Origin of the sequence: Streptomyces sp. NPDC050161 (assembly GCF_044460025.1) — a bacterium.
In the GTDB taxonomy this organism is placed as follows: Bacteria; Actinomycetota; Actinomycetes; order Streptomycetales; family Streptomycetaceae; genus Streptomyces.
The window spans coordinates 1-57,671 of record NZ_JBITJM010000004.1 but is presented as its reverse complement, the minus strand read 5'-3'; the positions used below and the strand labels follow the sequence as shown (position 1 = coordinate 57,671).

Genomic DNA, 57,671 nt, shown 5'->3' with positions numbered 1-57,671 from the left:
GCGCAGGGCCAGCGCCTGGACCGCTTGGTAGAGCAGCTGTACCCCGGTCGAGCCGGGCATGACGGGGTCGTGCAGGAAGTGGTGGTCGAAGAACCAGTCGTCGGCGCGGACAGGCTTGGTGCACAGGACATACCCCTTGCCGTGTGTGCCCCCCTTCGGCACCACGATCGTGTCCTCCAGCAGGGCCAGCCGCCCCCGCCCCAGGCGCGGTTCCTCGCGCGCGTCGAAGCGGAGGGCGTCGGCGGGCGCGGTGTCCTGCAGCTCCAGCCACGGAGCCCGGTGGTGTCCGTGATCCAGGCCCTGCTGGCGGGCGAGTACGTCCTCCGTGAAGTAGCCGTGCACGGTCTCACCGGTGTAGAACGGCTGCCCGTCCGCGTGGAGTTCGAAGTCGTAGCGGTGCATCAGCGCCCCGGGATGGTCCGTTGCGGAGCGCAGCCGCACCCGCTGCCCTACGGTGGCGCCGCGGGGATCGGTGCGGCGCGAGAGCCGGGCCCGTCCTTCGAGGTTGCGGCAGACGAAAGGCTCGTCGGGGTATTTCGTGGCCAGGCCGAGGACGGCCGCGACCAGTCCTGTGGGCTGCAACGCCATTTCCATGAGGGCCAGTTGGGGAAGCTCATCGCCGCCGGCCTCCCGGATGTACCAGGGGTCGCCCGGCATGTCGTACTCGGTGTCCGCGCGGGTGCCGGCGCCCGTGACGCGGTCGCCGTGCTCGACCGTCACGCAGCGGTCCACCATCAGGAGATCGCCCCGAGGCAGCCGCGGCCGGACCATTGACCGTACCGGTGGCCCGTTGACGACGGACAGTGACTGGCCGAGGTCCCCGTCGGCGATGCGGGCCATGTGCAGTTCGTTGACGAAGGCGGGCTCCGCGGTGGACGCCAGGCGGACCGGTGGCTGTCCGAGGCGCAGCATGGCGTGGTCGTGCGGATGCCCGTAGACGGCGAGGGACAGTCCGTTCAGCCGGGCCACCCCGCGGCGGTCCGGCGCGGTGACGACGCAGTCGGCGGTGAGGAACGGGCGTGGTGACATGCCGAGTTCGCGCACGACGAGCGTCAGCTGCGTCGGTGTGCCGCGGAGGGCGTCGGGGTCCGCGATCTCGACGCCCACCGTCGCTCCCGGCGCCGGGACCGTGCGCGCGGTGGGCAGGCACAGGTGCATACCCCGGTGGAGGGCCTGGGCACGTAGTGCTTCGCAGGCGGCGGCCAGCAGGTGGGCGGCCACGGGGCCGTCGGGACCGGCCGGGCGGAGGGTGGCGGTCAGCAGTCCCTGACCGTGGGGCCCTCCCGTCGGGTCGATGGCACGGACTTCCTCCACCAGGCGGTCGGGCCATGGCTCAAGGCGCAGTTCCGGCGGGAGGTGGGACTGGTCGTGGCCGTTGCCCAGCACGGCGGCCGCGTCACCGGAGGCCATGGCGTCGAGGTCGGCGGCGGAGAGCGTGCTCACCGGGGTGCGTGCCAGGGGGCGGAAGTCCGGCCGGTAGCGGGCAGCGGAACGGTCGTCCTCGGGTTCTCCCGGGGCTTGCGCGCATGCGGTGACGGTGGCGAGGAGCCGGTCGCCGTCGTGGAGACGGCAGGTGGGCGCGCCGGGAACGGTGTCGGTACGGAGGCCGTCGGGGACGGTGGTGACCACGGTGTGCCACGTCACGTCGTACCGGCACCGCCCGGTGGGCGGCAGGGCGGCGAACGCGGTGCCCAGAAGGGACCACACCACACCGCGGCGGGAGGCCGGCAGCGGCGGGGCGGGCGGGGCCGGGGGCGGGAGCTGCCCTGCGGGATGTTCCGGGACGGCGAGGTGCGCGATATTCCGTTGCTGCCAGAGGCTGACGGCCCGATGCGCGTCGAGGACCGCGTCGTGCGCCTGCTGGAGCTGCCGGGCCGTGCGCCGGGCCAGTGTGCCCGGGTCGTCGTCGGCGGCGGCGGGCGCGGTCGGGTGGGCGCGTGCCCGGGGAACGGGAGTGGGGGGCGCGGCCGGGGGGCCTTCCTCTTCCGTCGGTGTCTTTCCGGTGGGGACGTGGTACAGCGGCAGCCCGTTGAAGGAGAGGACGTCGTGGTCATCGCCCGTGTCCGTGAACTCAGCCATGGGTGTCCACCCGCGTGGTGGAGGCCGCGTTGAGCAGGCTGACCGCTTCCTCCTCGGTGATGCGCACCATTCTGACCCCGCTCCATCTCTGCAGGACGGTTCCCGTTCTGTCGCACGCGGTGGCGGTGCAGTACACGTCCACCGCTCCCACTTGTCTGGCTTCCGCCACGATGACGAACTGCTCGCCGTCGGGGAGCGTGTCGAACAGTTCGATCTTCTCCACGCTCACCGGCCCGCAGAAGTCGTCCGGGGACGTGCACCACGCCAGGCCGGCGGCCTGCAGCAGGAGGTCGGCCAGCCCCGGGCTGAACAACTGGCCGGCATAGGCTCCGTGAGCCAGTACGGGGTCGACGAGGCGTGCGGCGACGACCAGGCGCCCTTCGTTCCTCTCCCCCGGCGCGCGGAGCCCGGCCAGTGACGGGCCGTGGAAGAGGGGCCCCCGGTCGTAGGCGGAGTGGAGGCCGCCGGTGACCTCCATCGGTGGCAGCTCCAGGCGGGGAGCGGGCTCGTCCCGCTCGGCGAAGCTGAGGAACCCTGCGAAGTGGAGGGTCGCGGCGCGGCCGTCGGCACGGTGCGCGGTCATTCTCGCCCCGTTCCTTTCGGGGTCCGGCTCCAGCCGCAGGTCCATCCGCCGCGGCTGGTTGCCGTCGAAGTACACACCGCGGTGCATCCGGAAGTCGTGGCATTCGACGACGGGCCGGAGTCCGCCCTGCGCCCGCTCGGCGGTGTGCAGAGCCCAGCCGATCGCGGCCGTCATGGGCAGCAGCGGATTGCCTCCGACGCGGTGGTCGCTCAGCATGGGCTCACCGTCGAGCCCGTCCAGCGTCCGCGTCGCGGTCAGCCCCCCGGTCGGCAGCGGACTCTCCACGTGCAGCCACGGCGACGTGGGGCCGATGAGAGTGACTCCCTGCTCGCTGTGGTCCCGCCGCAGCTGCTCGCGGAAGTGGGTGCGGCCGGCGTCCCGGGAGAGCACCGGTACACCGTGCTGGGCGAAGAGCTGGTGCATGGCGCCGGCCATGCCGCCCTCCCACGGCCCCCAGGCGAGCGGGGTGACGCGGCAGTTCGGGTGGGCTGTCTTGAAGGCGCAGGCGTACCGGTTGACCGCCTCGTTCGCGAGCGCGTAGTCGCTCTGGCGGACGTTGCCCCAGATGCCGCTCACGGAGGAGAAGACGACCAGGTGCCGGAGCCGGTCGGTGTCGAGTGCGGCGAGGACGTGGTGGAGGCCGGACACCTTGGTGTCGACGACGGGGGCGATCGTCTCGCCGTCCATCTGGCTCAGGGGGCGGTCACCGAGGACGCCCGCGCCGTGGACGACACCGGTGATCCGGTCCGCGTAGGGGGCCACCGCGGCGGCCACGGCCCCGGCGTCGCGCACGTCCGCCGCCACGTAGTGGGCCTCGATGCCGCGGTCGCCCAGCTCCCGCAGGGTGGCGCGGATCGCCCGCAGGCCGGTCACCTGCCGGACCTGATGGACGATGTCGGCCCGTGTCGCGGGTGTCCGGGGGTCTTCCCCTTCGTCCACCGCCCGCGCCTCCAGCGCGGCGCGCAGTTCCTCCTCGCTCTCCAAGTCCTGGGCCCACGCCGGTTCTTCCGCCGCCGGAGTCCGGCCGAGCAGGACGTAGCCGCAGCGGTGCTCATCGGCGAGCGCGGTGACGCACCAGGCGGTGATGCCCTGAGCCCCGCCGGTGACCAGCAGCAGATCGCTGTCGGTGAGGTCCGCGGCGTCCGGCGGGGCGGGCAGCAGCCGGTCCGCGGTGTCCGACAGCCGAGGCGTGCGCCGCCGCTCGCCGTCCCAGGCGACTTCGCGCAGGTCGGTGGCCACGTCGTGGAGTTCGGCGAGGAACGTATCGGCGACGGAGTCGAGCGGCAGGTGCGGTGCGTAGTCCAGCGCGCGGCAGAAGACGGGGGACATCTCCAGCGCCGCCGTCTTGACGAGGCCGGAGAGGCCGCCGGCGAGCGCGGCGGTCGGGTCCGCGTCCGCGCCGGCGTACCCGTGGGCGCCGTCGAGCCGGGTCACCGTGACGAAGGCAGCCCTGGCCCCGTCGCGGGCGGCCTCTTGTAGGGGTGTCTGGGCGTGCTTGGCGACGAGGACGGCGTGCCGCAGCCGCTCGACGATCTCGTCGGCGCGGTCGTGGTGGGACCGGCTCACCGGCAGCAGGCACAGGTCCAGCCGGGAGGTCTCGGCCAGGAGACCGGTGAGGGCCGCGTCCAACGCGCCCTCCGTCCAGTCCTCCAGCGTCCTGGCGCCGCCGTCGTCACCGCTGGGGACACCGGGCAGGAGCAGGCGCCGGGTGCGCCAGCCGCGTGCGTGCAGCGCGTCGCCGAGTGCGGCGGCGAGCTCACCGCCGTCGTCCAGTACCAGCGCGCACGGCCGCTCCGCGTAGGCGCTCGTCCGTTCGTCCACGGCGGGCAGGTCCCGCAGGGCGACGAAGGCGCGCCGCAGTTCGATGGCGCCGGAGTGGCGGAGGGAGGAGCGGGCGCTGGTGAGCGTCTCCACGAACATCGCGCTCATCTCGCCGATGGTGCGTGCCTCGGTGAACCGGAAGAGGTCCTCACGTTTGATCGACGGATACAGGCGCCACAGTTCCGCGCCGATCTCGACCTGTTTGAGGGAATCGATGCCCAGGTCCTCCTGGATGGACATGTCGGGTTCGAGCATGTCGAGGTCGTAGCCGGTCTTCTCCGCCACGATGCCCCGGCACGTCTCGGTGATCTCTTCGATGGACAACCCCGCGATCCCGCCGCCCGCGCGGTCCTGGCGGTCGTCCTCACCGGCCAGGAGCTGCGCGAGCGCGGAGCGGCCCTGGGGCGGCACGACGCCGTGCGGGGCGGTGGTGGGGGTGTCGGGGCCGGCCGTGTCCGCGGGCGCCGCCTGGGCGGGCGCGTAGGGCTCGTCCCCGGGGACGGGACGGTCGTCCGGCTCGCGCAGCAACTCCGTGACAGCCGCGGACGCTTGGGTGTGCGCCTCACTCAGGGCCCGGCCGTGGTCGGCGATCGCCGAGACGGCGTCGACGAGCGCCTGGTCGGCCTGGCTGCCGGCCGTACGGGCACGCAGCAGCGAGGTGAGTTCCTTGGTGGTGTCCGTCTGCTGGTGCAGGAAACGGGTGTGCGCGGCCAGGTGGTCGGTGGCGGCCCGGGAGAGGGCGGCGGCGCCCGGGGTGAGGTGGGTGACGTCCGCAGGGGGTCGGGTGGTGTCATCGGCCGGCGCGTTCTGCTCCATGTCGGCGATGCACTGCTCGTAGGCGGGGCGCCGGGCTTCCGCCGCGAACATGGGGCCTTCCAGCAGCCGGGCGACCGACGAGGGGGCGGTGCGCGGCGGGGCCGGCGGGCTGTCGTAGCGGTTGATGCCGGTGACCGGCATTCCCAACACCGCCAGGCGCAGGGCCGCTTCCTTGAGCGTTGCCGCACTGTCCGCCGGTGCGCCCGCGTCGCACGGGACCGTCTCGACGTCGTCCCCGGTGAGGGTGCGGTTGACGAGGTGGGTCAGTACCTGCCGGGGGCCGAACTCGACGAACACGCGGAAGCCGTCGGCGTACATCTCCTCCAGGCGCGCGGCGAAGCCGACGGGGTGCCGCAGTTGCGCGGCCAGCACGCGGCGGTTCGCGTCGGGATCAAAACCGTAGGCGGCGCCGGGGGTGTTGGCGTAGACGGGGAGGGACGGAGGTGCGAAGGGCGTGCTGTCGCATGCCTTGTGGAAAGGCTCAACGGCGTGCTCGACGAAGGGGGTGTGGAACGCGGCGGCGACCGGCAGCGGCCGGGCGGTGACGGATGCGTTCCGGCAGGCTCGCACGAAGCGGTCCACGGCGGCGGCAGGGCCGCCGACCACCTGCTCGTCGGGGGCGTTGTCGTTGCACACGGTCAGCCCGGGATGGTCGGCGAGCAGGCGCGAGAGGTCGTCGCGCGGCAGGCTGACGGCGGCCATGGCGCCCGGATCGCCGCTGTGGGCGGCGGGACGCATCGCCTCCCCTCTGGCCCGTGCGAGCTCGGTGAAGGCGTCGTCGTCCAGGATGCCGGCGGCCCACAGGGCCGTGACCTCTCCGAAGCTGTGTCCCAGGACGCCGGCGGGGGCCAGGCCCAGTTCCTTGAGGAAGGCGTACTGGCCTGATGCCAGGGCTCCGACCGCCGGTTGTGCGTAGTCGGTGCGGCGCAGGCGCTCGTCGGCACGGCCGTCGTCGGGCCCGGGGGGCGGGAACACCGTCCGGGCGAGCGTGTCAGCGGCAGGGGAGAGGGCGTTGGCCCGGTCGAAGGCCGCCCGGACCGGGGGCAGGGCGATCAGCGCCGACTGCCCCATGTTCACGTACTGGCTGCCCTGTCCGGCGAACAGCGCGGCCACCTTGGCACCGGCCGGCAGCGCCTCGCGGCGGTAGTGGATGCCGTGCGGGGCCGGCTCTCCCCGCGGGGGAAGAGTGTCCAGGTACTGCGTGGCGAGGGACAGGAGCCTCGCGTGGTGCTCGTCATCCGTGGCGATGAATCCCAGCCGCGCGTGGCCTGCCGGGACAGGGCCTTCGTCGGGGGTATCGCCGCGCCGCAGCCGCGCCAGCAGTTCCGCTGGTTCGGCGGCGTGCCACAGGCAGGCCCGGGGGGAGCGGTGCAGGACCTGCCGCGGGCCTGCGCCGGACGGGTGCTCCTCCAGGACGGCGTGGTAGTTGACCCCTCCGAAACCGAAGGCCGATACCCCGGCGCGCCGGATCGGGCGAGCGGGGTCGCGCACCCAGGGCCGGGAGACGGTGTTGACGTACACGGCGCTGTCGGGGCGGCCCGCCGGTCCTGTGGGGTCCTCGACGTGCAGGGTGGGCGGGAGCACCCGGTGGTGGAGTGCCAGCGCCGCCTTGATCAGGCCGGCCGCGCCGGCGGCCGCCTTGGTGTGGCCGATCTGCGACTTGATGCTGCCGACGGCGACCTGACGGCTCTGCCCGGGAACGGCCAGGAACGTGTCCAGCGCGGCGAGTTCGACCTCGTCGCCGGTGGGGGTGCCGGTGCCGTGGGCCTCGATCAGCTCCACCGACCGCGGGGAGCAGTCGGCGTCCTCGTAGGCGCGCGTCAGTGCGGACAACTGGCCTTCGGCGGACGGGGCGTAGATGCTCTTGGCCCGGCCGTCGCTGGAACTTCCCAGCCCGCGCAGGACCGCGTAGATGCGGTCCTCGTCCCGTTCGGCGTCCGCCAGGCGCTTGAGTGCCAGCATGCCGACGCCTTCGCCGATGAGGGTGCCGTCGGCCGCGGCGTCGAAGGGGCGGACGTGGCCGCTCAGCGACAGGGCGGGCGTCTGGCTGAAGCACATGAATGCCACGATCGAGTTGTCCGCGTCGCAGCCACCGGTGAGCATCAAGTCGGCGCGGCGGCAGAGCAGTTCGTCCACGGCTGTCCGTACCGCCGCCAGGGAACTGGCGCAGGCCGCGTCCACGGTGTGGTTGGCGGCTCCCAGGTTCATCCGGTTGGCGATCCGTCCGGAGACCACGTTGCCCAGGATGCCGGGGAAGGAGTCCTCGGTCCACTGCGGCAGCGCTTCCAGGTACGTCCGGGTGAAGCGCTGCACGTCCTCATCGGGCGTGCCGAGGTCCCGGAGGATCCTCGTGCTCGTCGGGATCATCAGCCGGGCGGCGAGCGGGACGAGGGTGGAGTTGCTGCCGCAGACGCCGAGCACCACGCCGGTGCGCGCCGGGTCGTACCAGGAGGCCCCGTCGCACCCGGCGTCGGCCAGTGTCTCCCGTGCGACGAGCAGGCTCAGGAGCTGGACGAGCCCGACGGAGTCCAGGGTCCTCGGCGGCATGCCGAACTCGCGCGGGTCGAAGAGCGTCGGCGACAGGAATCCGCCGCGCCGTGCGTAGGTCCGGTCGGCGGCGAAGGGGTCGGGGTCGTAGTGGTCGGCGGGATCCCACCATTTCGGCGGCACCTCGTCGATGCAGTCCCGGCCCGCCACGATGTTGTCCCAGAACTCCCCCAGGCCCGTCGCCTGAGGGAAGAGAGCGGACATCCCCACGATCGCGACGGGGTCACGGGCGAGACGACGATCGAGATCAGCGGTGCTCACCAAGTACCTCTTTTTCGTAAGGGTCCGTGCCGGTGGCCGGGCCTTCTCCGGGGGACGGCAGGACGACGTCGGAGTGGTGCGGCCGTTGCGTCCGCCGGCCGCTGTTCGGCCGACGGCGGAGCAGGGCGAGGGGGCGGGGTGCCCACCAGTTGGCGTGGCCGGTCAGCTGCATGAAGGCCGGCACGAGCAGGCCCCTGACGATCGTCGCGTCGACGAGGACGGCCAGGGCCAGACCACAACCGACCAGCTTGAGCAGGGTGATGCCGGATGTGACCAGGGGAAACAGCGCGGAAGCCAGCACGGCCGCAGCGGCTGTGACCGTTCGTCCGGTGTGCGCGACGCCCTTGATCACGGAGGCCCGGTGATCGCCCGATCTTCGGTACTCCTCCTGGATGCGGGAGACCAGGAACAGCTCGTAGTCCACGGACAGGGCGAAGGCGGCGCCGAACACCAGCACCGGCATGGAGGTCTCCAACTCTCCCGTGACGGCGAAGTGTCCCAGCACGTTCCGCAGGTGTCCGTCCTGGAACACATGGACCATGGCTCCGAAGCTCGCCGTCAGGCTCAGCCCTCCCAAGAGGACCGCTTTGACCGGGATGAGCACCGAGCCGGTGAAGAGGAAGAACAGGAGCAGGACGCTGCCGATGACGATGCCCCACGCCCAGGGCACGACGCGCAGCACCGCGTTCTTGGTGTCCAGCACTCTCGCCGGCCGGCCGGCGACGAGACGGTGGCCTCCCGGCGACGGCAGCGTGCGCAGACTCTCCACCACGCGCTCGTCATCGGCCGGGGAACCGCTGCCGGTGACCTCCAGCCACGTGGCGCCCTGCGTGATGTACCGCAGCGACCCCATGGTGGGGCCGGCGGCCTGCCGGCCCCGCGCGTACCGGCCGCCGGCCGCCGACACCTCCCGCACGCCCGGGAGCGCCGAGATCTTGCGGGCGTAGGTGTCCAGTGCGTCCTGCCGGTCCACCGCGTCGATGTCGGGCAGCAGGACGGTCATGGTCCGGTTCCACGGAAGGGGGAATTCCCGCGCGATCCTGGTGGCGGTCGCGTGCGACTCGGCCCACTCCGGGAGCACCCGTTCATCGGTGACGCCGAAGCGTACGTGGGTGAAGGGCAGGGCCAAGGTCAGCAGGAGGAGCAGGGCGCTGCCGCCGACGAGCACCGGCCGCCCGGTCGCCAGCGAGGCCGTCCGATGCCACAGCGTGCGGCCCGCGCAACGAACGTTCCAGCGGCGGCGCAGCGGCGAGAACACGTCGCCGCGGTCGATACGGGTGCCGATGACCGACAGCAGAACGGGCAGCAGCAACACGGTGACCAGCGCCGCGATGACCGCCACGCTGATACCCGCGACGGCCAGCGAATGCAGGAACCCGAGCGGAAAGAGCAGGAGCGTGCTCAGACAGACCGCCACCGTGACGGCGGAGTAGACGACGGTCCGTCCGGCCGTGCGCATGGTCCGGGAGACCGCTTCCGCGAGAAGGGCGCCGTCGGCGAGTTCTTCCCGGTAGCGGGTGACGACGAAGAGGCCGTAGTCGACGGCCAGGCCGAATCCGAGCGCGGTGGTGATGTTCGATGCCAACGCCGACACCGGCACGACGTGGGCCACCAGCCGCAGTACGACGAAGGTGCCGGCCACGGCCAGCCCGCCCACCACGGCCGGCAGCAGCGCGGCGGTCAGGGAGCCGAAGGCGAAGAGCAGCACCAGCACCGCCAGGGGGGACGCCGATGAGTTCGGCCCGGAGCAGCTCCTGCCGGCTCAGCTCGGTGGCCTGGTTCATGACCCATGCCGAGCCGGTGGCCGTCACCTCCAGCGGTCCCTGCCTGCCGGTGAGCCGGGGCACCAGCGAACCGGCGCGCCGGGCGGCGTCGTTCTCGTCCCCGTGCAGGTCGATGGTGACGAGGGCGGCGCGCCCTTTGTCACCGAGCAGTTGGGGATCCCCGGTCGTCCAGTACGAGAGGACCCGGCCCACTCCCGGCTGCCGTGCCACCCGCTGCGCGAAGTCCCTCCCGGCGCGCGCCACTTCCGGGCTCTCGGCGGGCCTGGCGGACCTGACGTGGAGCACCACGTCCGGGATGCCCGCGCCGAATCGCTGCTGCAGGACGGTCTCGGCCCGTGCCGCCTCGGTGCCGCTCGCGATGTAGCCGCCGTTGGAAAGGCGCGTGCTCGTGCCCGCGGCGGCGAACGCCAGCAGCAACCCCGCTCCCAGCGCCGCGGCCAGCACCCACCAGGGGCGGCGCACAGCCCAGTTGACCGGCAGCGCCGGGAGTCTCCATCGCATGGGCGAATTCCTTTCCCTGGGAATCCGATTCTCCCGGGAATCCGTTTTCACACCAAACGGAAACGGTAGACCAAGCGAATGACTTGAGGGCAGATAAATCCGCAAAAGCGAGAACCGTTTAGTAGGGTGCGCGGCCAGGAGCGGCCCGACGGGCCCTCGTCACAAAGGAAATGAGGACCGGGCATGAACGACGTGGCCGATATCCGCAGTAATACCCCGGCGCAGAAAGCAGTTCCGTCCCGGCGGAGCGCTCGCAGCATGGCCGTGGCTCTGACGATCGGCGCCCTGCTGACAGTGGGCGCCTCCCCCGGGCACGCTCAGCCGACGGGACGGGAAGCCGCACCGGCCTCCCGGAGCACGGGAGTCACCCTCTCCTGCTCCCTGAAGGTGGCCGCCCCGGGGCGGATTGCCTTCTCGCCCCGCGTCTCCACCACGTCGAGGCGCATCTCCGCCCGTGGCACCGTGCTGCTGGACGCGTGCACCTCTCCCAACGGCCGGCAGCCGCGAATCAGGTCGGGAAAGCTGTCCTTGCGGGGAAGCGGAACGGCAACCTGCTCCAAGGTGACCGGAGTTCGGGGTTCGGCCACCGTCACCTGGTACGCGGGGGCGAACCGCAGCGGGCGGGTCGTCGGGCGGTCCGTCATCACACCGGCCGGGGGCACCGGCGGATACACGCCGCTGGACCGCTTCCTCAGCGGCCGCGTCGCGTCGGGCTCCATGGCGCGGCACACCGTGTCCGGTAGCGCAGTGCCGACCAACGACGTGACGCAGTGCCTGCGGGGCGGTCTCGACCACATCCAGGGGCGTGGACGTCTGAAGGTCTCCTGACGCACGGTACGTCCGGGGACGGGTGCAGTCACCCAGTCCTGGCGGGCTGTCATCTGTACATCCGTCATTCGGCGAACATGCATACATGGAGATCCGATGTCCCTGCTTCCTCCCGGTTCCAGGGTGCCCAGCCCTTTCCAGGTCATCCGATTCGTCCGTGGCCCTATGCGGTTCTTCGAGAGTCGTCGGCGCCGGTATGGCACGGTGTTCCGCGCCCCGGTTTTCCGGATCGGCTGGTTCAGTCCGGCGAAGGAGGTATTCGTCGGAACCGCCGAACTCGCCGAGGGCATCTACACCGGCGACGGCCGGGCCGGCGAAGCGCGGCGTGACTTCCTGGCCCCGGTGGTCGGCGAGCACTCGCTACTGAGCCTCGACCACGAGCCCTGGCAGCGGCACCGCAAACTGCTCGCGCCCCCGCTGCGCCCCAAGGCGGTTTCCGGATACCGCGACGAGATCGGCAGGATCACGGCGGAGAACATCAGCCGGTGGCCGGTGGGCCGGCCGTTTCCCCTGTGGGAGCGTATGCAGGAGATCAGCCTGGAAGTGATCATGCGGCTGGTGTTCGGCATCACCGACTCCGAACAACTGGACCGTCTGCGCCCGCTTCTGCCGACGCTCGCCAATCCCTGCGGCCCTTACGCACTCATGCTGATGCCCAGGGCCGCACGAGACCGCATCCTCGGCCGCCGGCTGCTCCGGCGGATCCCCTTCCTGCCCACCACCCGCTTCCTCGCCGCCCGCGACGCCGTCGACGAACTTCTGTACGCCGAGATCGTCCGGCGCCGCGCCGAGTCGCGTCAGGACGCCACCGACGTGCTGTCACGGCTGCTGGCGGCCCGGGACGACCACGGCCGGCCGATGACCGACCAGGAGCTGCGGGACGAGCTGATCACCATGCTCGAAGCCGGCCACGAAACCACCGCGTCGGGTCTGGCCTGGACGTTCGAGCGGCTGCTCCGCACTCCGCACGTGCTCCGCACGCTCCGTGCCGAACTCGACAACGGCCAGGAAACCTACCTGGACGCGGTCATCAAGGAGGGACTGCGCATCCGTCCCGTCGTGTACGCGACGCTCCGCCTGCTGGACGCTCCGCTCGAACTCGGCGGCCATGAGGTGCCTGCCGGCTGGGCCGTCGGCCCGTCCATCCCTCTCATCCACCACGACCCGGTCGCCTTCCCCGAGCCCCACGAGTTCCGTCCCGAACGGTTCCTCGGCGACGGCGCCACCGCGGCAGCCAAGTCGTGGATGCCCTTCGGCGGCGGCCGTCACTACTGCGTGGGTGCCCAACTCGCCCTCCTGGAAATGCGCGTGATCATCCGCGAGGTCCTGGACCGGATGGACCTGACCGCCGTGGATCCGGAGTCGGAACGGCCGCGGATCAGACATGTCACCCTCGTACCGTCCGGGCTGACCGCCGTTACGGCACAGCCACGCGCCACCGCCGTGAAGTCCGGCCCCGGGCGCGGCGATCACGATGCCGCGAAGACCCAGGACCCGGTGGGTTGGGGCGCGGGTGAGCACGTGGGGCCCGGCGAGGAGGCAGCGGGACAAGGCACGGCGGACGGCCGGTCCGGGCTGTGTCCGCGGCAGAACCTGGCAGGGCGCGCCCGGTGAGAGCCGGCAGCCGCGACGCCCGCGGCCCGCAGGGCGGATTCCGCCCCGGCCGCATCTCGTGTGCACGGCGTGCCCGTCGTCCTGGCGGTCAGCCGCATCCATGTGACGCGTGCTCAGCAACCCGGAGGGCGTCTCGGCCGGGATCGGCTGGGAAATAGCCTTGAGTCTGCAGTGGCTGGAGACAGCAGAGTGTGGGACATGGACGTGACCACCCTCTACTCGATCGGGGAGCTTTCCCGGCGGACCGGCTTGCCCGTGCGGACCATCCGGTTCTACTCCGATGCGGGGTGGTGGCGCCGACCACCCGAAGTCCCGACGGTTATCGGCTCTACGACCTCGACGCACTGCTCCGTCTGGAACTCCTGCGCACACTGCGTGAGCTGAGCATGGACCTGGCCACGATCCAACGGGTACTGGACCGCGAGCTCTCGGTGGCACAAGTCGCCGCGGCGCACGCCGACGCCATGGACGTCCAGATCCAGGTGCTGCAACTGCGTCGGAGCGTTCTGCGCTTCATGGCCGGACGCGGGTCCGATCCCGAGGCCCTTCACTATGGCACTATGGCCGGCCGGAAATCCGGGAAGGCCCGCAAGCCCCGGTCCACCGCAGCATCCAGCGGTGAGGACACCGCAGCGATCAGGGCGTGGGCCAAGGCGAACGGCCACCGCATCAACGACCGGGCGGCGCAACCTCCAACTGCACCGGACACGGCGCACCCGCCCGGCCCGCACACGGAAACGGCGGCCCGGGGAGGTCCCCGGACCGCCGCATCGGGCCCGCAGGTGGTGGCGGACCCGCGGGGCGTTCGCCCGTCAGCCCTGGCAGCGTGCCGCCTGCTCGAAGTACTGCTGCGCCTGGTCGGCGTAGCTCTGTGCCTGCCGCTGGTATTCGGCGGCCTTCTGCATGTCGCCACGTGCGGCCGCGTCCTGTGCCTGGTGCCCGGCCTCATCGGCCAGACGCTTGTACTCGTTCCCCTTGTCCCGCAGCTCCTGCGCGTTGCAGGAGGAGGTCGTGGCGGTGGCGGAGACCGTGGCGGGCTGGGCCGCATTCGCCGCGGACGCACCGAGAGCGATCGGTCCCGTCGCCGCCACCGTGACGACGGCCGCGGAGACGAGAACACGCCTGAACTTACGCATGGAATGCACCTTCCGTTGGTGGGGTGTCTGAGGGGCGGCCCCTCGGAGGGGGAGGTTATCGGCGAGATGGACACCGAAGACGCCGGATTACGGGTGCAGGTGCGTCTGGATACGGAAGCTCAATGCAGCTGCGCGGTAAGGCACTTGACGTGGCATTTGTCTGCGGAGGACAACCTGACGGGAAACAGCCTCAGATTTTCGCTGTTACCGGGCAGCCAGCGCTGTTTGTCAGTGGCTGGTGCTTTCCTCAAAAGGCCGACGGCGCCCGCTGAAAGGGCGCCGGCCAATGCGAGGAGGCTCTTCCGTGGCAGCTGGGTCCGTCCCCTCCCCCGCAGCTGAGGCCCGCTGGCTCCGCCGGCGGATGTGGATCGGGGCCGCCTGCGCCGCCGCAGGCGTAATCCTCATGACGGCAGCAGGCTTTTCCGCGGCGTACCCCTTGTCGCTCCTGTCCGGCCCTCTGGTGGGAGGCGCGTACTGGGTCGTCAAGCCGTGGTTCGTGATGCGTTCCGAGCGCTGGCACCGGGTGATCACCTTCGTGCCGATGGTCGTGTACCTGCTGCTGCTCGGAGGAATCACGATTCTGGCTGCCGTGGAGCTACCTGGTGATCCTGTGGCGGCTGGCTTGGCCCTCGCCGGGTTGTGGGTATTCCATGTGCTCAGTGGCGCGCCTGAGCCCACGTCATTTGCCTTCGAGCGGCTGGCTGGGCGACTCACCTGGGCGGCAGCGTTTCACGTGTTCTCGATGGTCTGTGGCACTGTCGGTCTCGTCCTCTGTGTCATCCGCAGCCTGCCGGTCCCCGAGCGCTTCGAGCCGGTCGTCGTCGGCGTCTCTCTGGGCGTGGTCGTGGGGCTGGGTACCGCGTTGCTGAAGGTCTTCGTCCGGGTACGGAAGCTCGGGACACAGCTGGCCCGCAACGCGAAGCAGTTGGAGCGGTGCCTGGACAGGCTGTCGCATGGTGCGACAACAGAGCGGAGGAAGCTTCAAGAGGCGGCTGAGGATGCCTGGGATGCCTTGGACTTGACGCTCCGCAGCAAGATCGAGACAGGGTTTCATCTGTCCGGCACCTTCGTCATTCCTGCGGAAGACCGGCGCTCGCTGGAGGGTTTGGTGACGGAAGCCATCGCCAACCCCGGCGCCCCGCCGTACCGGGACGCGGTCGCGCAGTTGGACATGCTGCGCACTGCCTGCCGAAACAAGATCGACACCATGGCGTGAAGGGTCTCGGCGGCCGACGGAACCTCAGCGCGTCGCTCAATCGCAGTTCGTCTATAGGACTTCGCCAGAGGGCCCGCACGTGGCGGACGGCCGTGCCACGATAGGTGCGTGCTCAAGCGACGTGAGCATGAGGCCAGCAGCGGGCACGGCAAACCCGTCTTGGTCTCCGCTCTCCGGGGGTCGACGTGCCGGGAGAGCGAAACCACTCGAAACCACGGCACACCAGAAGGCGACTAACCAGCAATTGGAGGTAGCCGGGTAGTTGCGGGCCGGCTCCGCGCGGATCTGAAACGTCGGCGGGTCCTCAGCTCACGGCCACTGTCGTCAGGTGGTTGGGCTGAGGCTGCCGTGGCCCGGGCTCGACCGCCGCGAGTCGGAATGGGTTCAGACCCGCATGTTGCCGAACTTCAGGACCCGGCTGATGCTCGTTGTCATCGCCGTCCTTTTTGCCCTCGTGGTCGCTCTCGCGACGGCGTTCCTGTTCTACGCGGCCAAGGGGAATCTCCTGGTCGCGTTGGCCATGGGGGGAGGTGCCTTCGTCGCCACGATGACCTTGCTCCTCGGGGTGTACTCGCTGCTCCTCCCGTAAGGCGCGGAGCAGTGATGTGTGAGGGGCGGGCCGTTGGGCCCGCCCCTCCCGCTTCGCGCAGATCAGCGGCACAGACCCACAACTCCTGCTCAACGTCTGGCAAGACGAGCGTGAACGACACCTCAACCAGTCGCTCCTCATCCCCGGCCAAAGAGGGGACTTCTGCACGAACATCAGAAACCCGCGGTAGCAACAGCTGCTGCCACGAGGCCACAGCAAACGGTCCGGCGACATCCCGGGTGCACCCGGTTCCAGAAGCGCCCGGCCACGGCGTCGGCCGGCAGCCTGAGCACCGGCTGGAATGGCGGAGAGTTCACTATGGCAAGGCGACGACTGGCCAGCTCAGATGGCCCTGTGCGGGGCGGGGCAGGAACGCGTTGAACCCGATGTGGCGGATGCCTTCAACGCCAGGGGACTTGACCGCAGGCCCAGGTGGGTTGGCCGGTCAGCGTCGTGCAAGGGTGTCGGGTCCATTCGGTGGCAGAAGGCCGGCGAGTAGCAGGTTGGTAGCCGGAAAGTCCCTGGCTGCGGGCGGGTGATGAGGCACCAGGATGATTCGATAAGGGATTCGCAGATGTCGGCTCGGCGTTCCCGGCGGACGCGGAGTCATCAGAAGTCGTGGAGTCAGCAGGGCACCCCGGCGGGCAACTCGAGCGGCGATGTGCCCTGGCACGCAGAGCACAGATCGCATCCCAAGGTGCGCGTGCCGGTCGGCGTGTTCGTCGGCGCCATCGGGCCGATGGGTCTGGTTCCTATCGCTCTGCTGCGTACAACTCTTCTATCTCCGCCGCGTACTTGACTTGGATCGGGCGCCGCTTGAGCTTCATCGTGGGGGTGAGTTCGTCGCCTCCGGGCAGCCAGTACGAGGGCAGTACGGCGAATCGTTTGATCTGCTCGACACGTGACAGGCGCGTGTTGCCCGCGTCGACGCCCGCCTGTACCTCCGCCAGGATCCGCTCGTCGACGGCGAGGAGCGCCGGGTCCGGGGCCAGGCCGAACTGCGCCGCACGCGCCGCGGCCGTCGCGGGTTCGAGGGCGATGAGGGCGACGTTGTAGGGGCGGGCGTCGCCGACCGCCACCACGCCGCCGATCAGCGGGGACGTGCTGATGATCGCGTTCTCGATGTTGAGGGGCGACATGTTCTTGCCGGCCGCGTTGATGATCAGTTCCTTGACGCGGCCGACGATCCGTACGTAGCCGTCGTCGTCGACCGCCGCCACGTCGCCGGTGTGCAGCCATCCGTCCTTGTCGAGCAGGGTCGCCGTGCGTTCGGGATCGCCTCGGTAGCTCTTCATCCGGAACGGCGTACGGATCAGCAGCTCACCGCCGTCGGACACCTTCGTCTCGACGCTGGGGAAGGGCTTGCCGACCGTCGCGATCCGCGCCTGCTCGGGTGGGACGCCCATCGCGAGGCCGCACTCCGACATTCCCCATACCTCGCTCACCGGCACCCCGAGCCGTTGCAGGAACGTGTACGAGTCGTGAGCGATCGAGGACGCGCCCGACAGGGCCCAGCGCATCCGGTCGAGGCCGAGTCGGGTGCGCAGCGTGGCCAGGGCCGGTTCGGTGCCCGATGCGAAGGCTGCGGCGAGTTGCGGGTCGGCGGCCAGCATGCCCTGGACACGGAAGTGGAGCTTCTCCCAGATTCGGGGGACGGCGGCGAACGTCGTCGGCCTGATCTCGGCCAGCGCGGGAGCCAGTCGACTCGCGTCGGCGAGGGTGACGACCTCCACGCCGTGCAGCATCGCGAAGTACTGGTTCAGGAACCGGTCGGCGACGTGGGCGGCCGGCAGGTACGACAGTGCGACGTCGTCGTCGCGCATCGGGAAGGCGCCGGCGATGTCCTCTGCCATGGCGAGCGCGCCGCGGTGGGTGTGCTCGGCGGCCTTGGGCGGGCCGGTGGTGCCGGAGGTGTAGATCAGGCACAGGACGTCGTCCGGGTCGACGGCCCGCCACGTCGCCTCGAAGTCGAAGTCGGGCCGCGGGTTCAGCCGCTCCAGGTCGCCGTCCTCGACGACGAGGATGTGTTTGACCGAGCCGGCAGCCGCCTTCACCAGCTCCGTGAACTGCCGTTCGGTGACGATGATGTGGGCCCCGGCGTGGTTCAGCAGGTGGCCGATCTGCTCCACGGAGCTGGTGTTGTAGACGGAGAACGTGGTCGCGCCCAGATGGGAGGCGCCCGCCTCCGCCAGATGGAACTCGGGGCGATTGGTGAGCATCAGGGCGAGGGTGTCGCCGCGCCGCACGCCCAGCGCGGCGAGTCCGCCCGCGATACGGCGGACGTGCGTGGCGTACGCGCCCCAGGTCAGCGCCGTGTCGCTGCCGTACGCGCGCAGCGCCACAGCATCGGGCCGAACGGCTGCCGTGCGCTGGAACGCCTCCGGCAGGGTCCGGGGCCCTTCGGCGCCTTGCACGCGGTGCCTCCTTGTCGTCACCTGCGAGGACGGTGACACCAGCAGAGGTGGTCAGTCGGGCGGGGTGCCGAGCACGAGGCTGTACAGCTTTCCGTCGAGGCCCCCGGACAGGTCGTACGAGATGAACTTGGCCTCGGTGTACTCGTCGAGCGCGCCAGGACCGCCCTCGCGGCCCAGGCCGCTCTGCTTGACGCCGCCGAACGGGTACTCGGGCGGTGCCAGATGCCAGTCGTTGATCCACACCATCCCGGATTCGAGAGCCTCGGCGACGTCGAAGGCGCGTCGCGCGTCGCTGCTCCACACCCCGGCGGACAGCCCGTACTCGCTGTCGTTGGCGAGGGCGACGGCTTCCTCGTCGGTGTCGTAGGCGAGGACCGCGACGACCGGGCCGAAGACCTCCTCCCGGGCGATCCGCATGTGTGGGCGAACGTCGGTGACGATGGTCGGCTCGACCCAGAACCCCCGCTCGAATTCCGGCCCTTGGGGCACTGATCCGCCGTACGCGACGGTGGCGCCCTCGGCACGGGCGCTGTCGATGTAGGCGAGGATGCGGTCGCGCTGGGCTGCCGAATGCACCGGGCCGAGGTCCGTTTCGTAGTCCATGGGGTCGCCGATGCGCAGCGTCTTGACGCGGCCGATCATGCGGGCGACGAAGGTGTCGTGCAGGGAGCGTGGCAGCAGCAGCCGGGTGCCGGACTCGCAACCTTGGCCGCTGTGGGCGAGGAACGCGAACAGCGCACCGTCGACGGCGGTGTCCAGGTCGGCGTCGTCGAGAACGATGTTCGGGCCCTTGCCGCCGAGTTCGAGGGTGACCCGCTTGACGGTATCGGCCGCGCCGCGCATCACGGAGCGCCCCGTCTCCGTCGACCCGGTGAAGGCTATCTTGCGGACGTCGGGATGCGTGGCGAGCCGTGCGCCGACGCTCTCGCCCTCGCCGGTGACGACGTTCAGCGTGCCCGGCGGGAGCCCCGCGGCCTCGAACTCGCGGGCAAGTTCGAGCACCATCAGCGGCGCGTTCTCGTCCGGTTTGACGACGACGGTGTTGCCCGCGCCGAGCGCCGGGAAGATCTTCCAGACGGCCAGGGGCAGCGGGATGTTCCACGGCACGATCGCCGCGCAGACCCCGATCGCCTCGCGCCGCACTCGGCCCGAGGCGAGCACCGGGCCGACCAGAGGGCCGCCCTGCTCGAACTCATAGCGGGCCGTCAGATCAGCGAGGTACTGCATGTGCGGCAGCGCCGCACCGAAGTGCATCGGTTCGGCGAGCCGGATCGTCGCCCCGATCTCGCGGGCGTGCAGCTCGGCGAGTTCGACGGAGCGTTCAGCGAACCGGTCGGCGACCTTGCGCAGCACCGCGGCGCGCTCGGCGGGCGGAGTCAGGCGCCATGTGCCTGCCTGGTGGACCGATGTGGCGACGGCGACGGCCCGGTTGGCGTGAGCGACGTCACCGCGGGCGACGGTGGCGACCAATTCCTCGGTGGCCGGGCTGCGGATCTCGAAGTGTTCGTCCGTGTCGACCCATTCTCCGCCGACGAACATGCGGAAGTGTCCGACGGTCGTGCTGCCGTTTGTCGAGTGAAGGACCGTCATTTCGTCTCCCCTGCCTGCTCCTTGGCGGCGATGAGCTCGCGGTAGAGGGGGAAGACGGGCTTGGCGGCGGGCAGCACCTTGAGGATCTTCGCGATGGGTCCGCGGGCGCGGGCCTCCCCCTTGGCGAGGCCGAGGGCGGCGTTGTACTCGCCGCGCCAGAACCGATTGCCGTTGTCTGCGGTCATGCTCAGATGAATGTCCGCCGGCAGGTCGCTCTGCCCCTCGATGATCTCGACGCCTTCGGCGCGCAGCCGCAAGGTGAGGGTGGCGGCCGGGTCGCGGTACTCGATGCGCAAAGTCGCGCCGACGGCGCGCAGGCGCGGCCCGGCCTCGGGATGGTCGGCGGCGAGGCGGAAGGCCCCGCCGATGTATCGGTAGACCTCGGCGGCATCGGCGAAGTACGGCATGGAGCACCCTTCCGGGGAAGTGAAGGCGACGGAGGTACGGAGATCAGGGCGCGGCCGGCGTCTCATGGCCGATCCCGCCCTCCTGGTGGGATCCGTCCTTGGCGGGGACGGCGGCCATGGCCCGCTCGGCGAGTGCGGTGATGGTCAGGCTGGGGTTGGTGCCGGGGTTGTAGGGCACGGCAGCGCCGTCGGTAACCAGAAGGTTGTGGTAGCCGAAGGCGCGGTGGCGGCTGTCGATGACGCCGGTGTCGGGGCTGGTTCCGATGACGGCCCCGCCCAGGATGTGAGCGGTGAAGGGGACGTTGAACGGCTCGGTGGCCCAGATCTGCGGAATCGCGTCGTACTTCTCGGCGAGCCGGCGTACGAACGCGTATATCTCGGGCAGGAACGTGGGGTTGGGGTGGTCGGGGTCGGGCCTGGTGGTCAGTCGTACGCCGCGACCGAGGAGGCGCCGTCGGGCGACGAACCTGAGCGCGCCGTCCTGCGTCCACATGCCACCGATGAGCATCGAACGCCTCGACCAGCCACGGGGGTTGGCGGAGCGCAGCAGGTCCACGGGGTGACGCAGCATCTCCTTGAGCAGGCCCAGCGGCCGGGTCAGCCGGCTGCCGTCGCCGCTGAGCGGGACGAACAGCAGCCCCATCGAGTCGGCGGCGCCGCCGTAGCCGACCGGCTCCAGATGCATGCCGTCGGTGGCCTGCAGGCTGCCGGAGATGGCGACGCCCTTGCTGAGATCGGCCTTCGGGTCGCGCGCGGTGATCGCGCAGATCGACTCGGCGTTGGTGCGCACGTCCTGGCCGAGTCGCTCGCTCAGTGCGGGCAGCGAGCCGCGGTGGCGGCAGGCGGCCAGCAGCCGGGCCGTGCCCACCGCGCCCGCAGCGACGACCACCCCGCGGGCGCGCAGTACCCGCGTGCCGCGGCGCACGGTGGAGCCGGGGCGGCGGGCGGTGATCACGTATCCGTCCGAGCCGTCGGTGGCGCCCAGCGGGGCGAGGTCGGTGACCTCGCGGTCGGGTTCTATGCGTACGCCACGCCGTTCGGCGAGCCACAGGTACTTCTTGTCGAGGGTGTTCTTGGCGCCGACGCGGCAGCCGACCATGCAGCGCCCGCAGTCGGTGCAACCGGTGCGCTCAGGCCCTTCGCCGCCGAAGTACGGGTCGGGGACGGTGACGCCCGCTTCGCCGCGGAACACGCCGATGCGGGTGGCGTGGAAGCGGTCAGGCGGCAGGCCGAGGTCGGTGGCGGCGGCGCGGGCCATGGCGTCGCGCGGGGAGGCGATGGGGGTGTCGACGACGCCGAGCATCCGCTCCGCCACGGCGTAGTAGCGGTCCAGATCGACATGTTCGCCCACCGCTGCGTCGAGGTGCTCGCGGAACGCCTCGCCGGCCCGGTACAGGGTCTGGGCGTAGACGAGGCTGCCGCCGCCGACCCCGGCGCCACTGATGATCGACACGTCACGGAAGGCGCTGACCCGCAGGATGCCGCGTATGCCGAGCCGTGGCATCCAGAAGTAGCGGCGCACATTCCAGGTGGAGGCGGGAAGTTCGGAGGTCGGGTAGCGGCGTCCGGCCTCCAGGACACAGACCCGATATCCGCGCTCGGCAAGTCGCAGGGCGGCCACGCTGCCACCGAAGCCGGAACCGATCACGACCCAGTCGTAGTCGAAGCCACCTTCGGGCTCTTGCCCGGTACGAGATCCCATGCGCATCCCTTGTTCGTGGCGCCCGTCAGGTCGCACGCAGACCGTGCGTGCGGTCAGTGTTCAGCGAATAACAGTCTCTGTTCGTCCGAAACTCTCGTCAAGAGGTCGGCACACCCTGACGGGCAGGATCCACCGGGTTCACCGGGCGAACAGTCAGTCGTCTGCCGGCTCCCGCTCGCTCACCGAACGTTCCTGCCCACGCGAGCTGTTGAGGAGTCCCCAGGTCCTCGACGTCCGAGCCGACCCGGGGCGTAACGCGGTCCGAAACGGTCAGGAGGTGGCCGCCGCCGCGAGGCAGGTGCGGACCGTCTCGGCGACCTTGCCGTCGGGATCACTGAGCCGGGCGAGTGCCGTACGGCGGGTCAGGAGGCTGCCGAGAACCAAGTCGACGAAGGAGGAGCCGATTTCGTCGACGCTGTTCTTGCCCTCGGGGTCGAACCACGTCCAGGCCCACTGCGCCGAGCCGAACAACAGAAGGCTCTGCATGGGAACGTCCGTCACGCGGAACACGCCGGACGCGGCTCCGTGCCGCATGACGCCACGGACCAGTTCCACGTACTCATTGCGCAGCCGGTCGCCTTCCGCGTGCATCTCCTGCCCGGCCAGGCGGACACTCTCGCGCTGGAAGGCGACGGTGGCGTGCCGGTCGTGCACTTGGTAACGCACGAACGCGTAGAGAAGTCCGGCCAGTTGATCGGCCGGACTGGACAGGCATTCAAGGATGCGGTGGGCCTCGGCGAGGCGGCGCTGCATGTACGACTCGTGGAGTACGGCGAGCAGCCGGTCCTTCGTGCCGTAGTGGTGCACGATGGTGCCCTTGGAGATGCCGAGCTCTTCGGCGATGTCCCCGAAGTTCGTGCCGTCGTAGCCGGATTCGGCCACCCGCCGGGTGAAGGACTCCAGAATCTGCACCGACTTGCCCGCAGCCGGGATGCCCCTGCGCTTCGTGGCCACGTTCCGCTCCTGCCCGATCCGCCCGTTCGCCCGCTTTGGGGATGGCCCAGGCTACCGCGCGGTCCTGTCGTCCGTACCGCCGAGGCGCTCGGTCCGGCCGTGTGTGCAGTACGGCGCGACGAGCCGGCCCGTCTCAGCCCGCTCGGCGGCGGCCGGCGGCTGGCCTCGGGAGGGGACCGGTGCGCCGGGAGGCCCGGAGGTTCTTTGGTGACCGTACGCACGGTCAGCTATTTGTGACATGAACGTTGACTGTACGGTCGGTCAATTCTACGGTGATGCGCGCCACAGCCCACGACGAAGTGAGGCATATCGTGATGAAAACCATCAGGCGGGTCGCGACCGTCGTCGCAGCCCTTGGCGGCGTGCTCGCCGGATCCCTCACCCCACTCGCCCAGGCGGACACAGCCGGCGAGGGGCCACCGCTCACCCAGCCGGTGTCCGCGATGCGTGCTGCGGTGTCCTGCGACCCGTCCGTCACCCCGTCGTCCGGCAAGCAGGCGGTGCTTCTGGTCCACGGTATCGGGGGTCGGCCCGAGGGCTATTGGGACTGGAACTACCAGCGTGCCCTGCCCGACGAAGGGTATGGAGTCTGCACCGTCGCCCTTCCCGAGCGCGGACTCATCGATCCGGTGATCTCGGTCGAGTACGTGGTGTACGCGGCCCGGTATGCCTACGAGCGCTCGGGGCGCAAGATCGCGCTGATCGGGCACAGTGAGGGCGGCTCGCTCGTCACCTGGGCCGCGAAGTTCTGGCCCGACGTGGCCGCGCACGCCGAGGACGTCGTCACTCTGGCCGGGGTCATGCAGGGCACCGGGCTCGGGAACACGCTGTGTGCCACGAACTGGTGCACCAAGGCGGCCTGGCGCGCCAGTCCGGACTCGCACTTCATGCGCGCCTTGCAGGAGGCGCCGATGCCCGCGAACACACCGGTGACATCGATCTACACCACCTTCCTGGACGAGGTGGTGTACCCGCAGCCCAGGGCGAGCACGCTGCCCGGCGCGGCCAACATGGCATTGCAGAAGGTGTGTCCGGCACGGATCGCCGACCATGTCACGATCCTCGGTGACTCGGTCGGCTACGCCCTGACTCTGGACGCGCTCAAGCATCCGGGGCCCGCCGTGCCGTCACGTCTCGACAACAAGCTGTCGTTGTGCCTCAACCCGTTCATGCCGCGAGCGGTTCCCCCCAGCCCGACCGAGGTGGCCAAGATCGCCGCGGCGCTGGTCGACGGGCTGCTGATCGGCGGGGACAAGGTGGGCGTCGAACCGCCGCTGCCCGACTATGCGGCACCGTACGGAAGTTGACCCGGCAGCTCGGCGATCGACCGAGAGGATCCGCCGCACAGGCCGAGCCGCGGCAACTTGCCCCTGATCCGGCGGGGGATGTCGCGCACCGGCGGGCCGTGCTCCCTGTGTTCAGGCCGGCGACTGCGTGGCGCCGATGGCTGGCACCGGCGGGGCGGCGAAGCCGTGCTTCACGCCCCGGGCTGCCCATTGGCCGGGGCGTGCCACTGTGCGAGAACCGCCCGTAGGGCGGTGACCAGGCACAGGGGCCGGTCGAGCATGACGTGATGGCCCGCATCGGGGATCTCGATCACGGGAGCGGCACGCCCCAGCTTGCCGTGGATCATGCCCCCCATCGACGCCGGAACCAGCCCGTCCGCACTGCGGACCAGGGCTGTTCGGCACGCGAACGGCTTCAGTACGGCCCTCGGCATCGGTGGACTGGCGAAGATCCGCTTGCCGACTTTGCCCTGTCCATCGGGGGCTTCGTCAGTTCGATGACGGTGGCGGATTCCGTCACGGACGGGTCAGGTCTCCGCGCCTTCGCGGCCCGGTGGGCCGGTGCGGTGCGAAGGCGGCTCCCGTTCCTTCGACGGAAGCACTGGTTCGAACGGCCTGAGTGTGCGTGACGGGTGCGGTGGGAGCCGGAGGTTGCGGGGAGCGAAAACGTCCAGGAGAAGGGGTTGCTCTTGGTCTCGGGAGCGCTCAAGATATTCGGACGAAGAATGTCTGTAAATCTTGCGCACGGACATCGCATGACAGGTTCCACGTCGGCGCGCACGCCGTGGCAGGTGACCAAGGGATGGCCGCACATGGATGTTGGATCGCTGGTGACACGAGCCGCGCGCCGCTTCGCGGACCGGACGGCCCTCGACGGACCGCAGGGCACGCTCACCTTCGCCGGCCTCGGCGACCGGGTGCTCAGGCTGGCGAACGGGCTCCTTGCCCTGGGCCTCGCACCGGGTGACCGGGTCCTCGACCTGCAGGGCAACAGCAACACATACGTGGAGACGGACCTGGCGATCCGCGCCGCCGGACTGGTCCGGGTAGCACTCAACCACCGTCTGCACGTGGCCGACTGGGAGCGCATAGCCGCGGACTCGGGAGCTCGGGCGCTGCTCTATGAAGCCCGCTGGACGGAGCAGACCGAGTCCCTGCGCGCGGGCCTGCCGCACACCGTGGTGATCGGCGACGGCCCCGGCATCCCCTACGCGCAGCTGATCGCCCGCTCCTCATCCGCGCACCTTCCCCCAGTGGCGCCGGACTCGCTCTGCGGGTTGCACTACTCCAGCGGCACCACCGGGTACCCGAAGGGAGCGCAGCGCACCCACCGCAACTGGTTCGCGTCCGTCGTGAACATGACGCACGACGTGCTGGGTGGCCCCCCAGCCGCAGCCGACGCGTATGTGCACGCCGGGCCGATCACCCACACCAGCGGCCTGTTCCTGCTGCCGTTCCTGGTCGCCGGAGCCCGGCAGATCGTGCTGCCCTCCTGGGATCCACAGGACTTCCTGGAGGCGGTCGCCGAGCGTGGTGGCACGCACAGTGCGATGGTGCCCACGATGATCGCCCGCCTGCTGGCCGCACCGGGCGCCGACCTGCAGGCGCTGAGCGGACTGAAGATGCTCGGGTACGCGGGCGCCCCCATGCCTGCCGAGCAACTCCGCCAGGCCTACGAGAAATTGACGCCCCATCTAGTTCAGTACTACGGACTTGTCGAGGCGATCCCGCCGGTCACGCTGCTTGACGCGGCCGACCACGCGCGCGCCCTCGACGGCAGCCCCGACCTGCTGCGCAGCGCGGGTCGCGCCGCGCTCGGCGTCGAGCTCGCAGTGGTCGACGACAGCGGGCAGCGGGTCGCCCCGGGTGAACTCGGCGAGGTGGTCACCCGCGGCGATCACGTGATGAGCGCCTACTGGAACGCGTCGGGCCGAGCCGACCTGGCCAAGTCGGTGGTGGACGGCTGGCTGCACACCGGCGACATCGGACACCTCGACGAGGACGGCTACCTGTGGCTCGCCGACCGCAAGGGCGACATGATCATCTCGGGCGGCTACAACATCTATCCGCGCGAGGTGGAGGAGGTCGTCGCCCAGGTGCCCGGCGTCGCCGAGGTCGCGGTGCTCGGCCTTTCCGACGACGACTGGGGCCAACGGGTGGTGGCCGTGGCGACGCGGCAGACCGGGGCGGAGCTCACGGAGCGGGCGGTTCTCGACCACTGCCGAGCGCACCTGGCCTCGTACAAGAAGCCCAAGCAGGTGCTGTTCGTCGGCGAGTTCCCGGTCAACTCCAACGGGAAGATCGCCAAGCGGGTCCTGCGTGAGCGGCTGGAGCAGGCCGGGCGTCCCGGCCGGCCCGGAAGCGGGGTGTGAGTCGTGCCGCAGATGCGTACCGACTACGCGCCGGCCGGTGCCGAACGCGCGGGCCAGTACCCCTTCACCCGCGGCATCTCTTCCGATCCCCAGCCGTGGATCATGGGGCAGTACGCCGGTTTCGGCACCCCCGCGGAGTCCAACGCCCGCTTCCGCAAGCTCCTGGACGCCGGGGTGACGGGGTTCTCCGTGGCCATGGACCTGCCGACCCAGATGGGCATCGACTCCGACGACCCGCGCGCGGCCGGCGAGGTCGGCCGGGTGGGCGTGGCCATCGACTCGCTCGCCGACATCGAGATCCTCATGCGGGACATCCCGCTCGGTGAGATCACCCAGGTCCGCACCACCGCGAACTCCATCGGCTACGTCTGGGCCGCGATGTTCCTGGTCCTGGCCGAGAAGCAGGGCGTCGACCCGAACACCTTCGGCCTGACCATCCAGAACGACGTCCTCAAGGAGTTCATCGCCCGCGGCACCCAGATCTTCCCGCCCGAGCCGTCTCTCAGACTCGCCGCCGACGTCATCGAGCACTGCGTCCGGCACGTGCCGCGCTGGGTGCCGCTGACCATGAGCGGCTACCACATCCGTGAATCCGGCGCCTCGGCCGCCCAGGAGATCGCCTACACCTTCGCCAACGCCCGTGCATACCTGGACGAGTGCCTGGGGCGTGGGGTAACCATCGATGAGATCGCCCCGTCCCTGATGACCTTCCTCGCCATCACCACGGACTTCCTCCCTGAGGTCGCCAAGTTCCGCGCCGCGCGCCGGGTGTGGGCCAAGCTGATGCGCGACACCTACGGTGCCGAGGACGCCCGCTCCCAGCAGTTGAAGATCTTCGCCTTCACCGCAGGCTCCTCGCTCACCGCGCAACAGCCTCTCAACAACGTGGTCCGCGCCTCCCTGGAGGCCACCGCCGCCGCCCTGGCCGGGGTGCAGACCATGCACGTCTCCGCGTACGACGAGGCGCTCGGCGTCCCCACCGAGGCAGCCGCCACCCTCGCCCTGCGCACCCAGCAGGTCGTCGCCTTCGAGTCGGGCCTGACCACCACGCTGGACCCCTTCGGCGGCTCCTACGCCGTGGAGGCCCTCACCGACGAGGCGGAACGCGAAATCGACGAGATGAGCCGCCGGATCGAGGACCGCGGCGGCGCACTGCGCTGCATCGAGTCCGGCTGGTTCGCCTCCGAACTCTCGGAATCCGCCTATGAGTTGGCGCAGTCCATCGACAGCGGTGAGCGCACCGTCGTCGGCGTCAACACCTTCCGCAGCGAGGCCGAGCCGCTGGAGGTCTTCAGCATCGACCCCGCGGCCGAGGCCGCCCAGGCCCGCTCGGTGCGTGAACTGCGCGAGCGTCGCGACGGCGCCGCGGTGCGCCGGGGCCTGGGAGCCCTGCGCGACGCCGCCGCAGCACGCGAGAACGTCATGCCGGCCACCATCGAGGCCGTCCGCGCCTACGCCACCGTCGGCGAGATCGTCGACGTGCTGCGCACAGAGTTCGGCACCTGGAAGCCGTCGTCGAACTTCTGACGGACCCCAGGCGCGCAGGGGCGCCGTACGCGTGCGGCTGCACGCAGGGCGACGCGCGCAGGGACGGCGCGGCCCGGAGCCACGCACCCATAGAGCAAGGACACAGGAGGAAAACCCCGTGGACATACCGCTGTTGACCGACGAGGCGCGCGGCTGGGTCGGAAGGGAGTTCGACATGCCGCCCTTCACCGTCACCGAAAAGGACATCCGCAAGTACGAGGCCGGGCTCGGCAACGAGGTTCCCGAACATCCCGACACCGCACAACCTCTGCTCTACACCGCGCTGGTGCGCCCGATCGCGCCGGTCGCGGAACTGAGCGCCGACGGGCTCACGGAGGACCGGCGCGCCCCAGTCGGCGAAGGCCGGGTGATGTTCGGCGGGATCGACGTCGAGCTGGTGCGCCCACTGGTCGTGGGCGATCAGGTGCGTGGCCGGCGTCGACTGGAGTCGCTGGAGGAGAAGTACGGGCGGCGCGGCCCGTTCGTCCTGGCCACCTGGCGCACCGAGTACGTGGACGCGGCCGGCGAACCGGTGATCCGCGAGACGTCCACCCAGATCTTGAAGTGACACAGCATGAAGTGAGGCCCCACCCCATGACCACCACGTCCTCGATATCCGTCGGCACGCAGCTCCCCGCTCTCGTCCGGCAGCCCGATGCCACCCAGCTGTTCGTCCACAGCGCCGCGGCCTGGAACGCACACCGCATCCACATCCACCGAGAGCAGGCCCGAGCCGAGGGCCACCGCGACCTTGTCGTGCAGGGTTCGCTGCAGGGCGCCTGGCTCGCCGACCTCGCCGCCTCTTGGGCGGGCGAGCACGGCCAGGTGCGCCGGGTGCACTTCCGTAACACCGGTACCGCGTACGTCGACGAGAAACTCACCGTCTCCGGCGAGGTCACCGCCGTGCGCACGCTGCCGGACGGCTGCACCGAGGCCGAGTTGGCACTGCAGGTCGTCGGTCCGGGCGGAGTCACCGCGAAGGGCGGCGCGACCGTCGCCCTACCCGCCGGGGAGCAGCAGTGAGTGCTGTCATCAGTGGCGTAGGGGAGACGGACTACTCCAGGAAGAGCGGCCGCACCACCACCCGCCTGGGCATGCAGGCCGCACTGGCCGCCGCGCGCGACGCGGGCATCGACGCGCGCGAGATCGACGGAGTCGTCGGCTTCCCGCACTCGCTGAGCTCCGAGGACGTCGCCGCCAACCTCGGCCTGCACGCACTGCGGTACAGCGTGACCGTCGCGATGGGCGGCGCCGGCTCGGTGGCCGCGCTGGGGCACGCCCGGCTCGCCGTCGAATCCGGGGCCGCCCGGCACGTCCTGATCCTGCGCGCGCGCAACGGCTGCTCCGGCGGCCGCATCCACGAGCGGCCCTCGCAGCTCCCGGCCCAGCACTTCCGCACCCAACTGGAACACCCCTACGGCTGGAACACCGCCGCACAGCGCTACGCCATGATCTGCCGACGCTACCTGCACGCGTACGAACTGACCCGCGAGCAGCTGGGCGCGGTCGCCCTCGCGGCCCGAGCGCACGCGCAGCTCAACCCGCGCGCGATGACGCACGGCCGCGAGCTCACCATGGAGCAGTACCTGGCCGGACGGATGATCGCCGACCCGTACCACCTTTTCGACTGCTGTCTGGAGACGGACGGCGCCTGCGCGGTCATCGTCTCCGCGCGGGCCGCGACGGACGGGCCGCCACCGGTGCGCATCCTGGGCGTCGCCGAGGGCCGCCCGCGTACGCCCGACGACCTGACCAACCGTCCGGACCTGCTGGCCATCGGCCTCGCCCCGGCCGCGGCCGCCGTCTGGGAGCGCACCGGCCTGGCGCCCGCGGACATGGACGCCGCCATGGTCTACGACTGCTTCACCTTCGAAGTCATCCACCAGCTGGAGGCGGCCGGCTTCGCCCCCGAAGGCGGTGGCGGGAAGCTCGCCGCGTCCGGTGCCATCCGGCTCGGCGGCTCGCTGCCGGTGAACACCCACGGCGGGCTGCTCTCCGAGGGCCATCTGTCCGGCCTGAACCACGTCGTGGAGGCCGTGCGCCAACTGCGCGGCGGCCTCGGCGGTACGAGCCTGGGCGCGCGGCAGATCGAGGGAGCCCGGCATGTCGCCGTCACCGGCTGGGGCGACTTGGGCGACGGCTCCTTCGCCGTCCTGGCCAACGAAAGGGGTACCGCCCGATGAGCACCCGACCGCTGCCCGACACCGCCGATCCCGAGTTCGCCCCGCACTGGGCCGGACTGCGCGAGGGCCGCCTCCTCGTACCGCGCTGCACCGGCTGCGGACGGCACTCGTGGCCGCCCCGTCCGCTGTGCTCCGCCTGCCACGCCGACCGGGCCGAATGGAGCGAGGTCGCCGACCGCGGCGCCGTCTACTCCTGGACGCTCGTCGGCCACCGCACCCTGCCCGGCTTCGAACCGCCCTACGCCGTGGTGCTGGTGGAGACCGATGCGGGCGTGCGCCTGCTCGGCGCCTTCACCGCGGACAGCGGCGAGCTGCGCATCGGCCTGCCTGTCACCGCTGTCTACCAACGGGCCGACGACGCGGGGACGACGCTCCTTGCCTGGGCACCCGTAGAAAGGACCGCAGACGCATGACCGTCCGCATCCCCGCTTTCGCGCACGACGACGGCGACATCCGCCGCGCCCTGCGCGACATGCTCGATTCCTGTTCCACGTCCAAGGATGTGCGCACCGCCGAGAGCACCGGCACCCGCCACGACCCGGCCCTGTGGACCCAGTTGACCGAGGGGTCCTGGACCTCCCTTGCGGTGAGTGAGGAGCGCGGCGGCGTCGGTGGCACCGCCGCCGACCTGCACCTCGTCCTCTTCGAGTTGGGGCGGGCCGCGGCACCCGCGCCGGTGCGCACCGCCGCCGTGGGCACCGCCCTCTTCCTGGACCACGCCTTCCCCGACTCCGCACGCGCCACGGAACTTGCACGTGCGGTGTGCGCGGGCGAGATCCTGGTCCCCGCCGTGGAGGAGAACGGCAGCCCCGTGCCCGTGTACGACGCCTCCGCCGGGACGGTGACGGGCCGCATCCCTCTGGTGCGGGACGCGGCCGCCGCCACCGGCTTCCTGATGTGCGCAGACGACGGCACCTGGCTCACCGTCCGCGCCGCCGACGTGGAGATCCGCCACCAGCCCAGCCTCGGCGAGGACAACCAGTACGCCCTCACCCTCACCGCCGCCCCCGCCGAGCCGATCGGCACCGACCCGGCCGCATCGCGCACCTGGCGCACCCTGCGCTGGTTCGCCGAGGCGTGCTGGATTACCGGGCTTGCCTCACGGGCCCTCGACATGGCCGTGGCGCACGCCGGCGAGCGCGCCCAATTCGGCCGACTCATCGGCACCTTTCAGGCCGTCCAGCACCTGCTCGCCGACTGCGCGATCGGCCTCCAGGCCACCACCGACCTGTGCCGCGCCACTGCCCTGGCCCTGGACGTGCACGGCGCGGCCGGTGCCGAGGCGCACGCGAGTGCCGCCGAGGCACTGGAGGCCGTCCGGCTGCACGCCCGCACCGTCACCCGCAACACCCATCAAGTGCTTGGCGGCGCCGGCTACGTACAGGAACACGACCTGCCGCTGTACACCCGGCGCATCCGCTCGGCCCTGCTGTGGGGCGCGGACGGCGAGGAACTGCGCGAACTCGTCCTGGCCCACCGCCACCCGACCGCACCGGAGGAGAAGGCCGCATGAGCCTGGCCGTCTACAGCGAGCAGGACGAGCAGCTGCGCCGCGAGGTGCGCGCGTTCCTGACCGAGACCTGGGACGAGGAACGTCAGCTGGCCGCCCTCGTCGAGCAGCACCACCATCAGGACCACATCCCGCAGGAGTGGGAGCGGGAGTTCTGGCGCGAGTTGGGCAGGCGTGGCTGGCTCGGCCTTGCCATACCTGCCGAGTACGGCGGGAGCGGCGGCACCGCGCTGCAACGGCACCTGCTCACCGAGGAGATGAGCTACATCGGCGCGCCCTACCCGCGCGCCGCCACCTCCATCGTCGCGCCCGCCCTCCTTGACCACGCGGACGAGGAACTGAAGCGGCGCTTCCTGCCCCGCATCGCCCGCGGCGAGATCAACTTCTGCCTCGGCTACAGCGAGCCGGAAGCCGGCACCGACCTGGCCTCCCTCACGATGCGCGCCCGCCGCGAGGGCGACCATTACCTCGTCAACGGCATGAAGCTGTTCACCAGCCGCGCGCATCGCTGCGACTACGTCTACCTGGCCGTGCGCACCGACGGCTCGGGGAAGAAGCACGACGGCATCACGCTCCTCATCGTCGACCTGGCGGACGTGGTGATCGAGCCGCTGCCCACCATGGACGGCCGCACCAACATCACCTACTACGACGAGGTGCGCGTGCCCGTCGCCCACCGGATCGGCGAGGAGGGCAAGGGCTGGGCGTACCTGAGCGGCGCGCTCGGCCTGGAGCGCATCGGAGTCTTCCCCATCGGGCATATCCGCCGTTGCCTGGAAGAGGTCGTCAAGCTCGCCCGGCGCCCCCGCCCGGACGGCCGCGTCCCGTTCGACTCGCCCGCCGTCCGGCAGGAACTGGCCGGATCCCAGGTGGAGTTCGCCGCGATCCAGGCCATGGTCGAAGGCGCGCTCACCCGTGCCGTCGTCGACGGCGACCTGCCCGGCTTCGCGGCGGCGCAGGTCAAGACCGCCGTCACCGAGTACAAGCAGCGTCTGGTCGACCTGGCCGGCACCCTGCTCGGCCCCTACGGGCAGCTGATGCCCGGCGCTGTCGACGCCCCGCTGGAGGGAATGGTGCCCCAGTTGTGGGCGGACGCCATCGTCCACACCTTCGGCGCCGGCACCAACGAGATCCAGCGCGACATGATCGCGCAGCGCGGGCTCGGTATGCCCCGCAAGAGCCGCTGACCCCGCCGACCATCCCTGTGAGGAACCCTGCCATGACCACGACCGACGCGCCGCTGTCCGGCGTCACGGTGCTCGACCTCAGCCACGTCTACGCGGGCCCGTACGCCACCCTGATGCTGGCGCAGGCCGGGGCGCGGGTCGTCAAGATCGAGCCGCCGGCCGGCGAGCACCTGCGCCGCCGCGGCGCCGTCCCGGGCCCGCGCTACGCCTTCGCGATGCTCAACTCCGGCAAGGAGTCCCTCGCCCTCGACCTCAAGAGCGCCGAAGGCATCGCGCTGTTCAAGCGCCTGGTGATCGCGGCCGACGTGCTCGTGGAGAACTTCACCCCCGGCGTCATGGACCGGCTCGGCATCGGCTGGGACGCCCTCAAGGAGATCAACCCCCGCCTGGTGTACGCCCAGTCCTCCGGCTACGGCACCACCGGCCCTTACGCCACGTATCCGGCGATGGACCTGACCGTGCAGGCGATGGCCGGTGTGGTCTCGGCCACCGGGTACCCCGGCTCCGACCCGGTCAAGTCCGGCGCGGCGGTCTGCGACTTCTCCGCAGGGATCAACCTCTACGGCGCGATCACCACGGCCCTGTTCCGGCGCGAGCGCACCGGGCGGGGCGGCCGCGTCGAGGTCTCGATGATGGAGTCCGTGTTCCCGATGCTGATGTCGTCGCTCAGCTCGCACTACTCCACCGGTGAGGAGGTGGAGCGCGTCGGCAACCAACACCCCGGCCTGTCGGTCGCCCCCTACAGCGTCTTCGCCACGAAGGACGGCCATATCGCGATCACCTGCGAGGGAGACCACCACTGGCGCGCGCTGGCCGTCCTGATGGGCCGCCCCGAGCTCGGCGAAGACGGGCACTACGCAGGAGTCAAGGCCCGCGTGGCCCGCCGCGAGGAGGTCGACGAACTGGTCGCCGAGTGGACCGGAACCCTGACCAAGGAGGAGGCGTTCGAGCGGCTGCGCGCTGCGAAGGTGCCCTCGGCCCCGGTGCGCACGGTCGCCGAGGTCGCGTCCGACCCGCACCTGGTCGCGCGCGGCTACCTCTACCCGCAGGACCACCCCGAGCTCGGCCCGATCACCGCCATGAGCTCGCCGATCACCTTTGAGGACTCGGACGGCCCCGCCCGCTCCGCCCACCCTCTGCACGCCGACGCAGAGCGCCTGCTGCGCGACCTGCTGGCGGTCGGCGTCGAGGAGTACGTACAGCTCGCCGCGACCGGGGCGTTCGGGACACAGCCGAAGAGCGCCGGCTGAGTCCGTACGGGCCGGCGATGGCGTCCGGGCCATCCCTGGGCGGCCACACCATGCGAATGACCTCACAGATCCCTTTACAGACGATTCTCGTCTGCATTAACGTGCGGACACATCTCAGATCGACAACTCCCCACCCCACGAAGAGCGGAAGGAAAGTGCCATGGGCTCTCTTGAAGGCAAGGTGGCTGTCGTGACCGGCGGCGGTCGAGGCATCGGCGCGTCGATCGTGCGGCGCTTCGCGGCCGAGGGCGCGGCAGTGGTCGTCAACGACCTGGGCGCCACCGCCGACGGCCAGGGCGGCGACGCGGGCCCCGCGGACCAGGTCGTCAAGGAGGTCGTGGCGGCCGGCGGCCGGGCGATCGCCGACGGCGGCGATGTCGCCGACACCGCCACCGGACGGCGGCTGATCGACACCGCCGTCTCCGAGTTCGGCAAGCTCGACATCCTGGTCAACGTCGCGGGCATCCTGCGCGACCGCATGATCTTCAACCTCAGCGAGGAGGACTGGGACGCGGTGATTCGCGTCCACCTCAAGGGTCACTACTCCACGGTGCGGCCCGCCGCGCAGTACTTCCGCGAGCAGCGCAACCCCGACGCCAACTACCGCATCATCAACTTCTCCTCCATCTCCGGCCTCGACGGCTCACCGGGCCAACCGAACTACGCAGCCGCCAAGATGGGTGTCGTCGGCCTCACCTACTCACTCGCCCAGGGCCTGGCGAAGTACGGCGTGACCGCGAACTCGATCTCCCCGGGAGCCGCCACCCGCCTCACCGGCACCGTCCCCGAGGGGAAGCGCGCCAACGTCCGCAACGAGGACGACCCGAGCCGCTCGCCCGACAACATCACGCCGCTCGCCCTCTACCTCGCCTCCGACCGCTCCCGCTGGCTGACCGGCCGTACGCTGCGCGCCTCCGGCTATGACGTCGGCCTGTACAACAACCCCGAAGTCATCCGTCAGCTCAGCTCCACCGGCCCGTGGGACCAGGAGCGGCTCGCCGACCTGATCGAGGGCAACTTCCGCCCCGTCGCCGACGGCCTGCCGCCGAGCATCTTCGCGCGCCAGCTCGGTCGCAACTGAGCAGAGCCGCAGGTACCCGCACCCCCTTGGATGAGGAGGCACGATGCCGCACGTCCTGCAGGGCCTTCAAGCCGTCGACCTGACCGAGCGCACCGCAGGTCCGCTCGTCGGAATGTTCCTCGCCGACTTCGGCGCCGAGGTGGTGAAAGTGGAGCGGCCGGGCGGTGATCCGGCCCGCAGCCACCCCGGATTCGCCGTGTGGAACCGGGGAAAGAAGAGCGTCGTCGTCGACCCGGCCGACCCCAAGCGGCGCGATTGGCTGCGCAGGCTGGTGGAGGGCGCCGACATCTGCCTGGTCAGGGACGAAGCGGCACTGGCCGGGTTCGGCCTCGACGCCGCGGCCGTGCGTCGTGCCAACCCCCGGCTGGTTCTGGTCTGTGTGCCCCCGTACGCCGCGTCGGGTGCCCCCTGGTTCGGTGGCGAGGAGTCGCACGGGCTGCTCGGCGCGGCCTCCGGCATGGCATGCCGCCAGGCGTCCCTCGATGGTGACCCGGTCGAGTGGGTGATGCCTCAGTACCTCTACGTGCAGGGGGTGTGGGCGACCGCCTGCACGGTCGCCGCGCTGCTGGAGCGGGAGAGCTCCGGGCGCGGCCAGCAGGTCACCGTCACCGGCCTGAACGCGGTGGCGACCGCGGCTGTGAGCATGTACACCGTCACCGCCGACAGTGCCGACCCGAACACCGCTGTGGGCCTCGGCGGCCGCCACCCCACCTACACCCGCCACCTAGCAGGCGACGGCAAGTGGCTCGGCTGCGGCGGCCTCGGCGTCAAGTTCGAGACGAAGGTCCTTCAGGCCCTCGGCCTGAGCGGGATGCTCGACGCGCCACGCATGGGCGGCAGTGTCGCCGGGCTGCTCGACCCGGCCAACATCGACTGGGCCACCGCCCGCATCAAGGAAGTCTTCCTCACCCACGACCGCGACCACTGGCTGCGCGTACTCACCGAACTCGGCATACCCTGCGGCCCGTTGCAGGACTCCCAGGAATGGCTGGACCACCCGCAGCCGCAGGCGATCGGGCTGCGCACCGAGGTGCAGGACCCCGAGCGCGGCACCGTCACGATGCCGGGTGTGCCGCTCACCCTGACTCGCACCCCGGGCCGGGTGGCAGGAGCCGCCCCCGAGCTCGGAGCACACGACGCGGAAGCGGACAACCTGCCGCGGCCCAAGCCCGAGGACGCACCGGAACCACCGGCACGCCTGGCCGCCGGCCCGCTGGCCGGCTACCGCATCGCCGACCTGGGCACCTTCGTCGCCGCCCCCTTCGCCGGGCACCTGCTCGCCGAACTCGGCGCCGACGTGGTGAAGGTCGAGCCCGTCGACGGAGACCCCTTCCGCGCCACCGGCTACACGTACAACCGCGGCATGCGCAGCCTCGCCCTCGACCTGCAGTCGTCGGACGGCCAGGAGACCTTCCACCGGCTCGCCGCGACCTGCGACGCCGTCCTGCACGCGCTGCGTCCTGGTGTCAGCCAGAAGCTGCGCCTGGACCACACCTCACTGACGGCCGCCGCCCCCAGCCTTGTCACGGCCTCCCTCTCCGGGTACGGCGAGGGAGGACCACTGGGCGAACTGCCTGGCGTGGACATGGTGATCCAGGCGATGGCAGGAATGATGAGCCGTCAGGGCGGCGACGGTGAGCCCGTCTCCAACACGCTCGCCATCATCGACACCACCAGCGCCGCCATGGGCGCCCTCACCGTCGTCCTCGGCCTGTACCACCGCGCGCGCACCGGCGAGGGACAGCGCGCCTGGTACTCCCTGGTCGGCACCGCCACCTACCTGCAGAGCGACGCCGTGGTCCGCTACCCCGGCCGCCCCGCCCCCGAGACCGGCAGTACCGACCACCGCGGCCACCACCCCCTCGACGGCCTGTGCCGCACCGCCGACGGCTGGATCCGGATCGCCGCCGCGGACCCCGCATCCGTCACCGGGCAGCAGCTCACCGAGGCCGGAATCCCCCTGGACCACGGCCTGTTCGCAGCCGACCCGACCGGTGCGGTCCGGCAGGCACTGGCCGGCCTGAACAGCGAGCAGGCCGTTGACGCCCTCACCGTCGCGGGCATCCCCGCCGTCCGCGCCCGGAAGATCACCGAGGTGCTGCGCGACGAGGACCTGCTGCGTGAGGAGTTCGTCCACGTACGCCCCTGTGAGGACGGCCCCGCGATCATCGCCCCCGGCCGCTACGCCACCTTCAGCCGCACCCAACGCACCGGCCCTCTGCAGGTTCCCGGGCCCGGGGAGCACAGCCGCGCCCTGCTGGCATCGGCGGGGCTTGCGGCGGAGCGCGTGACAGAGCTGCTCAAGGCGGGTGTCGTCCGCGAAGGCGGCCCCATGCCCCAGCGCCTGGCGCCCCTGTACCGCTGAGTCACCGCAGGACCCCGTCAGCTGCTGCCCATCACGCCGCATCACCCTGGCAGAAAGTGAGCCCCACCCATGTCCCTCAACCTGGCCGCGGTTGGACAGAGCGTCGACGCCGGCTCCCTCAGCTGGGACTCGTCCGACGCCATCCGCTACGCCCTCGGCGTCGGTGCCGGGGCCGAGGATCCCACCGCGGAGCTGGCGTTCACCACCGAGAACACCGAGGGCGTCGCACAACAGGTGCTGCCCACCTTCGGCGTGGTGCTCGGCGCCCGCGAACGCCGCCCCGAGCTGGGCGACTTCAGTGGCACCCGGATGCTCCATGCCGAGCAGTCCCTGGAGCTGTTCGGCCCGCTGCCGGTCTCCGGCACCGCCCGCACCACCGCGACGATCCTCGGCTTCGACGACAAGGGCGCCGACGCCCTGGCGCACATGGAGCTGACCCTCACCGACGAGTCGACCGGGCAGAAGCTCGCCGTCTCCCGCAGCACTGTCTTCGTACGCGGGGAGGGCGGATTCGGCGGCGAGCGAGGCTCCAGCCCGGCCTGGCAGCGGCCCGAGCGGCCCGCCGACGACGCTGTCACCTACCGCACCCGCACCGACCAGGCGCTCCTGTACCGCCTGAGCGGCGACCGCAACCCCCTGCACTCCGACCCCGGCTTCGCCACCCGAGCCGGCTTCGAGCGGCCGATCCTGCACGGTCTGTGTACCTACGGATTCACCGGACGCGCCCTGCTCCACAAGGTCTGTGGCGGCGACGTGGCCCGCTTCGGCCGCATCACCGCGCGCTTCGCCTCCCCGGTGGCTCCAGGCGAGGAGCTGACCGTCCACATCTGGCGGGACGACGCTCCGGAAGCCACTGCGGCCGCGGGCATCGAGACGTTCCGCTTCCGGACCCGGGCCGGTGACCGCATCGTCCTGGACCGGGGCACCTTCACCACCAGGAAGGCCTGATGAACACCACCACCCCTGCGGGCGCGGTGAAGCCGTTCGCTCACGCACCCGAACCCACCCCGGAGACCCTCCCGTTCTGGGAGGGGGCCCGTGCCGGAGAGCTGCGCATCCAGCGCTGTCGCAGCTGCGCGCGGCACTACTTCGACCCACGCCCGCACTGCCGTCACTGTGCCTCCGCCGACACCGAGTGGACCCGTGTCAGCGGCCGTGCCCGGCTGGTCTCGTACATCATCAACCACCGGCCCGCGCCCGGCTTCCGGGACTACTCGCCGGTCATCGCGATGGTGCAGCTCGACGAGGGCCCGACCCTGATGTCCAACATCGTGGGCGTCGAACCGCTCCCGGAGAACCTCCCCCTCGACATGCGGCTGGAGGTCCGCTTCGAGGAGCGGGGCGAGGCGGTCCTGCCGGTCTTCGCACCGGCCGCGCCCGCCACCGACGGGCCGAACACCGTCGCCGTTCCCTCCGGCAGCGAGCAGACCAGGCAGGTGACGGCATGACGACCACCACGAGCACGCGTCCGCGCGGCATGCACGGCGGCACGGTCGCCGTCGCCGGCGCCGCCGAGACCACCGAGATCGGCAAGCGCCCTGACACCTCTGTCCTCGGCCTGCACATCGAGGCGGCCCGTAACGCCCTGGCCGACGCGGGTCTTGCCCCCGCCGACGTCGACGGCGTCGCCACCGCGGGCCCCAGCCCCATCGACGTCGCCCACCACGTCGGCGTCACCCCCCGCTGGCTGGACGGCACCGCGGTGGGCGGCTGCAGCTTCCTGAGCCACGTCCGGCACGCGGCAGCCGCCATCACGGCCGGGGCCGCCGAGGTTGTCCTCGTCACACACGGCGAGTCGGGCCGCTCGCAGGTCGGCCTCCCGGGCCGGGCCCGCTCCGCATCCTCCCCGCCCGGGCAGTTCGAATGGCCTTACGGTGCCATCGCCCCGTACATGAAGTTCACCGTGCCCGCCCTGCGCTTCCTGCACGAGCGCGGAATGGGCCGCGAGGACCTCGCCCAGGTCGTCGTCGCCCAGCGCGAATGGGCCGCTAAGAACCCACGGGCGTTGCGCCAGGACCTGGTGGGCGTGGAGGACGTGCTGGCTGCGCCGATGATCGCGTACCCGTTCTCCAAGGACATGTGCTGCCCGGTCACCGACGGCGGCGGCGCCCTGGTCCTCACCAGTGCGGAGCGCGCCGCGGACCTGCGCCGTCCGCCCGTGTACCTGTTGGGCTCCGGGGAGTCCGCCGAGTCGACGCTGGTCTCCCAGATGTCCGACCCGGGGTCCTTCGGCGCCTCCCGCCGCGCGAGCGCCGAGGCGTTCGCCACCGCGGGGCTGAGCCAGGGCGACATCGACCACCTGATGATCTACGACGCCTTCGCTCATCTGCCCCTGTACGGCCTGGAGGACACCGGCTTCGTGGGGCACGGGGAGTCAGGCGCCTTCATCGCCGACGGTCACACCCGCCCGGGAGGCAGGCTGCCGGTGAACACCAACGGCGGCGGCCTGAACTACACGCACACCGGTATGTACGGCATGTTCGCCATGCAGGAGTCGATCCGGCAGCTTCGGGGCGAGGCGGATGCCCAGGTGCCCGGCGTGCACACCAGTTTCGTGCACGGCTACGGGCTGTTCTTCTCCGCCGCCACGAGCCTCGTCTTCGCCAACGAACGGCACTGATGCACAAACCCCACGTGGGAAGTTGTGACGCATGACGTCCACAGGTGTCGGCCGGCCCGGCCGGCCCGCCGACCCGGACATCGAGCCCCGCGTCATCGCGGCGACCCTCGACGTCTACGGCGCGGTCGGCTGGGCCGGCGTCACCATCGTGCACTACGTGCTGATGGCGACGCCGGAGCGGCGCCGCGCTCTGCATGAGGCCCCGGATCCGTTCATCGAGCGGGTCATCTCCTTCGTCCTGTCCGGCACCTCGCGGATGCGGTCCGTGGAGGTGGCTGCTGGTGTTCCTCAGTGAACACCAGCAGCCACCTCGGTTCGGAGAAACGCCCTGGTCGAGTCCGGGCGGCTGCTTCTCACAGCCGTTCGAGCAGTGTGGCGTTGGCCATCCCCCCGCCCTCACACATCGCCTGCAGCCCGTAGCGGATGCCCTGGTCGCGCATCCGGTGGACCAGCGTCGTCATCAGCCGTGCACCTGACGCGCCCAGCGGATGCCCGAGCGCGATGGCACCGCCGTCGGGGTTGAGGCGGCGGTAGTCGGCCCCCAACTGCCGCTGCCACCCCAACGACACAGACGCGAACGCCTCGTTGATCTCGTAGGTGCCGATCGCCTGGAGGCTGAGGCCAGAGCGTTTGAGCACCTTCTCCGTGGCCGGGATCGGGCCCTTGAGCATGGTGATCGGGTCGACTCCGACCACGGCAGTGGTGTGGACGCGAGCCAGTGGCCGCCAGCCGTGCCGAGCGGCGACTTCGCCGGTGGTGACGAGCAGGGCGGCCGCACCGTCCGAGATCTGCGAAGAATTGCCGGCCGAGATCACCCCGTGCTCTTTGAACGGGGTGGGCAGTTCGCGCAGCCGCTCCGGAGTGCCGCTGCGCCGCACTCCCTCATCAGCGGTGACCTCCCCCGTCGTGCCGTCTTCCCGGGCGGGCGTCGCCACCGGCACGAGCTGCCCGGCGAAGCGGCCCTCGTCGATGGCCCGTGCCGCCCGCTCATGCGAGTCGAGGGCGTGCCGGTCCAGGTCCGTACGGCTGAGCCCGAACTCCTCGGCGATCATCTCCGCGCCGGGGCCCTGCTCGAAGTACGGCTGCCCGTAACGCTGTTCCACCTGCGGTCCGAACGGCGCACCGAGCTGGCCTGTGCCGCGCGCCGACCACATCGGGATGCGTGACATCGACTCCACGCCGCCCGCGATCACGATGTCGTGCTGCCTGGAGACCACCGCTGCCGCGGCCATGTGCACAGCCTCCTGCGAGGACCCGCACTGCCGGTCGACGGTCACGCCTGGAACCGACTCCGGCCAGCCCGCAGCCAGAACCGCCGCCCGCGCGATACACGCCGACTGCTCACCCGCCTGCGAGACGCAGCCCCACAGCACGTCGTCGACGAGCGCGGGGTCGAGCGCATTGCGCTCGGCGAGCGCCCCGAGGACAAGGGCCGACAGGTCGACCGGATGGACACCGGAAAGAGCACCGCCGCGCTTGCCCTTGGCGATCGGCGTCCGTACGGCATCAACGATCACTGCATCATGCATGCTGCTGCTCCTGGAGTGGACAGTGGTCACAGGTGGACAGGGCTACAGAGGGATGAGCGGCCGGGCCGATCGCCGACCCCGCCGCATGACAGAATGAGACGCATGACGTCCACATCACGCGCCAGGCCCGGCCGGCCGGTTGATCCGGACATCGAATCGCGCGTGATCAAGGCGACACTTGAGGTCTACGGCGCAGTCGGCTGGGCCGGGTTCACCATCGATGCGGTGGCACGGACCTCGAAAGTCGGCAAGGCCGCTATCTACCGCCGTTGGGCCAGTAAGCAGGACCTGATCGCCGCCGCGATCCTCTCGCTGAAAGCGCCCACGCCTGTGCAGGTCACCGGCCATCTCCGGGATGACCTGACGGAGATCGCGCACCGCGTCGCCGGCCGGTATCTCGGGCCGCACGGGTTGGCACACATCCGGGCGATGGTGGAGGCGAAGGCCTATCCCGACGTACTGGGAGAGGCGCTGGAGCACATCCGCCGGGGAGCGATCACGAGCGGCCGCAGGACCGTCCTGGCCGCGATCGAGGGCGGCGAACTGCCGCCCGGGACCTCGCCGTCCCTGGTGATGGACGGCCTGGCCGGCACCCTCATGCACCACATCCTCATGGTGCCGAACTCCAAGCTCGCAGAGCTTGCAGCCGATCCGTCGAAGTTCATCGAGCAAGTCGTCGACTTCGTGCTGGCAGGCGTCGGCTGGTCCGGCCCCGAGCCTGAGTAGACGGTCGTCGGGCACAGCGAACTTCCTTGCCTCGGCTGCGTTCGGGCTGACGTCACATGGTTCGGCCGAGGGACGGTGGCGGGAATGCACACTGCCCTCGGCCCCCGGCATTCGGGTGCGGTATCACGTCGCGGAGGGCGCCGTGACGACGCTGAGCTGGGTGAGCTCGTGGAGGCCCCAGGGACCGTTCTCGACACCGAGACCGCTCCACTTGGCGCCGGAGAAGGGGAGGTCAGGGCGTAGGCCGACGGCGTGGGCGTTGACCGCGGCCTGGCCGGCGTCGAGGCGGCGGGCAACGGTGGTGGCCCGCTCGACGTCGGTGCCCCAGACGGACGACGTCAGGCCGTACTCCGAGTCGTTGGCCATGGCCACGGCGTCGTCGACATTCCGGTAGGGGAGCACCGGCAGGGCCGGGCCGAACTGCTCCTCGCCCACGATCCGGGCGTCCGCGGGGACGTCGGTGAGGATGGTGGGAGAGAAGAAGTAGCCAGGGCGGTCGATGCGGGAACCGCCGGCTGCGGCCTTGGCTCCGCGGGCGATGGCGTCGCCGACCAGTTCTTCCACCCGCCTGAGCTGCGGTTCGTTACTGATCGCGCCGAGCCGCACACCGGGCTTGGACCCGTCGTCCGGCCGCAGGGACGTGGCGATCTGGGCGAGGGCGTCCACCAGGCGTGGCTGGATGCTCTCGTGCGCGTAGACCCGCTTGACGGCCACGCAGATCTGGCCGTTGTTGCGGAAGGCGCTCCAGAACAACTGCTCGGCGATGGCCTCGGGGTCGGCGTCGGGGAGGATGATCGCCGGGTCGTTGCCGCCCAGTTCGAGGGTGATCCGCTTGAGGTCGTCGGCCGCTGCGGCGGCGACCTTCTTGCCCGTGGCGGTGGAGCCGGTGAAGCTCACCTTCCGGGCCAGCGGATGCCCGGTGAGCAGGTTGCCCAGCGGATCGGGGCCCGTGACGACGGTGAACACACCAGTGGGGAGGACCCCCTGCAGGACCTCCCCCATGGCGAGGGTCGCCAGCGGGGTGAACGGGGAGGGCTTGAGCACCATGGTGTTGCCCGCCCGCAGGGCCGGCGCGATCTTCCACATGGCCAGCAGGAGCGGGTAGTTCCACGGAGTGATGGCGGCGACCACGCCCAACGGGCGGCGGGTCACCTCCACCCGGCGGTCCGCGCCAGGGGCCGGGCGGTATTCCGGTTCGGTTTCCAGATCGGCGTAGTAGTGCAGCCACCGGACCGAGCCGTCCACCTCGGAGGCCGCCTCGGCGAGTGGTTTGCCCTGCTCGGCCGTGAGCACCGCGGCCAGCCGGTCCTTCTGCGCCAGCAACGCGTCAGCAGCGGCGCGCAGGGCTGCGCGGCGGGCTTCCTCGTCCCGGCTCCAGCTGCCGGCGAAGGCGCGTTGGGCGGCATGCACAGCCGCGTCCAGTTGCTCCGGGGAGCAGGCGGGAGCCGTGGCGAAGACCTCCCCGGTCGCAGGGTTGATCACGTCGAACGTGTTCTTCGGCTGGTCGGGCATGTGTGCACCTCCGTTGTTCACCATGTGACAGGAAGTCCGGTGAGGCCGTTGATGGGCGCATAGGTCTTGTACGGGAGGCTTTCGGCCTCCGTTGCGAGTCGAAGGCCGGGGATACGCCGGAAGAGGGTCTCGAAGATGATGTCCAGCTCAAGACGGGCGAGCGGCTGCCCCATGCACTGGTGGACACCGAAGCCGAAAGCCAGGTGGTCACGCGGGGCGCGGTGGATGTCGAAGGCGTCCGGATTCGGGTAGTGGGCGTCGTCGCGGTTGGCGGAGAAGTTGAGCGGGATGATCGCCTCACCCTTGGGAATGACCTGCCCGGCGACCTCGATGTCGTCCTTGGCGACCCGCACGACGACGAGGTGCACGATGGTCAGGAAGCGCAGCAACTCCTCGATCGCCCCTGCGCGCAGCCCGCGCTCGGCCTGCATTTCGGCCAGCTGGTCCGGGTGTTGCAGCAGGATGGCCGTGCCGAGGGCGGTCATGTTGGCGGTGGTCTCGTGACCGGCGATCAGCAGGGTGACCCCTGAGTTGATCATGGCCTCGCGGGAGATCTTCCCGTCCTTGACCGCCTTGGCCATGTCGCCCAGCATGTCCTCGCCCGGGTCGTCCAGCGCCAGCCGCTCGTCGCTGAGCTTCGCGATGTACTGCACCATCTCGGTGCGCGCCGCTGCGGACCGCTCTTCTGCGTCCGGGACGTCCGGATTGCCACGCGCCAGTAGGTCCTCGGAGGCTTTGTTGAAGAAGGCTTGGTCCTCCGCGGGGACGCCGAGCAACCAGCTCAGCACAGTGGAGGGGATGGGCAGGGCGAAGCGCTCCACCAGATCGACCGGGCGCTCCTCGCGGGCCAGCAGCTCGTCGATCGTCGCGTCGACCAGTTCCTGGATGCGCGGGCGCATGGCGTGCACCCGCTTCACGGCGAAGTGCTTGCCCAGCATCCGGCGGAAGATGGTGTGGTACGGGGGGTCTGTGCGCAGGAACGACTGGTCCTTGCCTGCCAGTCGAGGTGCGCCGAGGAGTGAGTAACCGGGGTCGGTTGCGTCCGAGCTCACGCGCGGGTCGGCGAGCAGTTCGCGGACATCCTCGTAACGGGTGACCAGCCAGCCCGGCAGGCCGTCCGCGAGCTCGACCCGGCGGATCGGCGCATTCTCGCGCAGCCAGCCGTAGGCGGCGGGCGGGTCGATCGCAGGGCGGGGCCAGGGGAAAGAGTGCTGGAGCTCGGCGGGCTCGGGGGCCCCGGCAGTGGCGGCGGTGGGTGACGTCATCGGTTCCTCCGGAGGGGAGAGACGGAAAAGGATGGGACGTAACGGAGTTCAGACGTCGAGCTGGGGGCGGAAGTGGCGCATCCGGCGTGCGCTGTTCCAGCCGAGGGCGCCGATCGGCTTGCCGCCGCTGTGGTACACGGCGACGAAGCGGCCGTCCTCCGGGCTGCCCTCGGCGATCTCGATGTCGCCCTCCAGCAGCCCGTACCCCTGGATCTTGATGTCGTACTGGTCGGTCCAGAAGTACGGGACCGGGCTGAACGGCTGCTCGGCGCCGAGCAAGTTGCGGGCCGCGGCCTTGCCCTGCTCGGTGGCATTGGTGCGGTGTTCGATCCGCAGTCGGCGGCCGTAGCCCGGGTGTTGCCAGGCGGCGACGTCGCCGGCCGCGTAGATGCCGGGGGCTGCCCGGCAGTACTGATCGCAGACGAGTGCGCCTTGGTCCAACTCCAGGCCGGAGCCGGCCAGCCAGTCGGTGGCGGGGACCGAGCCGACGGCGACCAGGACGCAGTCGGCGGGGAGAGTGGTGCCGTCGCCGAGTTCGACGGCGGTGACCCGGCCGTCGACGCCGGCGAGGTCGCGTACTCCGGCGCCCAGGTGGAGCTCGGCGCCGTTGGCCCGGTGTGCCTTGGTCATCAACTCGCCGAAGCGCTCGCCGAGTTGGCGCATCAGCGGGACCGGTGCAGGGTCGACCAGTGCGACGTCCAGGCCCAACTTCCGGGCGGTGGCGGCAACTTCGGAGCCGATCAGCCCGGCACCCACCACGACGAGCCTGGAGCCGGTGTCGAAGGCGGTGCGCAGTGCGCGGGCGTCGGCCTCGGTGCGGAGGACGTGTACGCCCGCCAGGTCGGCGCCGAAGGGCAGCGGGCGGGCGCTGACACCGGTGGCGATGATCAGGCCGTCGTATGCCAGTTGCCGTCCGCTGTCCAGAGTGACGGTGCGTCCGGCGGGGTCCAGGGCGGTGGCGCTGCGTCCGCCGAGCCAGGTGACACCCAGCGCGTCGATCTCCTCGGGGCGGCGCAGTGCTGTGCGCTCGATCTCCCACTGGCCGGCGAGTACCTGCTTGGACAGGGGCGGCCGATCATAGGGGAGACCGGACTCTGCGGAGACCAGGGTGATCTCGCCGGTGAAGCTCTCCTGGCGGAGGGCCTCGACGGCGCTGACCGCCGCGGCTCCGCCGCCGACGACGACTATGTGCTGCACGTTCGTCTCCTCAGATGACGAGGACGGGCTTGATGGTCTCGCCACTCCTGCTGTCCCGTTCGGCGTCGTTGATCGCGTCGAAGGCGTAGGGGCGGATCATCCGATCGAAGGGGAAACGGCCCTGTTGCCAGTGTTCGATCAACTGCGGGACGAAGGTCTGCGGCACCGCGTTGCCCTCCAGCAGGAAGGTCACGGTGCGCCCGGCCAGCAGCGGGGGCGGCACCTCGAGCAGCACATCGGCGCCGGCGGCCAGGCCGAGCGCGCCGCGCGGGCCGAGAGCCTCGACGGCGTAGCGCATCACGGAGGGAACTCCGGTGGTGTCGAAGGCATGGTCGACTCCACCGCCGGTGATCTCCCGCAGTTGGGCGACGAGGTCGGGGTCGGCGCCGTCCAGGGCGTGCGTGGCGCCGAGCTCGCGGGCGAGCTCGCGACGCTTGGCGTGCAGATCCACGGCTACGATCCGTCCGGCTCCAGCCATGCGGGCGGCAAGGACAGCGGAGAGACCGACGGCGCCTGAGCCGAAGACCGCCACCGAGGCACCGGCGGTGACTCCCAGACCGATCAGGATGCTGCCGGCACCGGTCTGCACCCCGCAGCCGAGCGGAGCGAGCACGTCCAGCGGCAGCTCCGGGTCGACCCGGACCAGGCTGCGCTCGGTGGCGACGCAGTGGTGGGCGAATGAGGACTGCGCGAACCATCGGGAGCTCAGTTCGGTGCCGTCCGCCGCGACCGCTCCGGTGGAGCCGTCCACCCGGCGACCGGTGAGATTGCGCTCGCGGAACTCTTCGCAAAAGGAGGGGGCGCCGGCCAGGCACTGGCGACACCAGCCGCAGCTGTCGAAACTGAGCACGACATGGTCGCCGGGACGGACACGGGTGACCCCGGGGCCGGTGGACTCCACGACTCCGGCCCCTTCATGCCCGAGGATCGCGGGCAGCAACTCGGCCCCGGCCGGACGCGGACGGCGTCCGCTGAGGTCGGTGTGGCATATGCCGACAGCGGCCACCTCGACCAGAACCTCCCCGGGGCCCGGCTCGGCGAGGTCGACGCCCTCCAGGGTGAAGGGAGCGTCACGGGAACGCAGGACGGCGGCCCGGGTTCTCATGCTGTGTCCGCGGAGGAGATCGCGCGGCCGGGGCAGACGCTGACGGACTCGCGCACGCCGTCCAGCTCCGTGGTCGGCCTGTCGTCGAGCAGGACGACAATCCCGTCGTCGTCCTGGTCGAAGACGGCAGGGGCGAGCATCACGCACTGCCCCGATCCCACGCAGCGGTCCGGCTCGATGGTGACCTGCATATGGACGCTCCCTCTCGTGTCCCGTGGCTACGGATTCTCTTCGCACTTGTTTCGGACGACTGTCGTCCAATATTGGGGGAACCTAGAAGCGCGGTCCTGTGCTGTCAAGGGTGTGGGCGCCGGTGGAGCCCTTGATCGCGGTTCGGGAGGTGGTCGGCGCAGCAGAACCAGACACATCTCGACGGCGTTTCGCAGAGGGAGATCACCTTGGCGATCCCGCTCTCCGAAGGCGGACGCGAACTCCAGCCCGTCACCCACAACTTCCTCGCTGAGCACAGCGACCGCGCCGGGATCGGTGAACTTGGCACTCACGGACGGCATCGTCGTGGGCGGCGTCGACCTGGCCATCAAGAAGGACCGCACCTCGGTGCTGTTCAAGGTGCCGAGTGCGGAGATGGGCGACATCACCCCCGCTCTGCCCCTGCGCCGCCCACAACCCAAGGTCGGCCGCGTCGATGCGGGGCGTGTACCTGTGCGCGGCCAGCGGGGCATCCAGGTGAGCGGGCGCCCCCAACGGGACCGGCGGAGGTGCTCCGTTCTCCGAAGTGGACCTGGCCCTCGTCGACGCGCTCCAGGCCGCTCCCCGGGCACCGTGGTCCCGGATCGGCCGGGCCCTCGGCGTGGACGCGACCACGGCGGCCCGCCGCTGGGAACGGCTGCGCGCGGGCGGTCTGGCCTGGGTCAGCGCGTACGACTCCGCGAAGTCGACCACCGTCGCCTACGTCGAGGTCCGGTGCCGGCCCCGGGCCGTGGAATCCGTCGGCGCCGCCCTGGCCGATATGCCCCGGGTCTTCAGCGTCGACGAGACGGCCGGCGACTTTGATCTCCTGGCCTCGGTCGTCGCGGCCGACCTGCCCGCCCTCGGCCGCTCGGTGCACGGTCTGATCGGCGGCCTGAAAGGCGTACGGTCCACCCGCACGCGCCTCGGCATCACCCTGTACAGCGAAGGCGGCGACTGGCGCATGCGGGCCATGGAGCCGTCCGGCGACGCGGAACTCTCCGCCCCGCGCACCTCACACTCGACTCCGTACAGCGCCCACATGCACCATCGACCGCCGCCCGCGGACCAAGCCCTCCTGGAAGCCCTCGGCCGCGACGGGCGCCTCGGCTACACCGACCTGGGCACCGCGACCGGCATGAGCGAACACACCGCACGGCGCCGGCTCCAGCGGATGATCCGGGACCGGGACATCACCTTCCGCTGCGACCTGGCCCATCCCCTCGCCGGGCTCTCGACGGTCGTGCTCTACCGCACCGCCGCCCCACATACCCACCTCGAAGCCACGGGCAACGCGCTGGCCCGAAGGGAAGAGGTGCGCCTGGCCGTGTCCGTCAGCGGCTCCGACAACCTCCTCGTCATGGTCTGGCTGCGCGGCCTGCACGCCATCGACCCCTTCGAGGCGCACCTCGCGGAACGCTTCCGCACCTGAAGGTCAGCGACCGCACCGTTTTCCTCCACTCCCGCAAACGCATGGGCCCACTCCTCGACACCACCGGCCGAGCCGTCGGACACGTCTCCTTCTCCCTGCCGCAGGTCTGACCCCTACGGCTGGACCGCGTTCGCCGTCGAGGTCAAGGAGGTCCCGAGTTCTGGCGCCGACGCGGCGGCGAGTTCGGCGGCGATGGCCTGGAGCAGGTCGCGGGGGACGAGGCCGACCGCGAACGCGGCGATCTGGAGCAGGGACATCTCCCCGGCCATGCGGGCGAACGGGCCGTCCAGGAGTGCCGTGAAGTGCGTACGCAGGATGCGTTCGCCCTCGGCGTGGGCGAGCAGGTCGCGCAGCGGGGTGTGGACGCTGAGCGGGCCGGTGGGGAAGTCCTCCGGGCGGGGTGGGGGTGCGGTGGACGCCTCCACTTGGGGGCGCTGCGCCCGGGCGAGCAGATGCGCTTCGGTGACCGGGCCGGACTCCGGCAGTCCGAGCCGCACGTACTGCTCCCGCGGGGCGTCCGAGGTCCTCAGCAGGTCGGTCAGCAGCGTCGCCATGCGCAGCTCCAACGCGTCGTCGACGAGCGGGTGTTGCTGCTCGGGGTCGGTTTCCAGGTCGTAGAGCAAGGTTCCGAAGGCGTACGGGTTGGACATGGCGTGGCCCGGCACCTCTTCTTCGCCGACCACGGCGAATACCTCGGCGACCACAGGGTGATCGAGAAGTGGCCGTCCGCGATGCACGACTGCATCACCCGCGACCCGCTGATCATCAGCGGTGCCGGGCTCGGCGAAGGCGGCCAGGAGTGCGATGCGATGGTGGAGATGGTCGACGTCCTGCCGACTGTGCTCGATCTCGTGGGCGTGCCCGCGCCCCATCGCCACTTCGGCCGCAGCCTCCTGCCGCTGCTGGGTGATCTGGCGGCGCCGCACCGTGAGCTCGCCTTCACCGAGGGCGGGTTCACCGTCGACGAGGAACCGCAGATGGAGCGCGCGGACTTCCCCTACGACCTGAAGTCGGCCCTCCAGCACCAGGGTCCGACCCTGGTGGGCAAGGCCGTCGCCGCCCGGGACCGGGAGTGGACGTACGTGTGGCGGCTGTACGAACAGCCCGAGCTGTACCACCGCGCCGATGACCCGCACGAGCGCAGCAACCTCGCGGGCCGCCCCGAACACGCCGACGTGGAAAGGCGCCTGCACGATGCCGTGCTGCGCTGGCTGGTGGAGACCTCCGACGTCATCCCGGCCGACCCCGACCCGCGCCGACCCGACGTGGCCCTGCCCACCCCGGCCGCACCCGCCCAGTCCTGGGCGATCCCCGCATCCACGCAAAGGAACCCACGATGCACCACACCAACCGTCTGGCCGCCGTCGAAGCCGCCCTGGCCCGCCTCGACCTCGACGCCAAGACGCGCCTGCTCGCCGGCCAGGACCTGTGGTCCCTGCCCGCCGTCCCGGAGATCGGCCTGGAGTCCGTGGTCATGTCGGACGGGCCCGTCGGCGTGCGCGGACCCGATTTCAACCCCGACGACCCGGCCCTCACCCTGCCCAGCCCCACCGCCCTTGCCGCCACCTGGAGCCCGGACCTGGCCCGCACGGCCGGCCGTGCCCTCGCCCAGGAGGCCCACCGCAAGGACGTGCACGTCCTGCTCGCCCCCACCGTCAATCTGCACCGCTCCCCGCTGGGCGGCCGCCACTTCGAGTCGTACGCGGAGGACCCACTGCTCACGGCCCGCATCGGCGCGGGATACGTCACGGGCCTCCAGGAGAGCGGCATCGCCACCACCGTCAAGCACTTCGTCGCCAACGACGCCGAGACCGAACGCTTCACCGTTGACAACCAGGTCGGCCCCCGCGCCCTGCGCGAGCTCTACCTCGCCCCGTTCGAGGAGATCATCGCCACGGCCCGGCCCTGGGCGCTGATGTCCGCCTACAACTCCGTCAACGGATCCACCATGACGGAGCACCGCCCGCTCCAGATCGGCGTCCTGCGTGAGGAGTGGGGCTTCGACGGCGTCGTGGTCTCCGACTGGCTGGCCGCCCGGGACACCGTGCGGGCCATCGAGGGCGGACTCGACATCGCCATGCCGGGCCCGTTCAGCGTCTTCGGCCCGGCGCTCGCCGCCGCCGTACGCGACGGCCGGGTAGCGGAGGCCACGGTGGACACCGCCGTACGACACGTCCTCCTGCTCGCCGCACGCCTCGGCCTGCTGAAGGGCGCCCCGCCCGTCGTGGGGCAGGCCGACCGCCCCGCGTCCGTGGACGGGGAGGCCGTGGCCCGCGAGATCGCCACCCGGTCCATCGTGATGCTGGAGAACCGCGACCGTACCCTGCCACTGAACGCCTCCGGCACCCGCCGCGTCGCGCTCGTCGGCCGGGCCGCCCGCGACGCCCGCATCCTCGGCGGCGGCTCCGCCACAGTCTTCCCCTCCCATGTGATCTCCCCGCTGGACGGACTGCGCGCCGCACTCCCGGACGACGTAGCACTCGACTACGCCATGGGCGCCGACCCGAACAACGAACTCTCCATCGCCGCAGCACAGTTCACGCTCCGCGCCGTCCTGCGGGACGCGCGCGGATCAGTTCTCGGCGAGTGCCCGCTGCCGGTCGGCAACCTGCGCTGGACGGCTGACGCACTGCCCGACGGCGCCGACTTCGATGCCCTGGACTCGGTCGAGATCACCGGCACCTTCACCCCACAGGACAGCGGTACCCACCACTTCGGCACGCGCGGCAACGGCGACTTCCGGCTCACCGTGGACGGCAGTGCCGTGTACGAAGGGAACGACGACCCGGAGGACACAGAACCGACGGGCGCGGTCCTGATCGGCCGATGTGTGCCGCGCGGCACCGCGGACCTGGAAGGGGGCCGCCCGGTCACCATCAGCCTCCTCAACCACACACCCAAGGGCGCCATCGGCCCGCTGCACGGCGTCGCCTTCAGCCTCGCCCACCGGGCGCCGGAACGCGACGGCGACCAGCTCATCGAGGAAGCGGTCGCCGCCGCGTCCGCCGCCGACGTCGCGGTCGTCGTGGTCGCCACCACCGAACACGTCGAGAGCGAGGGCTTCGACCGCGTCACCCTGCGCCTGCCGGGGCGCCAGGACGAACTCGTCGCCCGCGTCGCCGCCGCCAACCCGCGCACCGTCGTGATCGTCAACTCCGGTGCGCCCGTGGAGATGCCGTGGCGCGAGGAGGTCGCCGCGGTACTGCTGAGCTGGTTCCCGGGACAGGAGGGCGGCGCGGCCCTGGCCGACGTGCTCCTCGGCCACGCCGAGCCGGGCGGCCGCCTGCCCACCACCTGGCCCGCCCGTCTCACCGACGCCCCCGTCACCCAGGTCACCCCCACCGACGGCGTCCTGCGCTACGCCGAGGGCGCCCTCATCGGCTACCGCGCCTGGCAGCGCCATGCCACCGCCCCCGCCTACCCCTTCGGCCACGGACTCGGCTACACCGACTGGACGTACGAACACATCGAGCTCACGGGCACCGACACGGTCCGCATCCGGCTGCGCAACACCGGCGACCGCACCGGCCGGGAAGTGGTCCAGCTCTACGTCGCCCCCACCCGGCCCGATACCGCGGAACGGCCGGAGCGCTGCCTCGCGGGATTCGCAGCCGTCACCGCGGAACCGGGCGAGGCCGCAACGGCCGAAATCCCGCTTCCCGAGCGCGCCTTCACCCTTTGGGACGAGAACAGCGGCGGCTGGACGACAATCCCCGGCGAGTACCAGGTGCTGGCCGGCCACAGCGTCGCCGACACCCGCCTCTCGGCCGTCATCGCCGTACCCGCCAAGGGCGCCTGAGACTCGGCCGCTTCCATGAAGGCACTCCACGAAGACAGCACTCCCTCGGCCGCCGGCCGCACGGCGCAGCAGGATCGCGGCGGCGGTCAGATAGGCGAGGTCGCACGCCGCGCTGCGCTCCACCGCCACGCGGTAGCCCTGGATCTGTCCCCGAGACAGCTGCGGGTCGAACTCGGGGACACCGAAGATCTCCAGCGCCGCCTCGGCCTCCTCGTGGCGGGATGCGCAGCCGGCCTTCGGCAATGGGACTGACGGCCCTTCCCACGCGGATGGACGTGATCTCTCCGCTGGCGGCAACGGCCGCCGTGGCGTGGAGGGTGGAAGGGCGGCCGAACTGGGCCCCTGGCTGAGTGTGATCTGGGTGCCCATGGGCACCAGCCCATGTCGCACGAGGTGGGCGGCCAATGAGCCAGCCGCCGATCCACATGCCGGATCTTCGGGGACGTAGTCATGCGGGCTGAACATCCGGGTGGTCCATCGCGTGCCTTCCTCGGCAAAGACGTTGACCCGGCAGGGCCCTGCGACCCGGCGAAGTCGGGGACGAGGCCGGCGACGTCGGGGACGAGGCGAAGGCGGCCCCTCCAGCCCCCGCGTAGGGGGTGGAGGAGCCGCCTCCGTCCGTCACGTCGACGGAACGTCCGGTACGGGTGCGGCATCCGGTTCTCCGACGTGCGCGCGGCCAAGGGCACCGGGCCTCGATGGAGAGGGCCGGAGGTGACCCGCCTCGGACTCAGCCCCGGTAGAAGACCAGCATGCTGCCCGGGTTCTGGGGTTCGCGTTCGCAGTGGACGATCGTGACGTGGTGGCCCACTCCCTCGTCTACAAGCTTCTGGGTCTCCTGCGTGTGGCAGTCCGTCGCGGCGTCGCCCTGCGTGTCCACCGAGGGGAGGTCGGCGGCCTGGGCGGCTCCGATGCCGAGGCCGGAGAAGGCCAGGATGCTGGCGGCGGCGACGGCTGCGCGCTGGAACTTGCGCATGTTTTCTCTCCTTTACGTGCCTACGTGCAGTGGTGCGTGCGCGCTTCTGCGGCGCACGGGCCCGCTACTCGCGGAGCGCGGCTGGCGGACCGGCCCCGCGGTCAGCCGGAGTCGTGTCCGACGTGGCAAAGCGTCGCGTTACGCTTCGAGTTCTTCCCGGGCGCTGAGTAGTCGATCACACGAACAGGTGGGACTCCAAGTGCTCGCGGTCCCTGTTACAGGGCTACAACAGACCAGCCGGAGTCGATTCCCCGCGTGCCGACCCGAGGCCGAAGCGGAACCCGCTCGGCTGCTCCAGGAGTTCAGAGGCCGATCTCCGCCCACACAGTCCGGCCCGAAGGCGGCCCCGTCCTCGAACGGGTCCGCGTCCCCTGTGCCGGCCCCGGACGGTCACGCACCAAACCGGCCAAGGTGCGTGCCGACAAAACCGAGGGCTCTGGCACGAACCGCTCCAGGGAGCAAGGGACTTGACCGAGAATCCGTGGCCGCCCGGGCACCTGCCCCTCCCGGACCCGGCCTCCCACCACTCCGACCGCAACGAGGACCACGCCGCCCCCGCGAGTGGAAGCACACCCCGATAGCCAACGAACTGCGGCTCCTCCCCCACCCGGTGACCGGCCAGAGCACCATCCAGCCCTTCCACCACCAGCACACGCTACGCCCGGATGCCGAACTCGGGCTCGTTCGCGAACCGGACACCAAGCGCAGCTGAGCGCTCGCCATCCGAGTCACCGGCACTCACCCGGCCCCCCGGCGCCCGGCGCGTGGACCATCCCATATAGCAGTGGATCCCCGGTTAGCGAAACCGGGGATCCACCGGACCCTTAGTAGTCCACCGCCACCCCCAACCATCGGCAGGAAGGGCCATTCAGCCATCGCGTGCATACATATGCACATGTTTTCCGGGGTAAGCGTGGCTGAGGGGTCGTCTGATCGGGAGGGGCCATGCTGTCCGTCTTGCAACACCGCACGTACCGTCGCCTGTTCACCGCCCAGGTGATCGCGCTGGTGGGGACCGGGCTGGCGACGGTGGCCCTGAGCCTGCTCGCCTACGACATCGCCGGCCCAGGTGCCGGGTCGGTGCTGGGAACGGCGCTGGCGATCAAGATGGTGGCGTATCTGGGGCTCGCGCCGGTCATCAGCGCGCTCGCGCACCGGCTTCCGACGCGACCGCTGCTGGTGGGCGCCGACCTGGTCCGGGCAGCGGTGGCGTGCGGCCTGCCGTTCGTCACCGAGGTCTGGCAGGTCTACGCCCTGATCTTCGCGCTCCAGGCGGCCTCGGCCACCTTCACCCCCGCCTTCCAGTCCCTGATACCCCAGTTGCTGCCCGAAGAAGAGGACTACACCCGGGCCCTGTCCCTGTCGCGCCTGGCGTACGACCTGGAGATGCTCTTCTCCCCGGCGCTGGCCGCCGCGTTGCTGTCCTGGGTCACCTACAACTGGCTCTTCGCGGGTACTGCGGCCGGCTTCCTCGCCTCCGCCGTACTCGTCGCATCCGCCGTCTTCCCCGCCGCCGCAGCCAATCCGGCCCCGGACCGGAACGGGCCCGGCTTCACGGCCCGCGCCACCCGGGGCACCCGGCTGTTCACAGCCACCCCGCGCCTGCGCGCCCTGCTGGCGCTGACCCTGGCGGTGGCCGCGGGCGGCGCGATGGTGATGGTCAACACCATCGTCTACGTACGCGACCACCTGCACCGCACCACTTCGGACGTGCCACTGGCCCTGGGTGCCTACGGCGCCGGATCCATCGGCGCCGCCCTGCTGTTGCCCCGCCTCCTGCGGCGCGCCCGCGACCGCACCCTGATGCTGCCCGCCGCCCTGGTCTCCGCGGGCCTGCTCCTCGCCCTGGCCGCCGCCACCCGGGCCACACCCGGCAGTTGGACATGGCCGGCTCTGCTGGCCGCGTGGGCCGCCTTCGGCGCCACCGAATCGCTCATCATGACGCCCACCGGCCGCCTGGTACGCCGCTCGGCCGCCCCCGGCGACCTGAACGCCGCCTTCGCCGCCCAGTTCTCGCTCTCCCATGGTTGTTGGCTGCTGACCTACCCGCTCGCGGGATGGCTCGGCGCCGAGGCCGGCCTGCCCACCGCCGCCCTCGCCCTCGGCGTGGTCGCCCTGGCAGCGGCGACGGCGGCCTGGCACCTGTGGCCCGACCCCGACCCCAGCAACCTGCCCCACGTCCACACCGCCCTGACCCACGAGCACCCGCACCTCGCCGACGCCCACCGGGCGGGCGACGGGTGGCATCACGTCCACGACTTCGTCATCGACGACCTGCACCGCCGCTGGCCCGCACGGGCCACCGCCGACTGACCTCCCGGTTCCGCGCCCTTTGGCCGGAGGCAGGTGAGCAGGCGGCGCCTACCATGTGCGCATGAGCGCACGCGTGCACGCCGCAACTGCACACTCCACGCAACAACAGGAAAACGAGGAGCGGTTGCAGACCGCCGCAGCCGTCCTGGCGCTGCTCGCCGACCGCACCCGCCTGGCCCTGCTCCAGCACCTCACCGAGGGCGAGGCGGACGTCGCCACCCTGACCGCCGCAAGCGGTGCGGCCCGCCCCTCGGTCAGCCAGCACCTGGCCAAACTCCGCCTGGCCGGACTGGTCACCACCCGCAAGGACGGCCGCCGGGTCGTCTACCGCCTCCAGCACGGCCACCTCAAGCGCCTGGTCGCCGAAGCGCTCAACGTCGCCGACCACCAGATCGGCCAACTGCCGCCTCACGACTAAGGATTGCCTGACGGGACGACAACGGACGGTCCCTATCCCCACTCCGCGCTGCCCTGCCCGCCCGCACGCTCAACTGGCCAGCCACAACGCTCAGCCACACGGCTGTGGTCGGGTGGCCGGGGACCATTGCTGATCCCCGGCTACCCGACCACATGGTTGTGACCGAGCGCCACAGCTGGCCAGTTGAGCGCTGTACTTGGCTATCGGTCTGGATTCGTCAAGGCAAAGTCAGGGCACGCGAAATCGCCCTGGCGACACGTTCCGAGCGAACCGGCAGCTGCGTGGCGGTCCAGGGCGTAGCCAGGCGAAGCAAGTCGGTCAGGTCCTCCTCCGCGCCTGTCAGCAGACAGCGCAGTTCGCCCGCCGGCACCTCGATGCACGGACTTGCGTCCACTTCACTGTCGAGGGTCAGGCGGACGGTGTCCCCGTGGCGTTCGGCAAGGGGGAGGGAGCATGGCCGAAGCCGGCGCGACCATCGCCGTCGAGGACCTCCCACCACTCGCCCCGGTCCTCAAGACCGCTGCAGCAGCCCAGTACCAGGACCGTCCCGGTGGCAGTGTCGGTCACCCGAAGCCCGCCTGATGCGGTAGGGGCATCCGTGGTCAGCAGCCCCTGCAGGAAGCTACCGAGCCGGTCGGCGGGGTGAAGCGGACGGTCATCTCCCGGATCCATGTCGTTGCAGGCAACAAGCGCCATCACCGCGGTGCCGACCTCGTCCGGTTCCAGTGCCCCGCTGAGCGCCAGAAAGGCGTAGGGCTCGACCTCGGCAACCGGCCACAACCCTCGGGCGTACAAATCTCAAGGACGGGCTGCATGGTGATCACCTTCGGATGATGCCGCAGCGTCATCCGAAGACGCACGGCACATACGGGGATTGCCCCGAGCAGCGGACCGAGCGGCCAACCACAGCGCTCAGCCACACTGGTGTGGTGGGGGTTGCCGGGGGCCCTTGTGTTAGCCCCCCAACCCCCCCCCAGAGAACACTGG

Annotated in this window: 44 protein-coding genes and 2 pseudogenes (1 of these 46 running past the window's edge); 26 read left to right on the top strand and 20 right to left on the bottom strand. The window is 70.9% G+C overall.

The features are described from left to right. The 3 genes in view from ACIBK8_RS08100 to ACIBK8_RS08090 are tightly spaced (each overlapping or abutting the next) and all read right to left on the bottom strand, a layout consistent with a single transcriptional unit that may run on beyond the window. Window positions 1-2,079, bottom strand: the 5' portion of a protein-coding gene (locus ACIBK8_RS08100) for a 3-hydroxyacyl-ACP dehydratase (protein WP_399040816.1). 261 nt of this gene lie to the left of the window's left edge; only the first 2,079 of its 2,340 coding nucleotides appear in the window; it begins with the start codon at window positions 2,077-2,079; its stop codon lies beyond the left edge, outside the window. Continuing rightward, entirely contained in the window at window positions 2,072-8,107 is a 6,036-nt protein-coding gene (locus ACIBK8_RS08095) for an SDR family NAD(P)-dependent oxidoreductase (RefSeq protein ID WP_399040815.1), read from the bottom strand. Before ACIBK8_RS08095 ends, ACIBK8_RS08100 begins: the two co-directional genes overlap by 8 nt. Continuing rightward, window positions 8,094-9,821 carry an MMPL family transporter gene (locus tag ACIBK8_RS08090; RefSeq protein ID WP_399040814.1) on the bottom strand — a complete coding sequence of 576 codons (1,728 nt, stop codon included), beginning with the start codon at window positions 9,819-9,821 and terminating at the stop codon, window positions 8,094-8,096. The genes ACIBK8_RS08095 and ACIBK8_RS08090 overlap by 14 nt, the downstream gene beginning before the upstream one ends. An 829-nt stretch (window positions 9,822-10,650) precedes the next feature. Here ACIBK8_RS08090 and ACIBK8_RS08085 point away from each other — a divergent pair. The 3 genes and pseudogenes from ACIBK8_RS08085 to ACIBK8_RS08075 form a co-directional block, all read left to right on the top strand. Continuing rightward, on the top strand, window positions 10,651-11,220 hold the full coding sequence (locus tag ACIBK8_RS08085; RefSeq protein WP_399040813.1) for a hypothetical protein: 570 nt from the start codon (window positions 10,651-10,653) through the stop codon (window positions 11,218-11,220). Between the two features lie 96 nt (window positions 11,221-11,316). Beyond that, window positions 11,317-12,834: a cytochrome P450 gene (locus ACIBK8_RS08080; RefSeq protein ID WP_399040812.1), complete on the top strand. Its 1,518-nt coding sequence runs from the start codon at window positions 11,317-11,319 to the stop codon at window positions 12,832-12,834. Between the two features lie 198 nt (window positions 12,835-13,032). Next, a pseudogene (locus ACIBK8_RS08075) lies at window positions 13,033-13,382 on the top strand (MerR family transcriptional regulator); the annotation flags it as partial. Window positions 13,383-13,646: 264 nt separating this feature from the next. On the opposite strand, the gene ACIBK8_RS08070 reads toward ACIBK8_RS08075, so the two are convergent. Then, the gene (locus ACIBK8_RS08070; protein ID WP_399041232.1) at window positions 13,647-13,970 is read right to left on the bottom strand and encodes a hypothetical protein; all 324 of its coding nucleotides are present in this window, start codon (window positions 13,968-13,970) and stop codon (window positions 13,647-13,649) included. Window positions 13,971-14,373: 403 nt separating this feature from the next. Between ACIBK8_RS08070 and ACIBK8_RS08065 the strand changes: the two genes are divergently transcribed. Further along, the gene (locus ACIBK8_RS08065) at window positions 14,374-15,186 is read left to right on the top strand and encodes a hypothetical protein (RefSeq protein WP_399040811.1); all 813 of its coding nucleotides are present in this window, start codon (window positions 14,374-14,376) and stop codon (window positions 15,184-15,186) included. A 421-nt stretch (window positions 15,187-15,607) separates the two neighbouring features. Next, on the top strand, window positions 15,608-15,775 hold the full coding sequence (locus ACIBK8_RS08060; RefSeq protein WP_399040810.1) for a hypothetical protein: 168 nt from the start codon (window positions 15,608-15,610) through the stop codon (window positions 15,773-15,775). A gap of 752 nt (window positions 15,776-16,527) precedes the next feature. Here ACIBK8_RS08060 and ACIBK8_RS08055 read toward each other — a convergent pair. From ACIBK8_RS08055 to ACIBK8_RS08035, 5 genes are all read right to left on the bottom strand, one after another. Continuing rightward, complete coding sequence (locus ACIBK8_RS08055; protein ID WP_399040808.1) at window positions 16,528-18,189, bottom strand: AMP-binding protein; 1,662 nt, start codon at window positions 18,187-18,189, stop codon at window positions 16,528-16,530. 51 nt (window positions 18,190-18,240) lie between these two features. Then, the gene (locus ACIBK8_RS08050; RefSeq protein WP_399040807.1) at window positions 18,241-19,779 is read right to left on the bottom strand and encodes an aldehyde dehydrogenase family protein; all 1,539 of its coding nucleotides are present in this window, start codon (window positions 19,777-19,779) and stop codon (window positions 18,241-18,243) included. Continuing rightward, window positions 19,776-20,186 carry an SCP2 sterol-binding domain-containing protein gene (locus ACIBK8_RS08045; RefSeq protein ID WP_399040806.1) on the bottom strand — a complete coding sequence of 137 codons (411 nt, stop codon included), beginning with the start codon at window positions 20,184-20,186 and terminating at the stop codon, window positions 19,776-19,778. Before ACIBK8_RS08045 ends, ACIBK8_RS08050 begins: the two co-directional genes overlap by 4 nt. Before the next feature lie 43 nt (window positions 20,187-20,229). Further along, complete coding sequence (locus tag ACIBK8_RS08040; RefSeq protein ID WP_399040804.1) at window positions 20,230-21,888, bottom strand: GMC oxidoreductase; 1,659 nt, start codon at window positions 21,886-21,888, stop codon at window positions 20,230-20,232. A gap of 270 nt (window positions 21,889-22,158) precedes the next feature. After that, window positions 22,159-22,842, bottom strand: a complete 684-nt coding sequence (locus tag ACIBK8_RS08035) for a TetR family transcriptional regulator (protein ID WP_399040803.1) — start codon at window positions 22,840-22,842, stop codon at window positions 22,159-22,161. Window positions 22,843-23,117: 275 nt separating this feature from the next. On the opposite strand from ACIBK8_RS08035, the gene ACIBK8_RS08030 reads away from it, so the two are divergent. Next, window positions 23,118-24,149, top strand: coding sequence for an esterase/lipase family protein (locus tag ACIBK8_RS08030; protein WP_399040802.1), 1,032 nt, complete (start codon window positions 23,118-23,120; stop codon window positions 24,147-24,149). A 170-nt stretch (window positions 24,150-24,319) separates the two neighbouring features. Here the strand turns inward: ACIBK8_RS08030 and ACIBK8_RS08025 are convergent, their stop codons facing one another. After that, window positions 24,320-24,475, bottom strand: coding sequence for a hypothetical protein (locus tag ACIBK8_RS08025; RefSeq protein ID WP_399040801.1), 156 nt, complete (start codon window positions 24,473-24,475; stop codon window positions 24,320-24,322). 465 nt (window positions 24,476-24,940) lie between these two features. Here ACIBK8_RS08025 and ACIBK8_RS08020 point away from each other — a divergent pair, with 465 nt between their 5' ends. The 15 genes from ACIBK8_RS08020 (at window position 24,941) to ACIBK8_RS07950 (ending at window position 40,518) form a co-directional block, all read left to right on the top strand. Beyond that, complete coding sequence (locus tag ACIBK8_RS08020; protein ID WP_399040800.1) at window positions 24,941-26,500, top strand: AMP-binding protein; 1,560 nt, start codon at window positions 24,941-24,943, stop codon at window positions 26,498-26,500. Between the two features lie 12 nt (window positions 26,501-26,512). Beyond that, window positions 26,513-28,027: a methylmalonyl-CoA mutase gene (locus ACIBK8_RS08015; protein ID WP_399041213.1), complete on the top strand. Its 1,515-nt coding sequence runs from the start codon at window positions 26,513-26,515 to the stop codon at window positions 28,025-28,027. Window positions 28,028-28,145: 118 nt separating this feature from the next. Next, on the top strand, window positions 28,146-28,595 hold the full coding sequence (locus tag ACIBK8_RS08010) for a MaoC family dehydratase N-terminal domain-containing protein (RefSeq protein ID WP_399040799.1): 450 nt from the start codon (window positions 28,146-28,148) through the stop codon (window positions 28,593-28,595). A gap of 26 nt (window positions 28,596-28,621) precedes the next feature. Further along, window positions 28,622-29,050, top strand: coding sequence for a hypothetical protein (locus ACIBK8_RS08005; RefSeq protein WP_399040798.1), 429 nt, complete (start codon window positions 28,622-28,624; stop codon window positions 29,048-29,050). After that, window positions 29,047-30,210: a thiolase C-terminal domain-containing protein gene (locus tag ACIBK8_RS08000; protein ID WP_399040797.1), complete on the top strand. Its 1,164-nt coding sequence runs from the start codon at window positions 29,047-29,049 to the stop codon at window positions 30,208-30,210. Before ACIBK8_RS08005 ends, ACIBK8_RS08000 begins: the two co-directional genes overlap by 4 nt. Continuing rightward, window positions 30,207-30,623 (top strand): Zn-ribbon domain-containing OB-fold protein, encoded by a 417-nt coding sequence (locus ACIBK8_RS07995; RefSeq protein ID WP_399040796.1) that lies wholly within the window; start codon window positions 30,207-30,209, stop codon window positions 30,621-30,623. The genes ACIBK8_RS08000 and ACIBK8_RS07995 overlap by 4 nt, the downstream gene beginning before the upstream one ends. Next, window positions 30,620-31,723, top strand: coding sequence for an acyl-CoA dehydrogenase family protein (locus ACIBK8_RS07990; RefSeq protein WP_399040795.1), 1,104 nt, complete (start codon window positions 30,620-30,622; stop codon window positions 31,721-31,723). The genes ACIBK8_RS07995 and ACIBK8_RS07990 overlap by 4 nt, the downstream gene beginning before the upstream one ends. Next, window positions 31,720-32,907, top strand: a complete 1,188-nt coding sequence (locus ACIBK8_RS07985) for an acyl-CoA dehydrogenase family protein (RefSeq protein WP_399040794.1) — start codon at window positions 31,720-31,722, stop codon at window positions 32,905-32,907. Before ACIBK8_RS07990 ends, ACIBK8_RS07985 begins: the two co-directional genes overlap by 4 nt. 32 nt (window positions 32,908-32,939) lie before the next feature. Then, window positions 32,940-34,157: a CaiB/BaiF CoA transferase family protein gene (locus ACIBK8_RS07980; RefSeq protein WP_399040793.1), complete on the top strand. Its 1,218-nt coding sequence runs from the start codon at window positions 32,940-32,942 to the stop codon at window positions 34,155-34,157. Window positions 34,158-34,317: 160 nt separating this feature from the next. Continuing rightward, on the top strand, window positions 34,318-35,238 hold the full coding sequence (locus tag ACIBK8_RS07975; RefSeq protein WP_399040792.1) for an SDR family NAD(P)-dependent oxidoreductase: 921 nt from the start codon (window positions 34,318-34,320) through the stop codon (window positions 35,236-35,238). Window positions 35,239-35,281: 43 nt separating this feature from the next. Next, window positions 35,282-37,603 carry a CaiB/BaiF CoA transferase family protein gene (locus tag ACIBK8_RS07970; RefSeq protein WP_399040791.1) on the top strand — a complete coding sequence of 774 codons (2,322 nt, stop codon included), beginning with the start codon at window positions 35,282-35,284 and terminating at the stop codon, window positions 37,601-37,603. A gap of 69 nt (window positions 37,604-37,672) precedes the next feature. After that, a complete protein-coding gene (locus tag ACIBK8_RS07965; RefSeq protein WP_399040790.1) occupies window positions 37,673-38,551 on the top strand; it encodes a MaoC/PaaZ C-terminal domain-containing protein in 879 nt (292 codons plus the stop codon). Continuing rightward, entirely contained in the window at window positions 38,551-39,051 is a 501-nt protein-coding gene (locus tag ACIBK8_RS07960) for a Zn-ribbon domain-containing OB-fold protein (protein ID WP_399040788.1), read from the top strand. Before ACIBK8_RS07965 ends, ACIBK8_RS07960 begins: the two co-directional genes overlap by 1 nt. Beyond that, window positions 39,048-40,223 carry a thiolase C-terminal domain-containing protein gene (locus ACIBK8_RS07955; RefSeq protein ID WP_399040787.1) on the top strand — a complete coding sequence of 392 codons (1,176 nt, stop codon included), beginning with the start codon at window positions 39,048-39,050 and terminating at the stop codon, window positions 40,221-40,223. The genes ACIBK8_RS07960 and ACIBK8_RS07955 overlap by 4 nt, the downstream gene beginning before the upstream one ends. Window positions 40,224-40,254: 31 nt before the next feature. Continuing rightward, window positions 40,255-40,518, top strand: coding sequence for a hypothetical protein (locus tag ACIBK8_RS07950; RefSeq protein WP_399040786.1), 264 nt, complete (start codon window positions 40,255-40,257; stop codon window positions 40,516-40,518). Between the two features lie 58 nt (window positions 40,519-40,576). Here ACIBK8_RS07950 and ACIBK8_RS07945 read toward each other — a convergent pair whose 3' ends face one another. After that, the gene (locus ACIBK8_RS07945; protein ID WP_399040785.1) at window positions 40,577-41,752 is read right to left on the bottom strand and encodes a thiolase family protein; all 1,176 of its coding nucleotides are present in this window, start codon (window positions 41,750-41,752) and stop codon (window positions 40,577-40,579) included. Between the two features lie 102 nt (window positions 41,753-41,854). On the opposite strand from ACIBK8_RS07945, the gene ACIBK8_RS07940 reads away from it, so the two are divergent. Next, window positions 41,855-42,478, top strand: a complete 624-nt coding sequence (locus tag ACIBK8_RS07940; protein WP_399040782.1) for a TetR/AcrR family transcriptional regulator — start codon at window positions 41,855-41,857, stop codon at window positions 42,476-42,478. A gap of 123 nt (window positions 42,479-42,601) precedes the next feature. Here ACIBK8_RS07940 and ACIBK8_RS07935 read toward each other — a convergent pair whose 3' ends face one another. From ACIBK8_RS07935 to ACIBK8_RS07915, 5 genes are read right to left on the bottom strand one after another with little or no spacing between them, the layout of a single operon-like run. Further along, window positions 42,602-43,990, bottom strand: a complete 1,389-nt coding sequence (locus ACIBK8_RS07935; RefSeq protein WP_399040781.1) for an aldehyde dehydrogenase family protein — start codon at window positions 43,988-43,990, stop codon at window positions 42,602-42,604. A gap of 17 nt (window positions 43,991-44,007) precedes the next feature. Beyond that, window positions 44,008-45,255: a cytochrome P450 gene (locus ACIBK8_RS07930; protein WP_399040780.1), complete on the bottom strand. Its 1,248-nt coding sequence runs from the start codon at window positions 45,253-45,255 to the stop codon at window positions 44,008-44,010. A gap of 48 nt (window positions 45,256-45,303) precedes the next feature. Beyond that, window positions 45,304-46,452, bottom strand: a complete 1,149-nt coding sequence (locus ACIBK8_RS07925; protein WP_399040778.1) for an NAD(P)/FAD-dependent oxidoreductase — start codon at window positions 46,450-46,452, stop codon at window positions 45,304-45,306. Between the two features lie 10 nt (window positions 46,453-46,462). Further along, window positions 46,463-47,557: an NAD(P)-dependent alcohol dehydrogenase gene (locus tag ACIBK8_RS07920; RefSeq protein WP_399040777.1), complete on the bottom strand. Its 1,095-nt coding sequence runs from the start codon at window positions 47,555-47,557 to the stop codon at window positions 46,463-46,465. After that, window positions 47,554-47,748, bottom strand: a complete 195-nt coding sequence (locus tag ACIBK8_RS07915; RefSeq protein ID WP_399040776.1) for a ferredoxin — start codon at window positions 47,746-47,748, stop codon at window positions 47,554-47,556. The genes ACIBK8_RS07920 and ACIBK8_RS07915 overlap by 4 nt, the downstream gene beginning before the upstream one ends. 545 nt (window positions 47,749-48,293) lie before the next feature. Here ACIBK8_RS07915 and ACIBK8_RS07910 point away from each other — a divergent pair. Next, window positions 48,294-49,178, top strand: a complete 885-nt coding sequence (locus ACIBK8_RS07910) for an Lrp/AsnC family transcriptional regulator (RefSeq protein WP_399040774.1) — start codon at window positions 48,294-48,296, stop codon at window positions 49,176-49,178. Between the two features lie 113 nt (window positions 49,179-49,291). On the opposite strand, the gene ACIBK8_RS07905 is transcribed toward ACIBK8_RS07910, so the two are convergent. Then, a complete protein-coding gene (locus ACIBK8_RS07905; protein WP_399040773.1) occupies window positions 49,292-50,371 on the bottom strand; it encodes a hypothetical protein in 1,080 nt (359 codons plus the stop codon). Between the two features lie 143 nt (window positions 50,372-50,514). Here ACIBK8_RS07905 and ACIBK8_RS07900 point away from each other — a divergent pair, with 143 nt between their 5' ends. Further along, on the top strand, window positions 50,515-52,977 hold the full coding sequence (locus ACIBK8_RS07900) for a beta-glucosidase H (RefSeq protein ID WP_399040772.1): 2,463 nt from the start codon (window positions 50,515-50,517) through the stop codon (window positions 52,975-52,977). A gap of 348 nt (window positions 52,978-53,325) precedes the next feature. Here the strand turns inward: ACIBK8_RS07900 and ACIBK8_RS07895 are convergent. Further along, window positions 53,326-53,562 (bottom strand): annotated as a pseudogene (locus ACIBK8_RS07895) (PhzF family phenazine biosynthesis protein); the annotation flags it as partial. Between the two features lie 145 nt (window positions 53,563-53,707). Beyond that, window positions 53,708-53,953 carry a hypothetical protein gene (locus ACIBK8_RS07890; RefSeq protein WP_399040771.1) on the bottom strand — a complete coding sequence of 82 codons (246 nt, stop codon included), beginning with the start codon at window positions 53,951-53,953 and terminating at the stop codon, window positions 53,708-53,710. A gap of 945 nt (window positions 53,954-54,898) precedes the next feature. Between ACIBK8_RS07890 and ACIBK8_RS07885 the strand changes: the two genes are divergently transcribed. Beyond that, window positions 54,899-56,266: an MFS transporter gene (locus ACIBK8_RS07885; RefSeq protein ID WP_399040770.1), complete on the top strand. Its 1,368-nt coding sequence runs from the start codon at window positions 54,899-54,901 to the stop codon at window positions 56,264-56,266. Between the two features lie 61 nt (window positions 56,267-56,327). Then, window positions 56,328-56,684, top strand: a complete 357-nt coding sequence (locus tag ACIBK8_RS07880) for an ArsR/SmtB family transcription factor (protein WP_399040769.1) — start codon at window positions 56,328-56,330, stop codon at window positions 56,682-56,684. A gap of 408 nt (window positions 56,685-57,092) precedes the next feature. On the opposite strand, the gene ACIBK8_RS07875 is transcribed toward ACIBK8_RS07880, so the two are convergent. Beyond that, complete coding sequence (locus ACIBK8_RS07875) at window positions 57,093-57,464, bottom strand: hypothetical protein (RefSeq protein WP_399040768.1); 372 nt, start codon at window positions 57,462-57,464, stop codon at window positions 57,093-57,095. Window positions 57,465-57,671: the final 207 nt, after the last annotated feature.

Bases quoted from the DNA above. Each gene is read 5' to 3' on its own strand.
- ACIBK8_RS07965 (WP_399040790.1), top strand. From the start codon at position 37,673: ATGTCCCTCAACCTGGCCGCGGTTGGACAGAGCGTCGACGCCGGCTCC.
- ACIBK8_RS08065 (WP_399040811.1), top strand. From the start codon at position 14,374: ATGACGGCAGCAGGCTTTTCCGCGGCGTACCCCTTGTCGCTCCTGTCC.
- ACIBK8_RS07930 (WP_399040780.1), bottom strand. From the start codon at position 45,255: ATGACGTCACCCACCGCCGCCACTGCCGGGGCCCCCGAGCCCGCCGAG.
- ACIBK8_RS08050 (WP_399040807.1), bottom strand. From the start codon at position 19,779: ATGACGGTCCTTCACTCGACAAACGGCAGCACGACCGTCGGACACTTC.
- ACIBK8_RS07880 (WP_399040769.1), top strand. From the start codon at position 56,328: ATGAGCGCACGCGTGCACGCCGCAACTGCACACTCCACGCAACAACAG.
- ACIBK8_RS07985 (WP_399040794.1), top strand. From the start codon at position 31,720: ATGAGCCTGGCCGTCTACAGCGAGCAGGACGAGCAGCTGCGCCGCGAG.
- ACIBK8_RS07950 (WP_399040786.1), top strand. From the start codon at position 40,255: ATGACGTCCACAGGTGTCGGCCGGCCCGGCCGGCCCGCCGACCCGGAC.
- ACIBK8_RS08030 (WP_399040802.1), top strand. From the start codon at position 23,118: ATGCGCGCCACAGCCCACGACGAAGTGAGGCATATCGTGATGAAAACC.
- ACIBK8_RS07995 (WP_399040796.1), top strand. From the start codon at position 30,207: ATGAGCACCCGACCGCTGCCCGACACCGCCGATCCCGAGTTCGCCCCG.
- ACIBK8_RS07885 (WP_399040770.1), top strand. From the start codon at position 54,899: ATGCTGTCCGTCTTGCAACACCGCACGTACCGTCGCCTGTTCACCGCC.
- ACIBK8_RS08060 (WP_399040810.1), top strand. From the start codon at position 15,608: ATGCTCGTTGTCATCGCCGTCCTTTTTGCCCTCGTGGTCGCTCTCGCG.
- ACIBK8_RS07935 (WP_399040781.1), bottom strand. From the start codon at position 43,990: ATGCCCGACCAGCCGAAGAACACGTTCGACGTGATCAACCCTGCGACC.
- ACIBK8_RS08085 (WP_399040813.1), top strand. From the start codon at position 10,651: ATGGCCGTGGCTCTGACGATCGGCGCCCTGCTGACAGTGGGCGCCTCC.
- ACIBK8_RS08020 (WP_399040800.1), top strand. From the start codon at position 24,941: ATGGATGTTGGATCGCTGGTGACACGAGCCGCGCGCCGCTTCGCGGAC.
- ACIBK8_RS07990 (WP_399040795.1), top strand. From the start codon at position 30,620: ATGACCGTCCGCATCCCCGCTTTCGCGCACGACGACGGCGACATCCGC.
- ACIBK8_RS07945 (WP_399040785.1), bottom strand. From the start codon at position 41,752: ATGCATGATGCAGTGATCGTTGATGCCGTACGGACGCCGATCGCCAAG.
- ACIBK8_RS07970 (WP_399040791.1), top strand. From the start codon at position 35,282: ATGCCGCACGTCCTGCAGGGCCTTCAAGCCGTCGACCTGACCGAGCGC.
- ACIBK8_RS07920 (WP_399040777.1), bottom strand. From the start codon at position 47,557: ATGAGAACCCGGGCCGCCGTCCTGCGTTCCCGTGACGCTCCCTTCACC.
- ACIBK8_RS07980 (WP_399040793.1), top strand. From the start codon at position 32,940: ATGACCACGACCGACGCGCCGCTGTCCGGCGTCACGGTGCTCGACCTC.
- ACIBK8_RS07900 (WP_399040772.1), top strand. From the start codon at position 50,515: ATGCACCACACCAACCGTCTGGCCGCCGTCGAAGCCGCCCTGGCCCGC.
- ACIBK8_RS07955 (WP_399040787.1), top strand. From the start codon at position 39,048: ATGACGACCACCACGAGCACGCGTCCGCGCGGCATGCACGGCGGCACG.
- ACIBK8_RS07975 (WP_399040792.1), top strand. From the start codon at position 34,318: ATGGGCTCTCTTGAAGGCAAGGTGGCTGTCGTGACCGGCGGCGGTCGA.
- ACIBK8_RS07915 (WP_399040776.1), bottom strand. From the start codon at position 47,748: ATGCAGGTCACCATCGAGCCGGACCGCTGCGTGGGATCGGGGCAGTGC.
- ACIBK8_RS08080 (WP_399040812.1), top strand. From the start codon at position 11,317: ATGTCCCTGCTTCCTCCCGGTTCCAGGGTGCCCAGCCCTTTCCAGGTC.
- ACIBK8_RS07940 (WP_399040782.1), top strand. From the start codon at position 41,855: ATGACGTCCACATCACGCGCCAGGCCCGGCCGGCCGGTTGATCCGGAC.
- ACIBK8_RS07890 (WP_399040771.1), bottom strand. From the start codon at position 53,953: ATGCGCAAGTTCCAGCGCGCAGCCGTCGCCGCCGCCAGCATCCTGGCC.
- ACIBK8_RS07960 (WP_399040788.1), top strand. From the start codon at position 38,551: ATGAACACCACCACCCCTGCGGGCGCGGTGAAGCCGTTCGCTCACGCA.
- ACIBK8_RS08015 (WP_399041213.1), top strand. From the start codon at position 26,513: ATGCGTACCGACTACGCGCCGGCCGGTGCCGAACGCGCGGGCCAGTAC.
- ACIBK8_RS08040 (WP_399040804.1), bottom strand. From the start codon at position 21,888: ATGGGATCTCGTACCGGGCAAGAGCCCGAAGGTGGCTTCGACTACGAC.
- ACIBK8_RS08005 (WP_399040798.1), top strand. From the start codon at position 28,622: ATGACCACCACGTCCTCGATATCCGTCGGCACGCAGCTCCCCGCTCTC.
- ACIBK8_RS08025 (WP_399040801.1), bottom strand. From the start codon at position 24,475: ATGATCCACGGCAAGCTGGGGCGTGCCGCTCCCGTGATCGAGATCCCC.
- ACIBK8_RS08070 (WP_399041232.1), bottom strand. From the start codon at position 13,970: ATGCGTAAGTTCAGGCGTGTTCTCGTCTCCGCGGCCGTCGTCACGGTG.
- ACIBK8_RS08045 (WP_399040806.1), bottom strand. From the start codon at position 20,186: ATGCCGTACTTCGCCGATGCCGCCGAGGTCTACCGATACATCGGCGGG.